At 62.5% G+C, this 57162-nt stretch carries 51 protein-coding genes (1 of these 51 only partly in view); 18 read left to right on the top strand and 33 right to left on the bottom strand.

Translation table 11 applies throughout. The annotated features are described in order from the left end of the window. On the bottom strand, positions 1–407 hold part of the coding region annotated (locus tag GZ093_RS05745; protein WP_296483318.1) for an aspartate ammonia-lyase (this coding region is incomplete at its 3' end). 834 nt of the annotated region lie to the left of the window's left edge; 407 of 1241 annotated nt are visible. Between the two features lie 441 nt (positions 408–848). On the opposite strand from GZ093_RS05745, the gene GZ093_RS05740 reads away from it, so the two are divergent. The 3 genes from GZ093_RS05740 to GZ093_RS05730 all read left to right on the top strand — a co-directional run bounded on the left by GZ093_RS05740 (position 849) and on the right by GZ093_RS05730 (position 4235). Further along, a complete protein-coding gene (locus GZ093_RS05740; protein ID WP_296483316.1) occupies positions 849–3065 on the top strand; it encodes a molybdopterin-dependent oxidoreductase in 2217 nt (738 codons plus the stop codon). A gap of 114 nt (positions 3066–3179) precedes the next feature. Next, positions 3180–3740: an HPF/RaiA family ribosome-associated protein gene (locus GZ093_RS05735; RefSeq protein ID WP_296483315.1), complete on the top strand. Its 561-nt coding sequence runs from the start codon at positions 3180–3182 to the stop codon at positions 3738–3740. A gap of 33 nt (positions 3741–3773) precedes the next feature. Then, positions 3774–4235, top strand: coding sequence for a CBS domain-containing protein (locus GZ093_RS05730; RefSeq protein ID WP_296483313.1), 462 nt, complete (start codon positions 3774–3776; stop codon positions 4233–4235). A gap of 77 nt (positions 4236–4312) precedes the next feature. Here GZ093_RS05730 and GZ093_RS05725 read toward each other — a convergent pair whose 3' ends face one another. Genes GZ093_RS05725 through def form a run of 7 tightly spaced genes read right to left on the bottom strand, consistent with a single transcriptional unit; the run spans position 4313 to position 10943 of the window. Next, positions 4313–4783 carry a hydrogenase maturation protease gene (locus GZ093_RS05725; RefSeq protein ID WP_296483311.1) on the bottom strand — a complete coding sequence of 157 codons (471 nt, stop codon included), beginning with the start codon at positions 4781–4783 and terminating at the stop codon, positions 4313–4315. Further along, positions 4780–6303 (bottom strand): Ni/Fe hydrogenase subunit alpha, encoded by a 1524-nt coding sequence (locus GZ093_RS05720; protein WP_296483308.1) that lies wholly within the window; start codon positions 6301–6303, stop codon positions 4780–4782. The genes GZ093_RS05725 and GZ093_RS05720 overlap by 4 nt, the downstream gene beginning before the upstream one ends. Before the next feature lie 12 nt (positions 6304–6315). Next, positions 6316–6882 carry an NADP oxidoreductase gene (locus GZ093_RS05715; RefSeq protein WP_296483307.1) on the bottom strand — a complete coding sequence of 189 codons (567 nt, stop codon included), beginning with the start codon at positions 6880–6882 and terminating at the stop codon, positions 6316–6318. Further along, a complete protein-coding gene (locus GZ093_RS05710) occupies positions 6879–7601 on the bottom strand; it encodes a 2Fe-2S iron-sulfur cluster-binding protein (protein ID WP_296483305.1) in 723 nt (240 codons plus the stop codon). The genes GZ093_RS05715 and GZ093_RS05710 overlap by 4 nt, the downstream gene beginning before the upstream one ends. After that, the gene (locus GZ093_RS05705) at positions 7598–9418 is read right to left on the bottom strand and encodes an NAD(P)H-dependent oxidoreductase subunit E (protein ID WP_296483302.1); all 1821 of its coding nucleotides are present in this window, start codon (positions 9416–9418) and stop codon (positions 7598–7600) included. Before GZ093_RS05705 ends, GZ093_RS05710 begins: the two co-directional genes overlap by 4 nt. Before the next feature lie 50 nt (positions 9419–9468). Further along, positions 9469–10440: a methionyl-tRNA formyltransferase gene (fmt, locus tag GZ093_RS05700; RefSeq protein ID WP_296483300.1), complete on the bottom strand. Its 972-nt coding sequence runs from the start codon at positions 10438–10440 to the stop codon at positions 9469–9471. Further along, positions 10437–10943: a peptide deformylase gene (def, locus tag GZ093_RS05695; protein ID WP_296483298.1), complete on the bottom strand. Its 507-nt coding sequence runs from the start codon at positions 10941–10943 to the stop codon at positions 10437–10439. The genes fmt and def overlap by 4 nt, the downstream gene beginning before the upstream one ends. Positions 10944–11189: 246 nt before the next feature. On the opposite strand from def, the gene GZ093_RS05690 reads away from it, so the two are divergent. From GZ093_RS05690 to GZ093_RS05680, 3 genes are read left to right on the top strand one after another with little or no spacing between them, the layout of a single operon-like run. Then, the gene (locus GZ093_RS05690) at positions 11190–12404 is read left to right on the top strand and encodes a LysM peptidoglycan-binding domain-containing protein (RefSeq protein ID WP_296483295.1); all 1215 of its coding nucleotides are present in this window, start codon (positions 11190–11192) and stop codon (positions 12402–12404) included. Positions 12405–12446: 42 nt separating this feature from the next. Continuing rightward, a complete protein-coding gene (gene dprA, locus GZ093_RS05685) occupies positions 12447–13676 on the top strand; it encodes a DNA-processing protein DprA (protein ID WP_296483293.1) in 1230 nt (409 codons plus the stop codon). A gap of 51 nt (positions 13677–13727) precedes the next feature. Then, positions 13728–14240: a DUF494 domain-containing protein gene (locus tag GZ093_RS05680; protein WP_296483291.1), complete on the top strand. Its 513-nt coding sequence runs from the start codon at positions 13728–13730 to the stop codon at positions 14238–14240. On the opposite strand, the gene GZ093_RS05675 is transcribed toward GZ093_RS05680, so the two are convergent. From GZ093_RS05675 to GZ093_RS05650, 6 genes are all read right to left on the bottom strand, one after another. Further along, positions 14237–16684 (bottom strand): DUF1631 family protein, encoded by a 2448-nt coding sequence (locus tag GZ093_RS05675; protein WP_296483289.1) that lies wholly within the window; start codon positions 16682–16684, stop codon positions 14237–14239. The two genes, GZ093_RS05680 and GZ093_RS05675, sit on opposite strands and share 4 nt — an antisense overlap. An 83-nt stretch (positions 16685–16767) precedes the next feature. Next, on the bottom strand, positions 16768–17721 hold the full coding sequence (gene secF / locus GZ093_RS05670; protein WP_296483287.1) for a protein translocase subunit SecF: 954 nt from the start codon (positions 17719–17721) through the stop codon (positions 16768–16770). A 12-nt stretch (positions 17722–17733) separates the two neighbouring features. After that, the gene (secD, locus tag GZ093_RS05665; RefSeq protein ID WP_296483285.1) at positions 17734–19620 is read right to left on the bottom strand and encodes a protein translocase subunit SecD; all 1887 of its coding nucleotides are present in this window, start codon (positions 19618–19620) and stop codon (positions 17734–17736) included. A gap of 30 nt (positions 19621–19650) precedes the next feature. Next, positions 19651–19980 carry a preprotein translocase subunit YajC gene (gene yajC, locus GZ093_RS05660; protein WP_296483283.1) on the bottom strand — a complete coding sequence of 110 codons (330 nt, stop codon included), beginning with the start codon at positions 19978–19980 and terminating at the stop codon, positions 19651–19653. A 73-nt stretch (positions 19981–20053) separates the two neighbouring features. After that, on the bottom strand, positions 20054–23692 hold the full coding sequence (locus GZ093_RS05655; protein WP_296483281.1) for an indolepyruvate ferredoxin oxidoreductase family protein: 3639 nt from the start codon (positions 23690–23692) through the stop codon (positions 20054–20056). A gap of 190 nt (positions 23693–23882) precedes the next feature. Beyond that, positions 23883–24503 (bottom strand): hemolysin III family protein, encoded by a 621-nt coding sequence (locus GZ093_RS05650; protein ID WP_296483279.1) that lies wholly within the window; start codon positions 24501–24503, stop codon positions 23883–23885. 331 nt (positions 24504–24834) lie between these two features. Here GZ093_RS05650 and GZ093_RS05645 point away from each other — a divergent pair, with 331 nt between their 5' ends. Both GZ093_RS05645 and GZ093_RS05640 read left to right on the top strand, forming a co-directional pair. Continuing rightward, on the top strand, positions 24835–25050 hold the full coding sequence (locus tag GZ093_RS05645; RefSeq protein ID WP_296483278.1) for a hypothetical protein: 216 nt from the start codon (positions 24835–24837) through the stop codon (positions 25048–25050). Continuing rightward, complete coding sequence (locus tag GZ093_RS05640) at positions 25025–26650, top strand: GMC family oxidoreductase (protein WP_296483275.1); 1626 nt, start codon at positions 25025–25027, stop codon at positions 26648–26650. The genes GZ093_RS05645 and GZ093_RS05640 overlap by 26 nt, the downstream gene beginning before the upstream one ends. 68 nt (positions 26651–26718) lie before the next feature. Here the strand turns inward: GZ093_RS05640 and GZ093_RS05635 are convergent, their stop codons facing one another. The 3 genes from GZ093_RS05635 to rsmI are packed head-to-tail and all read right to left on the bottom strand — an operon-like array spanning position 26719 to position 28431. Continuing rightward, complete coding sequence (locus GZ093_RS05635; RefSeq protein WP_296483274.1) at positions 26719–27225, bottom strand: thioredoxin family protein; 507 nt, start codon at positions 27223–27225, stop codon at positions 26719–26721. 18 nt (positions 27226–27243) lie between these two features. After that, positions 27244–27468, bottom strand: a complete 225-nt coding sequence (locus tag GZ093_RS05630) for a hypothetical protein (RefSeq protein WP_296483271.1) — start codon at positions 27466–27468, stop codon at positions 27244–27246. A gap of 27 nt (positions 27469–27495) precedes the next feature. Further along, complete coding sequence (gene rsmI / locus GZ093_RS05625; protein ID WP_296483268.1) at positions 27496–28431, bottom strand: 16S rRNA (cytidine(1402)-2'-O)-methyltransferase; 936 nt, start codon at positions 28429–28431, stop codon at positions 27496–27498. On the opposite strand from rsmI, the gene GZ093_RS05620 reads away from it, so the two are divergent. The 3 genes from GZ093_RS05620 to GZ093_RS05610 all read left to right on the top strand — a co-directional run bounded on the left by GZ093_RS05620 (position 28431) and on the right by GZ093_RS05610 (position 30155). Next, a complete protein-coding gene (locus GZ093_RS05620) occupies positions 28431–28817 on the top strand; it encodes a YraN family protein (RefSeq protein WP_296483265.1) in 387 nt (128 codons plus the stop codon). The two genes, rsmI and GZ093_RS05620, sit on opposite strands and share 1 nt — an antisense overlap. Positions 28818–28920: 103 nt before the next feature. Continuing rightward, a complete protein-coding gene (locus GZ093_RS05615) occupies positions 28921–29514 on the top strand; it encodes a phosphoheptose isomerase (RefSeq protein WP_296483262.1) in 594 nt (197 codons plus the stop codon). Positions 29515–29516: 2 nt separating this feature from the next. Beyond that, a complete protein-coding gene (locus GZ093_RS05610) occupies positions 29517–30155 on the top strand; it encodes a BON domain-containing protein (RefSeq protein ID WP_296483259.1) in 639 nt (212 codons plus the stop codon). 106 nt (positions 30156–30261) lie between these two features. Here GZ093_RS05610 and GZ093_RS05605 read toward each other — a convergent pair whose 3' ends face one another. The 3 genes from GZ093_RS05605 to GZ093_RS05595 form a co-directional block, all read right to left on the bottom strand. Further along, the gene (locus GZ093_RS05605) at positions 30262–31176 is read right to left on the bottom strand and encodes an NAD(P)-dependent oxidoreductase (RefSeq protein ID WP_296483253.1); all 915 of its coding nucleotides are present in this window, start codon (positions 31174–31176) and stop codon (positions 30262–30264) included. Between the two features lie 8 nt (positions 31177–31184). Beyond that, positions 31185–32321, bottom strand: coding sequence for a PilT/PilU family type 4a pilus ATPase (locus GZ093_RS05600; protein ID WP_296483248.1), 1137 nt, complete (start codon positions 32319–32321; stop codon positions 31185–31187). Positions 32322–32399: 78 nt separating this feature from the next. After that, on the bottom strand, positions 32400–33443 hold the full coding sequence (locus GZ093_RS05595; RefSeq protein ID WP_296483246.1) for a type IV pilus twitching motility protein PilT: 1044 nt from the start codon (positions 33441–33443) through the stop codon (positions 32400–32402). A 35-nt stretch (positions 33444–33478) separates the two neighbouring features. Here GZ093_RS05595 and GZ093_RS05590 point away from each other — a divergent pair, with 35 nt between their 5' ends. Continuing rightward, positions 33479–34198 (top strand): YggS family pyridoxal phosphate-dependent enzyme, encoded by a 720-nt coding sequence (locus GZ093_RS05590; protein WP_296483244.1) that lies wholly within the window; start codon positions 33479–33481, stop codon positions 34196–34198. A 27-nt stretch (positions 34199–34225) separates the two neighbouring features. On the opposite strand, the gene metK is transcribed toward GZ093_RS05590, so the two are convergent. After that, positions 34226–35407, bottom strand: coding sequence for a methionine adenosyltransferase (gene metK, locus GZ093_RS05585; RefSeq protein WP_296483242.1), 1182 nt, complete (start codon positions 35405–35407; stop codon positions 34226–34228). Between the two features lie 190 nt (positions 35408–35597). Between metK and GZ093_RS05580 the strand changes: the two genes are divergently transcribed. Next, entirely contained in the window at positions 35598–36425 is an 828-nt protein-coding gene (locus tag GZ093_RS05580; RefSeq protein ID WP_296483239.1) for a lysophospholipid acyltransferase family protein, read from the top strand. 78 nt (positions 36426–36503) lie between these two features. Here the strand turns inward: GZ093_RS05580 and GZ093_RS05575 are convergent, their stop codons facing one another. Continuing rightward, on the bottom strand, positions 36504–36929 hold the full coding sequence (locus GZ093_RS05575) for an Lrp/AsnC family transcriptional regulator (RefSeq protein ID WP_296483320.1): 426 nt from the start codon (positions 36927–36929) through the stop codon (positions 36504–36506). 123 nt (positions 36930–37052) lie between these two features. Here GZ093_RS05575 and GZ093_RS05570 point away from each other — a divergent pair, with 123 nt between their 5' ends. Continuing rightward, positions 37053–38147 carry an ornithine cyclodeaminase gene (locus tag GZ093_RS05570; protein WP_296483236.1) on the top strand — a complete coding sequence of 365 codons (1095 nt, stop codon included), beginning with the start codon at positions 37053–37055 and terminating at the stop codon, positions 38145–38147. Further along, the gene (gene rocF / locus GZ093_RS05565; protein ID WP_296483232.1) at positions 38144–39109 is read left to right on the top strand and encodes an arginase; all 966 of its coding nucleotides are present in this window, start codon (positions 38144–38146) and stop codon (positions 39107–39109) included. The genes GZ093_RS05570 and rocF overlap by 4 nt, the downstream gene beginning before the upstream one ends. A 207-nt stretch (positions 39110–39316) precedes the next feature. On the opposite strand, the gene GZ093_RS05560 is transcribed toward rocF, so the two are convergent. The 8 genes from GZ093_RS05560 to GZ093_RS05525 form a co-directional block, all read right to left on the bottom strand. After that, complete coding sequence (locus GZ093_RS05560; RefSeq protein ID WP_296483229.1) at positions 39317–40231, bottom strand: DMT family transporter; 915 nt, start codon at positions 40229–40231, stop codon at positions 39317–39319. Between the two features lie 61 nt (positions 40232–40292). Beyond that, positions 40293–41114 (bottom strand): 3-keto-5-aminohexanoate cleavage protein, encoded by an 822-nt coding sequence (locus GZ093_RS05555; RefSeq protein WP_296483227.1) that lies wholly within the window; start codon positions 41112–41114, stop codon positions 40293–40295. Between the two features lie 2 nt (positions 41115–41116). Further along, positions 41117–41530, bottom strand: a complete 414-nt coding sequence (locus tag GZ093_RS05550; protein ID WP_296483224.1) for a hotdog domain-containing protein — start codon at positions 41528–41530, stop codon at positions 41117–41119. A 310-nt stretch (positions 41531–41840) separates the two neighbouring features. Then, a complete protein-coding gene (locus GZ093_RS05545; protein WP_296483221.1) occupies positions 41841–42590 on the bottom strand; it encodes an OAM dimerization domain-containing protein in 750 nt (249 codons plus the stop codon). Continuing rightward, positions 42583–44139 (bottom strand): lysine 5,6-aminomutase subunit alpha, encoded by a 1557-nt coding sequence (locus GZ093_RS05540; RefSeq protein WP_296483218.1) that lies wholly within the window; start codon positions 44137–44139, stop codon positions 42583–42585. The genes GZ093_RS05545 and GZ093_RS05540 overlap by 8 nt, the downstream gene beginning before the upstream one ends. Positions 44140–44157: 18 nt before the next feature. Then, positions 44158–45270: a hypothetical protein gene (locus GZ093_RS05535; protein ID WP_296483216.1), complete on the bottom strand. Its 1113-nt coding sequence runs from the start codon at positions 45268–45270 to the stop codon at positions 44158–44160. Then, entirely contained in the window at positions 45263–46300 is a 1038-nt protein-coding gene (locus tag GZ093_RS05530; RefSeq protein WP_296483213.1) for a zinc-binding dehydrogenase, read from the bottom strand. The genes GZ093_RS05535 and GZ093_RS05530 overlap by 8 nt, the downstream gene beginning before the upstream one ends. 4 nt (positions 46301–46304) lie before the next feature. Next, entirely contained in the window at positions 46305–47486 is a 1182-nt protein-coding gene (locus GZ093_RS05525; RefSeq protein WP_296483211.1) for a KamA family radical SAM protein, read from the bottom strand. A gap of 168 nt (positions 47487–47654) precedes the next feature. On the opposite strand from GZ093_RS05525, the gene GZ093_RS05520 reads away from it, so the two are divergent. Then, on the top strand, positions 47655–48098 hold the full coding sequence (locus GZ093_RS05520; RefSeq protein ID WP_296483208.1) for an Lrp/AsnC family transcriptional regulator: 444 nt from the start codon (positions 47655–47657) through the stop codon (positions 48096–48098). 8 nt (positions 48099–48106) lie between these two features. Here the strand turns inward: GZ093_RS05520 and GZ093_RS05515 are convergent, their stop codons facing one another. Beyond that, a complete protein-coding gene (locus tag GZ093_RS05515; protein ID WP_296483205.1) occupies positions 48107–50665 on the bottom strand; it encodes an EAL domain-containing protein in 2559 nt (852 codons plus the stop codon). A gap of 237 nt (positions 50666–50902) precedes the next feature. Between GZ093_RS05515 and glgP the strand changes: the two genes are divergently transcribed. Together glgP and GZ093_RS05505 are read left to right on the top strand one after the other, a co-directional pair. Further along, entirely contained in the window at positions 50903–53044 is a 2142-nt protein-coding gene (gene glgP / locus GZ093_RS05510; protein ID WP_296483203.1) for an alpha-glucan family phosphorylase, read from the top strand. A gap of 112 nt (positions 53045–53156) precedes the next feature. After that, positions 53157–53696, top strand: coding sequence for a polymer-forming cytoskeletal protein (locus GZ093_RS05505; protein WP_296483201.1), 540 nt, complete (start codon positions 53157–53159; stop codon positions 53694–53696). Positions 53697–53731: 35 nt separating this feature from the next. Here the strand turns inward: GZ093_RS05505 and GZ093_RS05500 are convergent, their stop codons facing one another. Beyond that, entirely contained in the window at positions 53732–56269 is a 2538-nt protein-coding gene (locus GZ093_RS05500; protein ID WP_296483198.1) for an EAL domain-containing protein, read from the bottom strand. Positions 56270–56331: 62 nt separating this feature from the next. Beyond that, positions 56332–57162, bottom strand: an 831-nt coding sequence (locus tag GZ093_RS05495) for a methyl-accepting chemotaxis protein (protein ID WP_296483195.1), incomplete at its 5' end; no start/stop codon positions are given.

The raw sequence follows: 57162 nt of genomic DNA, 5'->3' as shown, positions 1-57162 counted from the left end.
TTCACATGGTCGTTGGGGTTGCAGTATTGGTACTCGCCCTTTTTGTGGCCCAGGTGCTCAAGCGCCATGTTGGCAATCACCTCATTGGCGTTCATGTTGGTCGAGGTGCCAGCGCCACCCTGGATGAAGTCGGTCACGAACTGGTCGCACATTTCACCGGCGATCAAGCGGTCGCAAGCGATCACGATCGCGTCGGCGATCTTCACGTCAAGCACGCCAAGATCGCGGTTCGCCAATGCGGCCGCCTTCTTCACGTAGCCGAAGGCCTTGACGAAGTAGGGTTCGTTTGACATCGGAATACCGGTGATGTGGAAGTTCTCCTTGCCCCGCAGCGTTTGCACGCCGTAGTAGGCGGTGTCGGGCAGTTCTTTTTCGCCCAGAAAGTCTTTTTCGATTCGAGTGCTCATGGTGTTTTCCTTGGTTGGTAAAGGGCAGTGGGCAGGCAGGCGCATCGCCGCGTGCCAGCAGAAAAATGCAAGATGTGGCGCCGAGCCACAAACCCATCCGGGCCTGTGCTGGCGCTGGCGGCGACCACAAGCTGCGCCCGACAGTCCGTGGGGAGCTTGACGGGTGTGAGGCTGATCTCGAGGTAGCGATTTCGCACTTGCATGACAACAAGTCTAGGACTGCACCCTGGGCTTTAAAAGCAAATTAATTTGCAGAAAATACCTTTATGCAAAACATGCATAGTTAAAATTTTGGCGCAGAATGCGCAGACCGGTGCGCACATGGCTGGACCAAAATCAAATACTTTCCGACTGAGGGCCATGGCTTGGCCTGTCACCCAGGTTCTGGACGGCACGCTGTGCCCGTGACTCAATGCCCCCTTTTCTTCAACGAGGCCTGCCATGACGGACACCACCCACTACCGAATTTGCCCCCTGTGCGAAGCCTGCTGCGGTCTGGAGATCAAGGTGAAAGGCGGCGTTGTGAGCAGCATCAAGGGGGATGCCCAGGATGTCCTGAGCCAGGGCTACATCTGCCCCAAAGCGGTCGCGCTGAAAGACTTGCATGACGACCCGGACCGCTTGCGCACGCCGCTGATCAAGCGCAACGGCCAGCACGTCGCTGCCACGTGGGAGGAGGCGTTTGCCGAAATTGCCCGGCGTCTGCCGCCGTTGCAAGCCCAGCACGGCCGCCAGGCCGTGGCGGTGGCGGTGGGCAACCCGACTGTGCACAAATACGGCTTGCTGACTTACTTTCCCAGGCTGGCCCGCGCCCTGGGCACGCGCAATGTGTTTTCCGCCTCCAGCCTGGACCAGGTGCCCAAGCAGCTGGCCTGCGGCTTGATGTTTGGCCACTGGATGACGGTGCCGCTGCCCGACATCACGCGAACGCAACTGCTGCTGGTGATAGGCGCCAACCCGCTGGCCAGCAACGGCAGCATGTGGACCGTGCCCGACTTTCGGGGCAAAGCCAAAGCCCTGCAAGCCCGCGGTGGCCGCCTGGTGGTGATTGACCCCAGGCGCACCGAGACCGCCGCCGTGGCCGATGCGCACCACTTCATCCGCCCCGGCGCCGACGTGTTCTTGCTGGCGGCCATGGTCAACACCTTGTTTGCCAACCAGTGGGTGCGATTGGGCGCCGTGGCGGAATGGGTCAATGGCGTTGAAGCGGTGCAGCAAGCCGTCGCTGCGTTCACGCCGCTAGCGGTGGCGGCGCGTTGCGGCATGGCGGCCGACACCATTGTTGAATTGACGCGCGAACTGGCGCACACCGAGCGCGCCGCCGTCTATGGCCGCATTGGCACCTGCACCCAGACCTTTGGCACATTGGCGAGCTGGCTGGTCGATGTGCTCAATGCACTCACCGGTCATCTGGATGCGCCGGGCGGCGCTATGTTTACCAAGGCCGCCGCCTTTGCCAGCAATACGTCGGGTGCGAGTGGCACAGGGCGCGGTGTGGCCACCGGCCGCCACCGCTCGCGCGTGAGCGGCGCGCCCGAGGTGATGGGCGAGCTGCCGATGACCTGCCTGGCCGAAGAAATTGAAAGCCCGGGCGCGGACCAAGTGCGCGCCCTGATCACGGTGGCGACCAACCCGGTGCTCTCGGCCCCGAACGGGCCTCGCCTGGCGAAAGCCTTTGAGTCGCTCGATTTCATGGTCAGCGTGGACATTTACTTGAACGAGACCACGCGCCATGCGGATGTGATCTTGCCGGGCATGTCGCCACTGCAGGACGATCATTTTGACGTGTCGTTCCCGCAGCTATCCTGGCGCAACCACGCCCGCTACAGCCCCGCGGTGCTGCCGGGCGAAGAACGTCCCTTTGAGTGGCAAATCCTGCTCAAGCTGGCGGCCATCGCGCAGGGTCAGGGTGCTGACCTGGATGTGAATGCGCTGGATGACGCGCAGTTTGCGCACGAGGCACAACGCCAGTTCGGTGCGCGGGCCGGCGCCGTGATAGCGGCAACCGCGCATCTGCGTGGCCCCCAGCGCCTGCTCGATGTGGCCTTGCGCACCGGCCCCTATGGCGACGCCTTTGGTCCGAAGCCCGATGGTTTGACGCTGGCGAAGGTGACGGCCGCCAACGCCTGCGGCGGCGTCGACCTGGGCGAACTGCAGCCGCGCATCCCCGAGCTGCTGCGCACCCCCAGCGGCAAGATTGAATTGGCCCCGCCCCAGTTGCTGGCCGACCTGCCGCGTGCCTGGGCCGACCTGCCCAGCGCTGCAGCCGATCTGGTCATCATCGGCCGGCGCGATGTGCGCAGCAACAACAGCTGGATGCACAACCTGCCCACCCTGGCCAAGGGGCCGTTTCGCTGCACCGCTCTGTTGCACCCGGCAGATGCGGCGCGCCTGCAACTTGTAGAGGGCGCGTTGGCGCGCATCAGCAGCGGCACGGGCAGCATTGAGGCGCAGGTGCAAATCAGCACGGACATGATGCCCGGCGTGGTCAGCCTGCCGCACGGCTGGGGCCACGGCCTGCCCGGTGCGCAATTGAGCTTGGCCGCCCAGCGCCCCGGTGCCAACCTGAATGCGCTGTTGGATGATCAGGCGCGCGACCCGCTCTCCGGCAACGCGGTGCTCAGCGGGGTGGCGATCAGCATAATGGCGCTGACTTGAGGGCTGTCGGCCAGCGGGCTGGGTAGGCCGCCGCAACTGCCGGCGTTGACAAATCTCAAGCGGTTTGCCGTCGTGCCCCGCAGAATGAACTGGGACGCCAGCAAAGGGGGAAAGATGAAGCTTCCGGTTCATATTCAATTTCACGACATGGAGCCGTCGGGCGCGCTTGAGGCCAGCGCGCGTGAGCATGCGCACCGGCTCGAATCGTTTGCACCCGACATCATGGCTTGCCGTGTCCACATCGACATGGAGCAGAAGCACAAGCATCAGGGGAACCCTTTCGGTGTGCGCATCGACCTCACGCTGCCGAGCCATGAACTGGTGGTGAACCGGGTCCAGAACGAAGACGTGTACGTGGCCCTGCGGGATGCCTTCGACAACATGAAGCGCCAGCTTGAGGACGTCGTGCGCAAGCGCAGGGGGCAGGAGAAGCAGCACACGGTGCCGCTGCATGGCGAGGTCGTGCGTTTGGATGATGCCGGAGGTTTTGGCTTCCTCCGCACACCTGCTGGCGACGAGTATTACTTCAGCCGCGACAACGTGGCCGGTACACCGTTTGACCATGTGCAGATTGGCAGTGCCGTGCAGTTCATTCCCGAAGTGGGTGGTGAGGGTTTACAGGCCAAGCGCGTGAGTCTAGGCAAGCATGGCATGGGTGAGCCGCCAACGGAATGACCTGTGACAGGCAGGAAAGCTAGGGGGGAATATATGGGCGAACGTTTGACCACAGGCGAAATATGTACACGCAGCGTGACCATCGCCTTCAGGCAGACGCCCTTGGACGGCGCGGCGCGGCTGATGCGCGAGAACCATGTCGGCTGCCTCGTCGTGGTCGATGAGGTGGGCAGCAAGCGAGTCGTGGTGGGCGTGCTTACCGACCGGGACATCGTGACGGCAGTGGTGGCCCATGATCTGGACCCCGGCACTTTGCATGTGGAGGACGTGATGACCACCGACCTGGTCACTGCACGCGAGAACGACTCACTGATTGACCTGATGCACACCATGCGCCGCAAGGGTGTACGCCGCATTCCAGTCGTCGGCGAGCAGAACGAATTGATTGGTGTGGTGACGCTCGACGATGTGCTGGACATCCTGGCGCAGGAGCTGGGTTTGCTGGTGGCAGCCATCGACAGCGAGGGCCAGCGCGAACGCCAGATCCGACAGTAAGCTTGCGGCGCAAGCCTCATGGGCTCTCTTGTCCGCCGCTAAGTCACCTTGGCGTTCAATAATCCGACAACGCGGTGTCATTGGCTTGCATCAAGCCAGTCCGTCGTCCACGCCAGCGCGGCCGCCAGATGCGCCAGCGCGGCCGAGCTGGGCGGTGCGCCGAGCTCGAAGCGCTCGCCCCGGATCGCCAGCAGCGTGCACGATGGCGGCGCTTCGGCGCGCAGATCAGAAAACACCTGCAACAGCGCCTGCGGGCTCAAGGCGTGGCTGGTGAAGCTGCTGTCCGGCGCGGCGCGCAGTTGCGTGGCTTCAAACGGCGCGCGACAGCTCAGGCTGGCATCGACAAACAGCACGCGCTGCCTGCCCACCAGATCAAGCGCATGTTCAATCTGCAACTGGTAATCGTCGAGATAGTCCACCGCTGCGCTTGAAGTCGCCACGACGCGCAGGCGCTCAATGAAGAGAGGTCCCAGCGCGTCGTCGCCGCGGCTCAGATTGCCCCACCCGAATACCAGCAGCGGCGCCACCGGCTCCAAGGCGAGTGTCATGCAGCGACGCTGGGCGGCGTGCCCAGGTCACGGCGAAACTCGCCCGTCTGCGACTTGAGCACACGGTCGATCAGCTCGCCATCAACCCCGAGCAACGTCACGTCCAGGGGCATCTGCCCGATCGCATGGGTGGCGCAGGACAGGCAGGGGTCGTAGGCGCGAATGGCGACCTCGATGTGGTTGAGCAGACCTTCAGTCAGCTCCCGCCCGTCGAGGTACTCGCGCGCCACCGAGCGCACGGCCTCGTTCATGGCCTGGTTGTTGTGGGTGGTGGAGACGATCAGGTTGCACAGGCTTACAAGATCGTCGTCGCCGACCTCGTAATGGTGGATCAGCGTGCCGCGCGGTGCCTCGATCACGCCGACACCGCCGCGTTGACGCGGGCCGCTGGCCATCAGCTCGCCGCCCAGGATGTCGGGGTCATCCAGCAGGGTCTGGATCACCTCGACGCAGTGCAACATCTCGACCATGCGCGCCCAGTGGTAGGCCAGCGTCGCGTGAATCGGCTCACCGCGACCCCAGGCGATGAATTCACGGCGCTCTTTTTCAGCCAGCGGGCTCGGAATGAAGTCGCAGTTTTGCAGGCGCGCCAGCGGCCCGACCCGGTACCAGCCGAGATCGGGACCCAGGCTCTTGAGAAACGGGAACTTCATGTAGGTCCAGGGTTTGACCTCTTCTTCGATCAAGCCCAGATAGTCCTGGTCGCTGGCGCCGTCGAACAGGATCGCACCCGCCGTGTCGCGCGCGCGCAGCACGCCGTCGTAAAGGTCGAGCGCGCCGTCCCTCCTGACCAGCGACAGCAGATTCGAGCGGAAGCTGCCAAAGCTGTCGTACAGCGCCGGGTTTTGCGCATGCAGCTGTTTGGCAATCAATACCGCCTCTTGCGCCCAGGCGAGCATTTGCGCCACATCGCGTTGCAGCAGAGCCCGGTCGGCCAGGCTGACAGGCTTGTTGACGCCGCCCGGCACCGAACCGGTGCCATGCACGCGCTTGCCGGCGGTGGCGCGGATCACCTCCTGGCCGAACTTTCGCAGCAGCACGCCTTTGCGCGCGATGTCTGGATGGGCTTGCGCCACGCCGACGATGTTGCGCCGGTTCAGGTCGGAGTCGAAACCAAACAGCAGGTCGGGCGCGGCCAGGTAGAAGAAGTGCAAGGCGTGCGACTGCATCACCTGACCGTAATGCATGAGGCGGCGGATCTTGTCGGCCGTGGGCGTGACCGGCACGGCGCCGACCACCCGGTCGAAGGCCTTGGACGCCGCCAGGTGGTGCGACACCGGGCAGATGCCGCACAGCCGCTGCACCATTACCGGCACCTCCCAGTAAGGTCGGCCTTGAATGAATTGCTCGAAGCCGCGGAACTCCACGATGTGCAAGCGCACCTGCTGAACGCGGTTCTGCGCGTCCAGCAAGAGCGTGACCTTGCCGTGGCCTTCGACGCGTGACAGCGGGTCGATGGCGACCCGGCGCAGTCCTTGCGCGGCGGCTTCAGGCGCAGCGGTTTCGAGTGATTTCGTCATGGTCAGGCCCAATCAGTCATAGTGGATCAGGCCGTGCCCCAGGTGCGGCGTGCGCCCGGCCATCAGGTCACTCAAGAAGTGCCAGAACGCGTCAGCCGAGGGCGGGCAACCCGGCAGCGAATAGTCCACATGCACCACCTCGCGGACAGGGTGCACTTGGTTCAGCAGCAGCGGCAGCTCGGGGTCATTGGGAATCGCGCCGCCCGCGCTCAAGCCCGGCCGGCTGCGGTACACCTGCGTCAACACCTCGCCCAGGTCCAGATGGTTGCGCTGCGCCGGCAAGCCGCCGTTGATGGCGCAGGCGCCCACGGCCACCAGCGTCTTGCAGTGCGCGCGGAACTCGCGCAAGACCTGCACATTCTCGGCATTGCACAGCCCCCCTTCGATCAGGCCGATGTCACAGGCCCCCACCTGCTTGATGTCGGTCAGCGGCGAGCGGTCAAACTCAACCAGTTCGAGCAGATCGAACAAGCGCTCGTCAATGTCGAGCAAGGACATGTGGCAGCCAAAGCAGCCGGCCAGCGACACGGTGGCGACCTTGAGCTTGCGCGGAGCTGGGGACGACGCAGGTGCGGTCATTCTGGCGCCCCTTCGACCTGCTGCGACACCGGCTTGGCGTCAAAACGCCGTTGCCCGATCGGGATGACAAAGCCGCGTCGCTTGGGCAGAATCACGCCGACCGGGCAGATGTGTGCCGCGCGGTCCGCCAGGCTCATGCGGGTGTCACCCAACTGGCCGCTTGCGCTGTTGACCAGCAGGTGCGTGCCAACGCCATGGCCGCCAATGGCAAAGATGTTCTTGCCGTCAACCTCGCGGCTGGCGCGCACGCACAGCTCGCACAAGATGCAGCGGTTCAGGTCGAGCAGGATGTCGGGGTGGCTGGCGTCGACCGGGCGATTCGGGTAGAACTCCTCGAAGTGCGGGCCCTCCATGCCCATCTGGTAGGCGGTGGCCTGCAGCAGGCAATTGCCGCTTTTTTCGCAACTCGGGCAAAAGTGATTGCCTTCCACAAACAGCATTTGTAGGAGCGTCTTGCGCTGGCGGTTCATCTCGTCGGTGTTGCTCTCCACCGCCTGACCGGCAGAGGCCAACACGGTGCAGGCGGCGCCGACGCGGCCGTTGACCTTGACGCTGCAAATTCGGCACGAGCCATGCGCGGCAAAGTCCGGGTGCCAGCACAGGTGCGGGATGTAACGGCCGGCGCGCGTGGCGGCCTGTAAGAGCGTCTCGCCAGCCGCGAACGGCAGGTCGTCGCCGTCGAGTGAGAAGCTCTGGACCGGGTTCATATCTTCCGTCATGGGCGATTCTCCAGATGTGCACCCGCGTCGTCGCGACCCGTCATGCGCCGGGCAATCGACAGCTCGGCATCCACGTCAAAACCGGGCTCAAACTTAAGCGACTGCAGGCGCCGTTCGTAGGCCGGGCGGAACTTCAAGACGGTGTCGCGCAAGGGGTTGCAGGCGCTGGCGCCCAGGCCGCAGTGGGTGGTGCTGTGCAGCAGGCGGTCGAGCTCAAACAGCACATCGAGGTCGTCGCCAGAGCCGCGGCCGGCGGCCAGCTTGTCCATGCGCTTGACCAGCAGGGCGGTGCCAACCCGGCACGGCGTGCAGAAGCCGCAGCTCTCGTGCGCAAAAAAATGCGCAAAGCCGCGCGCCACCTCGAACATGTCGCGCGAACGGTCAAATACCATGAAGGCACCCGCCGTCGGCACGTCTTCAAAGGCGATGCGGCGCTCAAACTCATCTGGCGCCAGGCACACGCCGGAGGCGCCACCGACCTGCACCGCCTGCGTATCGCGCGCGCCGCAGTCGGCCAGGATGCGGCTAACGCGGGTGCCCAGCGGGTACTCGTACAGGCCCGGTCGCGCGCAATCGCCCGATACTGAGTGAATCTTGGTGCCGGTTGACTTGGTGGTGCCTACGGCGGCCCAGACTGCGGCGCCGTGTTGCGCAATATGGGCCGCCGCGCAAAAAGTTTCCACGTTGTTGATCACGGTGGGATGGCCCAGGTAACCGCGCTCGGCCGGAAAGGGCGGGCGGATGCGCGGCGTGCCGCGCTTGCCCTCCAGCGACTCGATCAGCGCCGACTCCTCGCCGCAAACATAGGCGCCGGCGCCGACGTGAATCGCAATGTCAAAGTCAAAACCGGCCTGCCCCAGAATGTTGGCGCCCAGCAACTGCGACGCGCGCCTGCGCTGCAATACCGCCTGCAGGGATTCCAGCAGGTAGCGGTACTCGCCGCGCAGGTAGACAAAGCCGCGGCGCGCGCCGAGCACATGGGCCGCGATCGTCATGCCCTCGAACACCGCATCGGCGCGGCGCGTCAGCAGCACGCGGTCCTTGAAGGTGCCGGGCTCGCCCTCGTCGGCGTTGCATACCACCACACGCTCCGTCCCACGCGCTTGGCGGCACAGCTCCCACTTGAGGCCGGTGGCAAAACCGGCGCCACCACGCCCGCGCAAATTGGCCCGCTTGATCTCAGCCAGCGTCGCGTCCGCCCCGCGCGCCAGCGCCGCAGCCAATGCGGCCCCCGGCGCGCAAGTGTCACCCAGTAGCAGATCGGCGCGGCGGATGTTGTCCTGCACCTCGAACCATGCAGCGGGCCATTGCGCCGCCGGCACGCGAGCAAGGATCAGTTCGGCTATCTCGGCGACACGGGCGGCGGCGAGCCGGGTGATGACCTGGTGGTGGTTGATCAGCAACGCCGGCCCCTGGTCGCACAGCCCGGTGCAAGAGGCAAGGTCCACACTGACCAGTCCATTAGCGCTGACCTGACCGGGCACCACGCCCAGGCGCTGGCACAGGTCAGCCCGCAGGGCCTCGCTACCTAGCATGCGGTCGGTCACGTTGTCACTGAACAGCACGCGGTAGATACCAACCGGCTGGGTGTGCAAGAAGCGGTAAAACCCGGCCACGCCTTGGACCTGCGCCAGCGTCAGGCCGAGTGCGCTGGCGATTTGACTCATTGCATCGGGTGACAACCAGCCTTGCGAGCCCTGCCACTCGCGCAGAATCTGCAAGAGCGCGTGCGGTTCAGCCTGGTAGCGCGCCAGCAGTTGCTGCAGTTCCGGCGCAGCGCCTGTTGGACTTGTTGATGTGGTGCAGGACTGACGCATGGCTTGAATTTAAACAATCAGCGTCCAAAGTCAAGCGGCCTGGGTCAAAGTCAACCGCCGGGCTTTTCGAACACCATGCCGGGCTGCACCTCAAAGCCGCGCAAGAACTCAGCCACGCTAAGGCGCTTGCCGCCGGGGCGCTGCAGCTGCGTGATAATTACTATCGAATCGAGAGCTGCAACCCCAATACCGACGGGGGCTACGGCCACAATTGTTCCAAATTTTTCTGAGACGGGGGGCTTGTCAGCCGACACCTCGGCCAGCCAGATTTTGAGCGATTCACCGTTCAACACAGCGGTCGCACCGGGGAAGGGGTTGAAGGCACGGATGCGCTGTGTGATCAGGGCCGCGCTTTGCGTCCAATCAATCGCCGCTTCTTCTTTTTCAATCTTGTGCGCATAGCTCACGCCCGTCTCTGGCTGCGCCACCGGCTGCAAACGACCCTGCGCGGCCAAATCAAGCGCCTGCACCATCAGCCGTCCACCCAGCTCGGCCAGGCGGTCATGCAAGGCGCCTGTGGTGTCGCTCGCCCCGATGGGCGTGGCCTGCGCCAGCAGCATGGCGCCGGTATCCAGCCCGGCGTCCATCTGCATGATGGTCACGCCGGTCTGCGCGTCACCCGCTTCAATCGCGCGGTGAATGGGTGCCGCGCCGCGCCAGCGCGGCAGCATTGAGGCATGGATGTTGAAGCAGCCCAGCGGTGGCAAGTCCAGCACCCACTGCGGCAGAATCAGGCCGTAGGCCGCCACCACCATGGCATCGGCCTGCGCTAGCGCCAGCAACGCCTGCGCGTCTCCCGCATCCTGCGGGTACTTGCCGTCCAGGCGCAGGCTGCGCGGCTGCGCCAGCGAGATGCCGTGGTCCAGCGCGTACTGTTTCACGGCGGAGGGCTGCAATTTGAGGCCGCGCCCGGCGGGGCGATCGGGCTGCGTCAGTACCAGCGCAATCTCATGGCCGCTAGCGTGCAATTGCGCCAGCGCAACGCGGGCAAACTCGGGCGTGCCGGCAAAAATCAGCCTCACTCGCGCTCCTCGCGCTGGCTCTTGAGCATCTTCTTCTTGATCCGGTTGCGCTTGAGCGGCGACAGGTATTCAACAAACACCTTGCCCAGCAAATGGTCCATTTCGTGCTGAATGCAGACCGACAACAGGCCATCGGCTTCAATCAGGCGCGACTGGCCCTGTCGGTCCAGCGCAGTCACGCTCACAGAATCAAAACGCTCGACCCCGTCGTAAATGCCCGGCACCGACAGGCAGCCCTCTTCGTTGAGATGCGTCTCCGGGCTGCTCCAGACCAGCTGCGGGTTGATCAGCACCAGCGGCGCATCGCGCTCTTCGGAGACGTCAATCACGATCAGGCGCTCGTGCACATTGATCTGCGTCGCCGCCAGGCCAATGCCCTTGGCCTCGTACATGGTCTCGAGCATGTCCACGATCAGGGTTTGAACGCGCACATCAACGTTTGACACCGGCTTGGCCACGGTGTGCAGCTTGGGATCGGGATAACAAAGAATCGGAAGTAACATTTGATTGGCTGAGGACAGGGCTTGACCATGCAGGCTGCCCCACAAGGTTTTGGGATATGTCGCTATTTTCGCTACTTTTGGCGCCGCCAGCACCGAGCCGACGGAGGAAACGTTGCCCGATCAGGGGCTTAAGTGCAAAATCGCACGTAACTTATCATGATGTCCTCCAGGTTGGCCTGACCGCCGCCTGGCGCCCCAACCGCCAGTCACCCATTTGCCGCGCAGAACCCTATGACCAAAAACCTGATGCCAATATCCACCGTTGCAGCCAAAGTCATTGGGGTCACCCTGGCGGTGCTGACCACCAGCCTGACCACTGCGCCAGTTTGGGCGCAGGGTTTTCCGGTCACGGCAGGGCAAAAGGCCACTGCGACGCAGGTCGCGCAGGCGGGTGTGCCCTTGAGCGAACTGGCGGCCAACGCCCCCGATGAGTACACCATCAAGCGCGGCGACACGCTGTGGGCGATCTCCGGCCTGTTCCTGAAGGGCGCCTGGCGCTGGCCCGAGTTGTGGGGTATGAACCTGGCTGACATCCGCAACCCGCACCTTATCTACCCGGGGCAAACACTGTATCTGGAGCGCCAGGGCGGTCGCGCCACTCTGCGCAGTCGCCAATCCGGGGCGGATGGCACGTCGCTGCCGACCGTGCGCCTGTCGCCGCGCACCCGGATCGAAATGCTAGCGAGCGACGCCCTGCCAACGCTTAAAAGCCATTTGATTGAAGCTTTTCTGGCCGAGCCAGTGATCGTGGACGAGAACGGACTCACGCGGGCGCCGCGCATCGTGGCCGCGCAGGAGGGCCGTGTCTTGTTGACCCGGGGTGACCGCGCCTACGCACGCGGTCAGGGTGACGCCATGCTGATCGACGAACCGGCCGAGCGGCAAAAAGCCTACCGGGTCTTTCGCAACGCGACACCCCTGAAAGACCCGGTGACGGGCGAAATCCTAGGCTATGAGGCGCAGTACGTGGGCAAGGCACTGCTGGTACATGGCGAATCGACCCAGGCCTCGGTGGACAAGGACGGCAAGCCCCGCACCGACATCATTCCAGCCACGATTGACATCGTGGCGGCCAAGGAAGAGATGCGCGTGGGCGACCGGCTGCTGCCCGAGCCACCACAGCAGTTGTTGAGCTACGTGCCGCACGCCCCCCAGGGGCCGATCAACGCCCGCATTGTCTCGGTCTACGGCAGCGCGGTGGTCAATGCCGCGCAAAACCAGGTGGTGGTGATCAATCTGGGCACGCGCGACGGCATCGAAAGTGGGCATGTGTTGGCCATCCTGAAAGACGGGGCGCGCCTGATCGACAAGACCGATGCAGCACGCCCCGAACTGAAATTGCCGGATGAACGCAATGGTCTGCTGATGGTGTTTCGCACCTTCGAGAAACTCTCTTACGCGCTGGTACTCGACATCACCGACGGCGTCAAAGTCGGTGACCGGCTGGTCAACCCGCTCTGAGCGGTGTGACACCCCGTTGATGCCAGCACACCCAAGGTAACGGTGGAACGCGACGAACTGGCCGCCTGGCTGCGCCTGACGCTCAGCAGCGGCGTCGGCAATGAGGCCGCACGCAAATTGCTGGTGGCCTTCGGCTTACCAGCAAAGGTGTTTGAACAGTCCTCCGCAACCTTGCAGCAGGTGGTCAGCGAAAAGCAGGCCAGGGCCTTGCGCACCGAGCCGCCTGAGCTGGCAGCGCTGCTGGCGCATACCTGGGCCTGGCTGCAGGAATCGGGCGCGGGCAGCGCCCGGCGCCAGATCGTGGTACTGGGGGATGCCAATTACCCGCCATCGCTGCTCAACATCGAGGACCCGCCGCTGATGTTGTACCTGCTTGGTGGCGGTGAATTTATATCAAATCAGGCTGCAGCCCTCATAGATACTGAGCAAGCAGCTATTAATTTAGCTTATAACGAGCTGAGGTCTGCTCTGGCCAATAGCGTTGCCGTCGTTGGCAGTCGCAACCCAACCCCCCAAGGCGCCGTCAACGCACGCCAGTTTGCCAAGGCGCTGGGCTTGGCGGGCTTGACCGTGGTCAGCGGACTGGCGCTGGGGGTGGACGGCGCGGCGCACGAGGGTGCGCTTGACAGCTTGGCGCCAGATTCGGATCGGCTCGCCACGGTGGCCGTGGTGGGCACGGGGCTGGACCGGGTCTACCCGAAAAGACACCTGGCGCTGGCCCACCGCATCGCCCAGAACGGCTTGCTCATCAGCGAGTACCCGCTGGGCACGCCGCCGCTGCCCGCCAATTTCCCCCGGCGCAACCGGCTCATTGCCGGGCTGGCGCAGGCCACCCTGGTGATTGAAGCGGCGCTGAAGTCCGGCTCGCTGATCACCGCGCGCCTCAGTGCCGAACAGGGCAAAGATGTTTTTGCCATTCCCGGCTCGATTCATTCCACGCAGGCACGCGGTTGCCACGCGCTCATCAAGCAAGGCGCCAAGCTGGTGGAATCGGCGCAGGACGTGCTGGAGGAGCTGAAAATTGACAGCGGCTTGACGACCGCTCTCGATTCAATAGCTGTTGACGCTTGTTGCGCGGGAGCTACCGGCTCATTTGGCACTCAAACGGTGTTGCTCGATGCGATCGGCTTCGACCCCGTTGGACTGGATGCGTTGCAGGCGCGCTGCGGCATCGACACCGCCGGCCTGCAAGCGCAGTTGATGACGCTGGAGCTCGACGGTCTGCTGGCGCGCTTGCCCGGTGGCCTGTTCCAGCGCATGAGCCGGGGATAGAGCGGTCATCTCATCGCTTTAGCGTACGCCGCGGTCGCTACTATTGAGCCCATGTTTGAAGTCCTTGTTTTCGTTTACGAGAATTATTGGCACGGCGCGTCCTGCCCTGAACCCGCGGCGCTGGAGCAAAAGCTCAATGCGGTCGGCTTTGATGCCGAGGAGATTGCGGAGGCGCTGGGCTGGCTGCAGGAACTGAGTGTGGCGGCGCGCGAGCAGCCGGCGCCAACAGCACAGGCCAGTACGGGCGACAACAGCAAGTTGCCCGGAAAAACAGATGCCGTTGCCCAGTCACCGCACGGCCAGCGCATCTACACGGCGGCGGAGCAGCTCCACTTGGGCGTGCCCTGTCTGGGCTTTGTCAGTTTTCTTGAAAGCGCGGGTGCACTGCCGAGCTACCTGCGTGAGATCGTGCTGGAGCGTGCCATGGCGGCGCCCGCCAACCCCTTGGCGCTGGAAGACTTCAAGGTCATCGTGCTGATGGTGTTCTGGAGTCTGGGCTTAGAGCCCGACGCGCTGATACTCGACGAGTTGTGCGATGACGGCGCCCACCGGGTGGCGCATTAGCTCAGCAGCCGCTCTGGATTGGCTTCGAGCTTGCCCAAGGCATCGCGCGTGGCGCGCACGGTGAGCGTCTCCTCCTCTTGCGGCAGCAGCAGACCCGCCTGCAGGTAGGCCGCCAGGCGCCCAGTCTGCATCAAGTAGCTGTGCCCCGTGGTCGACGCAAACAGGTGCAGGTGTTTGCGATCACTGCGCCAGGCGAATTGCACCTGAGCGACCTTGCCATTGTGGTCCAGCGTGAACCAGGCGCCCACGTGCAACTCCTGTGCCCACGCCAGCATCGCCGCACTGGGCTGAGAGCCGCCGTCAGCCACCACGTCAATCGTTGAGGCATCAATTCCCAACATCATTTCAATACTCTGGGCGTCCAGCGGCAGATCGCCCAAGCCGTCATCAGTGACAAAATTCTCGAGGTGGGCCAGGTGTTCGGCCATGGCTGCAATCTGCTCACTCCCAATCGCCTGCGTCTTGGACAGAAACGCATCAGCCAGGGTGTCACTGACGGTCTGAATATGGCGCTGTTGCTCGGACGGCGCGACGCCCAGCAGCGTCATGCCGGCGCGCAACTTCTGCAGCAATTGCGGCAAATCTGCGATCACGCGGGCACGGTCGTTGCGGTTGGGCTTGGCGCTGGCGGCCCACAGGAGATCGGTAGTGGTTTTTTTGAACGCCAGGGTGTCGGCGTGCTGCGGGCCTTTGCGCACCGCCGCGACCGCCAGCACTTCGGCCCAGACCTTGAACAAGAACTCACGAATCTCGTCGCGCACCGGCATGTCTTTGAGCATGTTGCGCATCTCGATCGTGTACTGGATGGTGAGCGTCTCCTTCTGCTCCAACTGCTGTGCCACCCCTACCGCTTTTTGGGTTGGCCCGCGTCCGGTCAGAAATTTGGCCAGAAACTTCTGAAACTCGTCATACACCAGCTGGTACACGCGGCGCCCGGTTTCGGGGTACTGCTCAATCACCTGCACCACCCGCTTGATTTCGGTTTCCAGCGCACTGCCACTGATGCCGCTGGCGTCAAAGCCCATGACACAGGAGCCCATGCGGTCAATCAACTGGCGCGCCGGATGCGTCAGGGTGCCAAAAAAATCTGGTTCAGCCAGCGCCAGCCGCAATACCGGCATTTGCAGGCGCGCAAACCAGACCCGAATGCCTGGCGGAATGCGCTCCTCCTGCAAAATAGCCTGGAACATCAGGGCCACAATCTCAATAATGGCCTTTTCGCTCTTCGTTTCGGCCTTGTTCTTGAGATCGGTGGTCCGGCGTCGCAACTCGCCCGCCACCCGGAGCACCGCCCCCGGACTGTCCTCGTCCAGCACCGTGCCATTGTCTGCATAGGCGCCCAGCGGTTGGGATCGGTACGCCAGCGCCGCCGCCAGTGCCGGCGACGGCGGCTCATAGTGCGTGGCGGCAAAATCAGCGGCCCCCGAGCCCAGCAACAAACGCTTGAGCTGGCCCAGCACACCCTGTGCCCGACTGCGCGCCCGCGTCAGCGGTGTGCGTGAGGTCATCATGCGGGTTTCCTCGGCCGCGCCGCCATAAAACCCGCCTGCATGCGACCCTGCTTGACCTGCTTGACCTGCTTGACCTGCTTGACCTGCTTGACCTGCTTGACCTGCTTGACCTGCTTGACCTGCCTGCGGCCTGCGTCCCGACGTCGCACCGCCACCGCCTCGCTCACTGCCGCCACCCGTGTCATAGCCCGACGGCGCCGGCCCGCGACTGGAGGCTTCCTCAAGCGCACCGCGGACGGACGAAGATGCCGGCATGGACGACGCGCCGCTGCGGGGCGCCGCCGATGCGACGCGCCTGACGCGATCTTTCAACTCAATCGTCGGCAGCACCCCTTGCTTGATCAACAAAGCGTTGGCGTTCGCATAGGCTTGATTGATACGCTGCGTCAACAAGCTGCGCGTCACCTCGTTCACCAGGGACCAGGCATCACGGGGCAGGCCGACCACGGCCCACTGTTCAATCATCAGCAGCAGCATCACTTCGGGGCGAAAGATATCGTGATCCTGCAGGTCTTGCGCGCGCTCCAGCAGCTTGATGCGCACACTCAGGTCATTGAACTCGGCGCTGACTTTCTCCATCACGCTCAATACCAGCCGAGAGGCAATGATCTTGTCCTCCACCACCTCGGTGCCGAGCAGCTCCAGATCGCTGTCGGGTGCCCTCTTTGGCGCCGCCGTCGGGGGCTTCAAGGATGCCTGCCACGCGGCCAAGGTGCCTTCGACCCACGCAGCCTGGCGACTCTGGTACAGCGTCCAAACGTCACGCCGATTCTGCATCTCGCGTGAAGGCGCAGCCTCGTTCATCAGCTCGGTCAAGCGCTGGCGCGCCGCAACTCCCAGCTCCACCATGGCGCGACCAAGCTCGGCCAGAAAGCGCTTGCGCGTCTCTTGAGCGAGCTCGATTCTTTGCGCCATCGTGGCCTGGGTGGACATCTTTTTATTTTAGTTAGACAAAGAGAACTGCGCTTGCCAAGGTCAAGCCGTCATGGCATCGACCAGCCCGCGGCAAGGTTCTCTCAAACGATGGCACCGGCGTTGGGGTCATTCGGGTCTTCGTCTTTCTTGGCGCCGCCCTTGACCAGGTCTTCGCGCTTGATGCCCAGCCACATGGCAATGGCGGCGGCCACAAAGACCGAAGAGTAGATGCCAAAAAGAATGCCGATGGTCAGGGCCAATGCAAAATAATGCAGCGTGGCGCCGCCGAACAACAACATGGACAACACCATCATCTGGGTCGAGCCATGCGTGATGATGGTGCGGCTGATGGTCGCGGTAATGGCGCTGTCGATGATTTCCTGGGTGTTCATCTTGCGGTAACGGCGGAAATTTTCACGAATCCGGTCAAAAACCACCACCGACTCGTTCACCGAATAGCCCAATACCGCCAGCACGGCGGCCAGCACCGGGAGCGAAAACTCCCACTGGAAAAATGCAAAAAACCCCAAAATGATGACCACGTCGTGCAGATTGGCAATGATCGCGGCAACGGCGAATTTCCATTCAAAGCGCAGTGACAAGTACAGCATGATGCCCACAATGACACTGGCCAGCGCCTTGATGCCATCGATGGCCAGTTCCTCGCCCACCTGAGGCCCGACAAACTCGGTGCGCCGCATCACTGCCGACGCATCCGCCTCCTTGAGCGCGGCCATCACTTGCACACTCTGCTGGGCGGAAGTCACCCCTTTTTGCACCGGCAGGCGAATCAGCACATCACGCGCGGTGCCAAAATTTTGCACCTGCACGTCGTTCAAGCCGAGCTTGGCGACCGTGCTGCGCACCAGGTTCAAATCAGCCGGCTGGGAGTAGGTCACTTCCATCAAGGTGCCACCGGTGAACTCGACCGACAGGTGCAGACCGCGGCTGAACAGGAAAAAAACCGCTGCCAGAAAGGTCACAAGCGACACCACATTGAAAATGATGGCATGCCGCATGAACGGAATGTCGCGTTTGATTTTGAAAAATTCCATAACTCTCTCGCTTTAATTCGACTTGGGCGCCGTCTCGGGCGTCGGCTCTGGGCGCCAGATGGTGCCAATGGACACCGTCTTGAGCTTGTTCTGGCGGCCGTACCACAAATTGACCAGGCCTCTGGAAAAGAACACGCCGGAGAACATGCTGGTCAGAATGCCCAGCACATGCACCACTGCAAAGCCGCGCACCGGCCCCGAGCCGAAGGCCAGCAAGGCCATGCCCGCAATCAGGGTGGTGACGTTGGAGTCCAGAATGGTGGCCCAGGCGCGGTCGTAGCCCGAGTGGATGGCAGCCTGCGCCGAGGCGCCGTTGCGCAATTCTTCACGCACGCGCTCATTGATCAGCACGTTGGCGTCAATCGCCATGCCCAGCACCAGCGCCATCGCCGCCATGCCCGGCAGCGTCAGGGTGGCCTGCAGCATCGACAGCACCGCCACCAGCAGCAGCAGGTTGACGGCCAGCGAAATGCTTGAAAACACGCCAAACAACATGTAATACATGCACATGAAGATGGCCACGGCAATGAAGCCGTAGGTGACGCTGTTAAAGCCCTTGGCGATGTTCTCCGCACCCAGGCTTGGGCCAATCGTGGTTTCTTCGATGATTTCCATCGGTGCCGCGAGCGAGCCGGCGCGCAGCAGCAAGGCGGTGTCGGTGGCTTCCATCGCCGTCATGCGACCCGAAATCTGCACCCGGCCCCCGCCGATTTCGGAGCGGATCACCGGCGCCGTCACGACTTCGCCCTTGCCCTTTTCGAACAGCAAAATCGCCATGCGCTTACCAATGCTCTCGCGCGTGACATCGCGGAAAATGCGCGCGCCCTTGGCGTCGAGCGTCAGGTTGACCACGGCTTCCTGCGTCTGGCTGTCAAAACCGGGCTGGGCATCGGTGAGGTTTTCGCCAGTCAGAATTACCTGCTTTTTCACGATGACGGCCTGGCCACTGCGCTCCAGAAAGCGCTCGGACCCAAACGGTACCGCGCCCGTGCCACCCTCGGCAGCCCGCGCTTCACTGCTTTCATCGACCATGCGCACTTCGAGGGTCGCCGTGCGCCCCAGAATGTCTTTGGCCTTGGCGGTATCCTGCACGCCCGGCAGTTGAACCACGATGCGGTCCAGCCCTTGCTGTTGAATCACCGGCTCGGCCACGCCGAGCTCGTTGATGCGGTTGTGCAAGGTGGTGATGTTTTGCTTGAGCGCCTGACTTTGCACCAAACGCGCCGCCACCGGCTTGATGGAGGCTGTCAATTTGTATTCGGTGCCGTCGGGTCCATCGCTAGATTCCAGGTCGGCGAACTGGTCCAGCAGGACCAACTTGGCCTCTTCCAGCGTTGGGGCGTCGCGAAAGCGAATTTCGATGGTCTGACCGTTGCGGTTGATGCCGCTGTGGCGCACGTTCTTCTCGCGCAGGCTGGTGCGAATATCGCCGGCCAGGGATTCGGCCTTTTTGGTCAGCGCCGCTTGCATGTCGACCTGCAACATGAAGTGCACGCCACCGCGCAAATCCAGCCCCAGGTACATCGGGAAGGCATTCAAGGCCGTCAACCAGCTCGGCGAGCGCGACAGCAAGTTGAGCGCCACCACGTAGCTCGCGTTGCTCGGATCAGGGATCAAGGCTTTTTGAATCGCATCCTTGGCCCGGAGTTGGGTCTCGGTGTTGTCAAAGCGCGCTTTGACCGAGCTGGCGTCCAGCGTCACCGCATCGGGTACCAGACCGGCGGTCTTGAGCGCTTCTTCAACGCGCGCCTGCGTGCTGCTGTCGACCTTGACGCCGACCTTGACCGCCGACACCTGCACGGCCGGGGCTTCACCAAAAAAATTGGGCAGGGTGTAGACCACCCCCACCACCAGCGCGATCAGGATGATCACGTACTTCCAGAATGGGTAACGATTCATGATCGCGCTTCTCGGGGTTGTCGCTTGTGCTTACTTGATGCTGCCCTTGGGCAGGACCAGCACCACGGCACTGCGTTGGACTTGAACCTCAACGTTCGGCGCTACTTCCAGCGTCAAATAACCCTCGCCCAGCTTGGTGACCTTGCCGAGCATGCCGCCCACGGTGGCGACTTCATCGCCCTTGGCCAGGGCTTCAATCATGGCGCGATGTTCCTTTTGTTTTTTCATCTGCGGGCGGATCATGACGAAATACAAAACGACAAACATCAGCACCAGCGGCAGCATGCTCATGAGTGACGATTGCATGTCGCCGCCAGCGGCGGCAGGAGCGGTTTGGGCGAAGGCAGAAGAAATAAACACAGGCAACTCCAAAATAAGTAGTCAAGAAACAAGACACACCGCAGTTTCACCCGCGGGTTGGTGCAAAAAAGGGTCAACCGGGCATTGTATGCGGCGCCATCAGCCCCCGAAAACGGCTCATCTGGTCCTGCCAATTTTGGCGCGCCGCACTGAGATGGCGCGCCTTGACATGTCCAAAGCCCCGGATTTGCTCTGGAATACGGGCAATCTCAACCGCCAGGGCGTACAGCGCCGGGTCGGTTTCACGGTCAGGTCGGCCGGCGCTCAAGGCGTGGAGCAACTCATCCACACTCGCCCGGTACTCGGTGATCAGCGCACGCTCTTGCCGGCGCTCCGGGGTCTTGCCAAAAATATCCAGCGCGGTGCCGCGCAGGCCTTTGAGCGGGGCCAGCAGCTTGAAGGCCAGCAACATCGCCGGGCCATAAGGGCGCTTTTGCAGCTCGCCACGGGCGTTCTTTTGGGCCAGCAGCGGTGGTGCCAGGTGGTAGTGAATCTTGAAATCACCTTCAAACATGGTAGCGATGCGGGCGTTGAAATCGCGGTGGCTGTGCAAGCGCGCCACCTCGTACTCGTCCTTGTAAGCCATGAGCTTGAACAGGTAGCGGGCCACCGCCTCGCTCAAGGCCAGGTGCTTGTGGCCCAGCGACGCGTCCACGCTTCTGACCTTCTGCACAAAGCCTTGGTAGCTCTGGGCGTAGGCGGCATTCTGGTAGTCCGTCAAAAATGCCACGCGCTTGGCAGTCAGCGCATCGAGCGAGTCCCGCTTGGCAAAAGCCACGACCTGCTCCGGGCTCCGCAGCTGGTCAAATGCGGCGGGATCCTGCGCCGCGCGGCGACCCCAGGCAAACGCGGTCTTGTTCTGTTCGACCGCCACCGCATTGAGTTCGATGGCGCGCAAGAGCGACGCCAGCTGCAGCGGAATCCAGCCCTTCTGCCAGGCAAAGCCGAGCAGCATCGGGTTGGTGTAAATGCTGTCGCCCATCAGGCGGGTGGCCGCGGCCTCCGTGTTGAACGCGGCCACCGCATCGAGTCCCAGCGTCTTGACAATGTCGCTGACGCAGGCCTCGGCCGGGTTTTGCCAGTTGGCGTTTTTGACAAAAGCAGCCGTTGGCGTGGCGTTGGCGTTCAGCGCCACATGCGTGCGCCCCCAGAGCATGCGCAGCAGGGTTTCCGTGCTGGCCGCCACCACCGGGTCGCAGCCGATGACGAGGTCGGCCCCCGCCATGCCGACCCGCGTGGTGCGGATGGTGTCTTGTGAGGCGCCAATCAGCACGTGACTCCAGGTGGCGCCGCCTTTTTGCGCCAGGCCGCCCGCATCTTGTGTCACGATGCCCTTGCCCTCCAGATGCGCCGCCATGCCCAGCAGCTGGCCAATGGTGATGACGCCAGTGCCGCCGACACCGGCGACGACGATGCCCCAAACCCGGCCGGTCGTCGAAGCCATCGTCGGCTCCGGCAACGCGCCCCAGGCCGCATCAAACGGTGACGGCCCCTGGCCCTTGGCTTTCTTTCTGAGCTGGCCGCCCTCGACCGTGACAAAGCTCGGGCAGAAGCCCTTGACGCACGAATAGTCCTTGTTGCAAGTGCTTTGGTTAATCTGGCGTTTGCGACCGAATTCGGTCTCCAGCGGCTCCACGCTCAAACAGTTGCTCTGCACGCCGCAGTCGCCACAGCCCTCGCACACCAGTTCATTGATCACGACGCGTTTGGCCGGGTCGACCAGGCTGCCGCGTTTGCGCCGACGCCGTTTCTCGGTCGCGCAGGTCTGGTCGTAAATGATGACGCTGCAGCCCTTGATCTCCCTGAACTCACGCTGGATGCGGTCGAGCTGGTCACGGTGTTGAATCGCCACACCTTCGGGCAGGCCGGTGATGGCTTGGTACTTGGCAGGCTCGTCGGTCACAACCACGATCTTGACAGCGCCTTCGGCCCGCATGCTCTGGGCAATCTGAACCACCGAGTGGCCTTCTGGGCGCTCGCCAATCTGTTGCCCACCGGTCATGGCCACGGCGTCGTTGTACAAAATCTTGTAAGTGATGTTCACGCCCGCCGCAATCGCCTGGCGAACGGCCATCAGCCCGCTGTGAAAGTAGGTGCCATCGCCCAGGTTGGCGAACACATGCTGCTCGGTGCTGAAGGGCTGCTGCCCGACCCAGGGCACGCCCTCGCCACCCATCTGGGTAAAGCCCACGGTGGCGCGGTCCATCCAGATCGCCATGAAGTGGCAGCCAATGCCGGCCATGGCGCGCGAGCCTTCGGGCACCTTGGTCGAGGTGTTGTGCGGGCAACCCGAGCAAAACCAGGGCTGGCGATCCAAGCCCTTGGAGCCGCTCACCTCAAACACCTGCAGGGCGCGCTCCTTGGCGGCAAGAATCTCCAGATGCGCATCAATACGTGCGGCAGTGTCGCCGTCCAGCCCCATTTTTTTTAACCGCTGGGCGATAGCCCGGGCAATCAGCGCGGGCGACAAGTCGGCATTGGCGCGCAGCAACGTATTGGCACTCGGGTTCGGCATTGACCACTCGCCACCGCTGCCATAAGCGGAGCCTGCGGCGTCAGCGCCAAGCTCGTTGAACTTGCCCAGCACCGTGGGCCGCAGGTCCGCGCGCCAGTGGTACAGCTCTTCCTTCAGCTGATACTCAATGATCTGGCGCTTTTCTTCCACCACCAGAATTTCCTGCAGACCGGTGGCAAATTCGCGCGTCAGCTGGGCCTCCAGCGGCCACACCACGCCGACCTTGTGCAGCCGGATGCCCAGACGCTGACAGGTGGCGTCGTCCAGTCCCAGGTCAAGCAGCGCCTGGCTCGTGTCGTTGAAGGCCTTGCCGCTGGCGATCAGGCCAAAGCGGTCATTCGGACCTTCGATCACGTTGTAGTTGAGCCGGTTGGCCCGAATGTAGGCCAGCGCCGCATACCATTTGGTGTCAAACAGGCGCGCTTCCTGCGCCAGCGCGGCATCAGGCCAGCGGATGTGCACGCCGCCGGGCGGCATCTCAAAGTCCGTTGGGCGCTTGATCTGCACCCGCTCCAGGTCCAGGCTCACGGTAGCGCTGGACTCCACGATTTCCTGAATCGTCTTCATACCCGCCCAGACTCCGGAAAAACGGCTCAGGGCAAAGGCATGCAGCCCCAGGTCCAGAATCTCCTGCACGCTGGCCGGAAAGAACACCGGCGTACCGCAGGCCTTGAAAATATGGTCACTCTGGTGCGCTGCGGTCGAGCTTTTCGAGATGTGGTCGTCGCCTGCCACGGCGATCACGCCGCCCCAGGGCGTGGTGCCCGCCATATTGGCGTGCTTGAAGACGTCGCCACAGCGGTCCACGCCCGGGCCCTTGCCGTACCAGATGCCAAACACACCATCAAACTTGTTGGAGCCGGGCGGTGCGAAGCCGAGCTGCTGGGTGCCCCACAAGGCGGTGGCGGCCAGTTCTTCATTGACACCGGGCTGGAACACGATGTGGTGCGCCTTGAGGTATTTCTCCGCCTTGACCAAGGCCTGGTCGTAATTGCCCAGCGGAGAACCGCGGTAGCCGCTGATAAACCCGGCCGTGTTTTTGCCAAGCAGTTGGTCACGCGCCTGCTGCAGCATCGGCAGTTTGACCAGGGCTTGCACGCCACTCATGAAGGCACGACCTTTGTCCAGCGCATATTTGTCGTCCAGCGTGGCACTGGCCAGCGCTTGGGGTAGAAGGTCGGGCAATGAGGCGTTCATGGTTTGCGGGTCTCCAGGCGTGCAGGGTCAACGCGGCGCGGTCAGTACGCGCTGCGGGGTCACCGGTTGCAAGTCGGAGGCCTCTTTGAAGCGGGAAAGTGTAGGCCAGAGACGTTAAACAGCCAAGTCCGTCAGGCCGGATGGCCTCTGGCTGATGTCTGAATCCAGCTTAAATGAACTGAAACGCCGCTTACGCCACATACAGCAAGATGCAAATGAAGTGGCAGAAGCTGCCCCCCAGCACAAACATGTGCCAAATGCCGTGGTAATGGCGGCGGCGGTCACCATACGTGTAGAAGTAGATGCCCAGGCTGTACACGACGCCTCCCGCCACCAGCCACACCAGACCGGCCAGTGGCATGGCGTGTGTCAATGGCTTGATGGCAATGACCACCAGCCAACCCATCAAAACGTACAACATCATTGACAGACGACGCGTGTGGCGGCCCAGCGTCAACTCCTGGGCAATACCAAATAACGCCAGCCCCCAACTCAAACCCAGCAGCGTCCAGCCCCAAGGTCCGCGCAGGGTGACCAGCGCGATCGGCGTATAGGTGCCGGCAATTAGCAGGTAGATGGCGTTGTGGTCGATCTTTTGCAGAATCGCCTTGGCGCGCTGATGCTGGATGCTGTGGTAGATGGTTGAAAAACAATACAGCAGCACGAGCGTCGTGCCATAGATGCTGAAGCTCACCACCTTCCACGGATCGCCCTGCATGACGGCCACCGTGACCAGAATGGACAAGCCAGAGATGGAGAATGCCGAGCCAATCAGGTGACTGACGCTGTTGAATTTTTCACCGTGGTACACAAAACATCCTTACGCCGAGGAGACGACATGGCCCGTGTTGGCGGGTGCAGTTTGCACCGCTTTGGCGGGCGCCCGAGCGGCACGCTTGGCATTTGATCTGGCCGGTACATTTGCTGGGGCGACCATGACTTCTCCTTCAGTTCGGTGAGTCCCTCGTGATTGCTGACTGGCTCACTCGCGTACAGCCGTACACTCAAAATGCGTCCGTATTTTTATGCTTGGCATGAATTGTCTGATTTTCCAAGAACACTCGCCGTTCTCGTTAGCCTACAAATTGCACACAAATTGATCGACAACATGCCTCACTGCCCTTTGAGTTCGGGCAATTCCGATGCCAACACGATTGCCCGCCAATAAACGTCCGGACAGCTTGCGCCGCAGTGAGCGCAAGGATCAAACGCGCACCAGCCTGTTGCAGGCGGCGCTCCACCTGATTGGACAAGGGCGCAGTACCGACGAGCTGGGTTTGGCACTGGTGGCGCAGGCCGGGCCAAGCGCTCACCATTTGAATGAAAGAAAACATGACACCCGAAAAGTTCGATTTTGACTGGCTCGTGATCGGTTCCGGCTTTGGCGGCAGCGTCTCGGCCTTGCGCCTGTCAGAGAAGGGTTACACGGTAGGTGTACTCGAATGCGGGCGCCGCTTCAGCGACCAGGATCACGCGGCCTCAACCTGGCAACTCGGGCGCTTCCTCTGGGCGCCTGCCGTGGGCTTGAAAGGCATACTGCGCTTGACCCCGTTCAAGGACATCTTCGTTGGCAGTGGCTCCGGCGTGGGTGGCGGCAGTCTGGTTTATGCGAATACCTTGTACCGGGCCAAGCCCGAGTTCTTCCGCAACCCGCAGTGGTGCGAGACGGGCGACTGGGAGCGGGACTTGCAGCCGCACTACGACACCGCAGAACGCATGCTGGGCGTCCAAACCGTGCCTTTTGAATCAGTCAACCAGCAACTCATCCTTGAGATGGCGCGTCACTACGGCACCGAAGCCACGTTTCGTCGAACGCCTTGCGCCGTCTACTTCGGCGAGCCCGGTAAATCCGTCAGCGACCCCTATTTTGGCGGCGCGGGTCCGGCGCGCACGGGCTGCACGCGTTGTGGCGCCTGCATGGTGGGATGCCGCGTGGGCGCCAAAAACACCCTGCTGAAAAACTACCTGTGGTTTGCCGAGAAACTCGGCGCGCGCATCTTGCCCGAGCATCAGGTGGTCGATGTCGCCCCGCTGGGCGCAGCCGACGGCAGCGCGGGTTACAGCGTGACCACCGAACGCCCGGGTGCCTGGATCTTCAAAGGCCGCAAAAGCTTCACCGCTCACGGGGTGGTCTTCGCCGCAGGCCCGCTGGGCACCAATCACCTGCTGGCCAACTGCAAGCATGGCGGCTCCCTGCCGCGGGTCAGCGACCGCCTTGGTGAGTTAGTGCGCACCAACAGCGAATCGCTGTTGGCGGTGCGCATGCCCGAGGACATCAACAACTGGAACGACGTGGCCATCAGCAGCAGCATTCACGTTGATCACGACACCCACGTCGAGTTTGTCAACTACGGCAAGAAAGGCGATCTGATGTCGCTGCTCTACACCGTGCTCGTGGGCAACGGCAACCGGCTGACGCGACCGCTGTTGTGGCTAGGCTGCCTGGTGCGTCGCCCGCTGCAATGGTTGAAGACGCTCTGGCCGCTCGGCTGGAGCCGACGCGTGGTGATCATGCTGGTGATGCAGGCCCTCGACAATGCCATCGCCATGCGCGCGAAGAAGCGCTGGTTCGGGCGTGGCTACACCCTTGCCACAGAACAAAATGCCGACAAGCCCAATCCGACTTTCATCGCCGCCGCCAATGCCGCGGCCGCCTGGTTTGCCGAGCACACCGGCGGCATCGCCCAGAGCACGACGCTGGAGGCGGTGGCCAACGTGCCGTCCACCGCCCACCTGCTGGGCGGTGCCGTCATTGGCGCCAGTGCCGCGCACGGCGTCATCGATCACCGCTTGTGCGTTTTTGGCTATCAGAACCTGCTGGTCTGTGATGGTGCCGCGATGCCGGCCAACCCGGGCGTCAACCCGTCACTGACGATTGCCGCGCTGGCCGAGCATGCCATGGCACAGATTGCGCAGGCGCGCCCCGTGAGCGAACCTCATCAGTATGGGCGGCCATAGCCTGAAGCTGGCGGTTGAGGGTCGCCCCGGGTGAATGGACAAATGCAGCCGGACACCCTGGTCGTCAGTCAATGACTTTGTGCGGGAACGTCTGCCTCAGTGGCGTAGCGATTGAGAAATGCCATGACCCGCTCGGGATCGTAATTCTCATCACCTTCTATTTCAGTTTCAGTTTCGAGTCCTTGAACGCCTTGGGCATGAAGCAATCTTCCGGCGCCGTCCAACACCAGAAAATACGGGTAACCTCGAATCTTGGGCCACCGGGAGAGTACGGCCGTGTTCTTGTTTTCGGGCGAATAGTTCACTTTGACCCACACGTAGCGGCTGTCAATCAACGCACTGATTTGCGGTTGTGAAGCAACGAATCGATCAAGCATGCGGCACCACGTGCACCACTCACCACCGACATCGACCAATACGCGCCTGCCCGTGGCCTTTGCCGAGTTCTGGGCTGCGGTCATATCTTTGGCTGCATCCCGCTGCGGATCGAACTTGGCGGGGAGATCTTGCGCCACCACCAGCGGGGCCAGCAAAACGATCAAAAAACAAGTCAGAACGCGGGACAGGGTATGCATGAAAGGCGCAGCGGTGTGTCAAAACAAGATTGTCGGCCGCCTTTCATGTTTTCGGCGGATGCCGCATGCACCGGAGTTGATCTGGTACAACTCATCTTCAGGTAAACGGGAAAGCAGGCCACCACGAAGGACCTCTGACCAATTTGCAGGACGCGTGAATTGAATTCCCAGAAAACGGCTGACGACCAAGAGCCGCAAATGCTGCTTTGGATTCGTCAGCAGACTGTCAAACAAAAGATTCATTTCATCTGCAGTCTTTGACACACCGGACTATGACTTTTCCTGCCCCTTCTTCATGTCCAATGCCGCCTCGTACAAGGCATTGCGCGAGGCGCCCGTGATGTCGGCAGCCAGCTTGACGGCGGTCTTCAAGGGTAGCTCGGCCAACAGCAGTTTGAGGATGCGCTGCTCGGCACCCGGCTCGGCAACCACCGCTGCCGGGTGCAGCACCAGCACAAACTCGCCGCGGCTGCGGTTGGCGTCGCGCTGCAGCCAGCCGGGGAAATCATGCGCCGCGAGGGTGGCGATTTCCTCAAACTGTTTGGTCAACTCACGCCCGATGGTGAGCGGTCGCTCGCCCAAAGTGGCCAGCGCCGTGGCGAGCGCTTCAATCCGGTGCGGCGCCTCCAGCAACACCACCGCGCGCGCGTCCAGCGCCAGCGCTTCAATGGCGCTGGCACGTTCGCTCGATTTAGACGACAAGAAACCAACAAAGACAAACGCGCCATGCTGCGCGTCGTCCCCGGCAATGCCTGCCACGCTCAGGGCGGCGGTGACGCTGCTGGCACCGGGCAGCGGCACGATGGGCAGCCCAGCCTGGCGTACGCTGGCGACCAGGCGCGCGCCAGGGTCGCTGACGGCCGGGGTGCCGGCATCGCTCGCGTAGGCCACGCGTTCACCCCGCTGCAGCCGCTCAATCACCCCTTGCGCCGCCTGCGCTTCGTTGTGCTGGTGCACCGCCAGCAATTGCGCGTTTGATTTGTCAATGCCATAAGCGCGCAGCAAGGCCTGCGTGTGGCGCGTGTCCTCACAAGCGATGGTGTCAGCCAACTGCAGCACATGCAGCGCGCGCAAGGTGATGTCCGCCAGGTTGCCGATCGGTGTGGCCACCACATAGAGCGCGCCGGGCGGATAATTCTGGCCGCCGGCCGCCGTGGAGGCCGCACCCAAGGCAGAGGCATACAAAGAGGCGTAAACAGAAGTCAATGGCATTCCCTCAAATCAAGAGCAAGGTCGGTACCAGCAAGCAAGCGGGCGATGCCGCCGAAGAGTCCGCGCTGCGCCATCTGCAACAGGCGGGCTTGCGCTTGCTGGAGCGCAATTATCGGACGCCCGGGCGTGGCGGTGGAGAAATTGACCTGATCATGCGCACGCCGGATGGCACGACCGTGTTTATCGAGGTGCGTCAGCGCGCCAACGCCAGCCATGGCGGGGCCGCTGCCAGCATCAGCGCCACCAAGCAGCGCCGCATTATTTTTGCGGCACGTCATTATTTGACGCGCTTGCGCGAGCCGCCGCCCTGCCGCTTCGATGTCGTGCTGCTGGAGGACGACCGCATTGAATGGTTGCCCGCAGCGTTTGATGCTGATTGATTGGGCGTAAGACCTGAACCCGTGCCGGAAAGACCGCAGTCACGCCAAGCCAACCAGATCTGCCCTGAACTGTCTCAAGAAGGGGCCGGGTATCATCGCGCCTATGCTTGAGCAACGAATTCAACAACACTTTATCGACAGCGCCGACCTGAAGTACCAGGCCGCCCCCCTCCTGAGCAAACCGATTGCCGCTGCCGTGCAGGCACTGCTGGCCTGCGTGACCAGCGGCGGCAAAGTGCTGGCCTGCGGCAACGGCGGCTCAGCGGCGGATGCGCAGCATTTTTCGGCCGAATTTGTCGGCCGCTACGAGCGCGAACGCCCCGAACTGGCGGCGATTGCGCTCACCACCGACAGCTCCATCCTCACGGCGATTGCCAACGACTACGACTTCAGCGTGATTTTTTCGCGCCAGGTGCGTGCGCTGGGGCAACCCGGCGACGTGCTGCTGGCCATTTCAACCAGCGGCAACTCAGCCAATGTGCTGGCCGCCATTGAGGCCGCGCACGAGCGCGAAATGGTGGTGGTGGGATTGACCGGACACGGTGGCGGCAAAATGAGCCACGCCCTGCGCGATACCGATGTGCACATTTGTGTGCCTCACGACCGCACCGCGCGCATTCAGGAAGTCCACATTCTGGCCCTTCACTGCATCTGTGATGCAGTCGACGCCCTGCTACTTGGAGACCAGGAAACATGATCATGAAATTTGCAACTCAAAAACTTTTGACCCTGATGGTGCTGAGCGCCAGTTTGGGCGGCGCACTGAGCGCTTGCGCGCCCATCATCATCGGCGGGGCCGTCATGGGCTCGCTGATAGCCACCGACCGCCGTACCGCAGGCACACAAATTGAAGACGAGGGCATTGAACTGCACGCCGCGAGCCGCATCAGCGAAAACCTCGGTGATCGGGTCCACGTCAGTGTGACCAGCTACAACCGGCAGGTGCTGTTGACCGGCGAGGTGCCCAGCGCGCAGGACAAGCAGCTGGTGGAGCAAGTCGTGTCACGGGTTGAAAATGTGCGCGCCATCGTCAATGAGCTGGCGGTGTTGGGGCACTCCACCCTGACCCAGCGCTCGTCGGATGCCTTGGTCACCGGCAAGGTCAAGGCCGCCTTGATCGACGCCAAAGACCTGTATGCCAACGCCTTCAAAGTGGTGACCGAACGCGGCACCACCTATTTGATGGGCCGCGTCACCCAGCGCGAAGCCAACCGGGCCACCGACATTACCCGCGCCACCGGCGGCGTGCAAAAAGTGGTGCGTTTGCTGGAGATCATCAGCGAAGAAGAGCTGAAAAACCTGCTGCCCAAACCAGCGCCGGTTGAGGCCAAGAAATAGGGTAATTTCCCGACGGGCCGGCCCCCAGGAAACGAAGTCTGGCGAAGCCAAAAATAGCCCCCGTGGGGGGCCGCGTCGTCCACGCAGAGCCAAGCGTGGGGGCGTATTACCTGAGTCGCTTGATCAAGCTCGACGTGTCCCAGCGCTGGCCGCCCATGTGCTGCACGTCGGCGTAGAACTGGTCCACCAGCGCAGTCACCGGCAGGCGCGCGCCGTTGCGCTTGGCCTCATCAAGCACCAGTCCCAGGTCCTTGCGCATCCAGTCGACGGCAAAACCAAAGTCGAACTTGCCCGCCACCATGGTCTTGCCTCGGTTGTCGAGCTGCCAGCTCTGCGCGGCGCCTTTGCCAATCACGTCGAGTACCTGGTTCATGTCCAGACCCGCCTGTTCGCCAAAGGCAATCGCCTCAGAGAGGCCCTGCACCAGGCCGGCAATGCAAACCTGGTTCACCATTTTGGCCAGTTGGCCAGCGCCACTCGCGCCCAAGTGCGTGACGGCTTTGGCATAGGCCATCGCCACCGGTTGCGCCTGGTCAAACGCGGCCCTGTCACCGCCACACATCACGGTCAACTGGCCGTTTTGCGCACCGGCCTGGCCGCCCGATACCGGCGCATCAATGAAGTGCAGGCCAAGGTCGTTGGCGGCACGGTACAACTCACGCGCCACGCTGGCGGATGCGGTGGTGTGATCCACAAACACGCTGCCCGGCGCCATGCCGGCAAAAGCGCCGTCCGGACCGAGCGTGACGCTGCGCAAATCATCGTCATTGCCCACGCAGCAAAAAACCAGTTCGGCCTGCTGCGCCGCCAGTCGCGGCGTTTCGGCATGTTTTACGGCTCCAGCCCCCGTGTACTCTTCGCACCAAGCTATTGATTTAGTAGCTGTTCGGTTGTACACCGTGACCTGGTGACCAGCCTGCGCCAGATGCCCGGCCATCGGATAGCCCATCACACCCAGTCCCAAAAAAGCGACTTGGCGAGCCGGGATGGGTGCGTGAATTTTGCTTGGCGTGCTGTTCATGATGGTCCTCAAACAATGGAGAAATTCTCGGTCCCAGCGTTCAGGTCCTGGGCTTTGCCGCGATGGCTGTTGAGTTTGATCTGCAGGCGCAGGTCATTGAGTGAATCCGCGTTGCGCAGTGCGTCCTCGTAGGTGATCAGGTTGGCTTCATAGGCATCAAACAAAGCCTGGTCAAAAGTCTGCATGCCCAGGTTGCGGCTTTTCTTCATGATCTCCTTGATCTCGGAGACCTCCCCTTTGAAGATCAGGTCGGAAATGAGCGGTGTGTTGAGCATGATCTCCACCACCGCATAGCGCCCGCGCCCGTCCTGTTTCGGGATCAGGCGCTGCGACACCAGCGCTTTCAGGTTGAGCGACAGGTCCATCAACAGCTGCGCGCGCCGCTCTTCAGGGAAGAAATTGATGATGCGGTCCAGCGCCTGGTTGGCGCTGTTGGCGTGCAAGGTGGCCAGACACAAATGCCCGGTTTCGGCAAAGGCCACGGCATGCTCCATGGTCTCGCGGTCGCGAATTTCGCCCATCAGAATCACATCAGGCGCCTGGCGCAGGGTATTTTTGAGCGCCGCGCCCCAGCTGTCGGTGTCAATGCCAACTTCGCGCTGCGTGACCACACAATTTTTGTGCGGATGCACAAACTCAATCGGGTCCTCGATGGTGATGATGTGACCGAATGAGTTTTCGTTGCGCCAGTCGACCATCGCGGCCAGCGTCGTCGATTTGCCGGAGCCGGTGGCACCGACCAAAATGCACAGGCCCCGCTTGGCGGTGGCCACCTCTTTGAGTACCACGGGCACACCCAAGCCTTCAATGGTCGGCACGCTCAACGGAATGACCCGCAACACCATGCCGACCCGGCCTTGCTGGATAAAGGCACTGACGCGAAAACGGCCGACACCGGGCGGTGAAATCGCAAAGTTGCATTCCTTGGTGCGTTCAAACTCGGCCACCTGCTTGTCGCTCATGATGGAGCGCGCCAACGACATGGTGTGCGCTGCGGTGAGCGCTTGCGGTGAGACTTTGGTGACCTTGCCGTCCACTTTGACGGCAGGCGGGAATTCGGCCGTGATGAACAGATCGCTGCCGTTGCGGCTGACCATCAGCTTGAGCAGATCGTTGATGAATTTGGTGGCTTGATCGCGTTCCATGAGAACACCTCGTCGTTAATGGGGTCGTGGGGCCAGCGCAATGCCGGCGGTGACAAGCGTGGGAACCATACTTGAGGTTTAGCCGGGGAAATTCTCGGGAATCTTGGCTTTGGAGCGCGCCTCCGACGGGCTGATGACGTTGCGCTTGACCAGGTCACTCAGATTCTGGTCCAACGTCTGCATACCGACGCTGTTGCCGGTCTGAATGCTCGAGTACATCTGCGCCACCTTGGCTTCGCGGATCAGGTTGCGGATCGCGCTGGTGCCCAGCATGATCTCGTGCGCTGCCACACGGCCCTGGCCGTCCTTGGTCTTGCACAGGGTCTGCGAGATCACCGCCTGCAGGGATTCGGACAACATGGCGCGCACCATCTCCTTTTCTTCGGCCGGAAAGACGTCAATGATGCGGTCAATGGTCTTGGCAGCGCTCGACGTGTGCAAGGTGCCAAACACCAGATGGCCGGTTTCCGCCGCCGTCATGGCCAGGCGGATGGTTTCCAGGTCGCGCATTTCACCCACCAGAATGGCGTCCGGGTCTTCACGCAGGGCCGAGCGCAGCGCGGCGGCAAAACTCAGCGTGTGCGTGCCCACCTCGCGCTGGTTGACCAGGCATTTTTTGGACTCATGCACGAACTCGATCGGGTCTTCAACCGTCAGGATGTGGCCGAACTCGGTTTCGTTGAGAAAATTGACCATGGCCGCCAGCGTGGTCGACTTGCCCGAGCCGGTGGGGCCGGTGACCAGCACCAGACCGCGCGGTTTCAGTGCCAGGTCGGCAAAAATCTTGGGCGCATTCAATTGCTCCAGCGTCAGGATTTTGCTCGGGATGGTGCGAAAAACCGCGCCGGCGCCGCGCTGCTGGTTGTAGGCATTGACCCGAAAGCGCGCGAGCCCCTCAATCTCGAAGGAAAAATCGACCTCCAGAAACTCCTCATAAGCCTTGCGCTGCGAGTCGTTCATGATGTCGTACACCATGGCGTGCACCTGCTTGTGGTCCAGCGCCTCGACGTTGATGCGTCGCACGTCGCCATTGACGCGAATCATCGGTGGCAGGCCCGAAGAAAGGTGCAGGTCAGACGCTTTGTTCTTGACGCTGAAGGCCAGTAGTTGGGTAATGTCCACTAAGTTCCCGATGGTTTGTTACGCTTGCGGCAATTATGACCACGAATCAAAGCCCACTGCCGACCCAACTTCAAACTGTTCGCGCGCGCCTGGCCGCCGCCTGCCACGCTTGCGGCCGTGCTGCCGGCGAGGTCACGCTGCTGGCCGTGTCCAAAACCGTCAGCCCCGAGGTCGTTGAGCAGGCTTTTGAGGCCGGACAGAGCGCCTTCGGCGAAAACTACATCCAGGAGGGGGTGGAGAAAATCATTCAACTGCGCCATTTGCCCATTGAATGGCACTGCATCGGCCCGATCCAGAGCAACAAGACGCGCCTGGTGGCCGAGCACTTTGACTGGGTGCAGACGCTGGACCGGCTCAAGATCGCGCAGCGCCTGAGCGAGCAGCGCCCCTTTGGTCTGCCACCGCTGCAGGTGTGCATTCAGGTCAACGTGGACGGTGGCAACACCAAGTCGGGCGTGTCGCCCGATGAGGCGCTGGCCTTGGCCCAAGGCGTGGCCGCACTGCCCAACTTGCGCCTGCGCGGTCTGATGAGCATTCCCGAGCCCGCTTCTGATTTTGTAGCTGCTTGCGCCCTGTTTGCAAGGGTCAAGGCCGTATTTGATGAATTGAACGCGCAAGGTCTGGCGCTTGATACGCTGTCGATGGGCATGAGCGCCGACCTGGAGGCGGCGATCCATTCGGGCAGCACCATGGTGCGGGTCGGCACGGCCATTTTTGGCGAGCGACCCGCCATCAAGTCCGGGCTCGCCCACTAAACGTTGAGTCTGGCCGGGCTTGGCTGACTACAGCCCCGCCGCTGCACGCAGCGCCTGCGCTTTGTCAGTGCGCTCCCAGGTGAACTCGGGCTCTTCACGGCCAAAGTGGCCGTAAGCGGCGGTCTTTTCATAGATTGGGCGCAACAAGTCGAGCATCTGGATGATGCCTTTGGGGCGCAGATCAAACAATTCATGCACCAATTCCGCGATCTTGTCGTCCGGGATCACGCCGGTGCCTTCGGTGTACACCGTCACGTTCATCGGTTTGGCCACGCCAATGGCGTAGGCCACCTGAATCTGGCACTGGCGCGCCAGGCCCGCCGCCACAATGTTTTTGGCCACATAACGGGCAGCGTAAGCGGCGGAGCGGTCCACCTTCGTTGGGTCTTTGCCGCTGAAGGCGCCGCCGCCGTGCGGGCAAGCGCCGCCGTAAGTGTCCACAATGATCTTGCGCCCGGTCAGGCCGCAGTCGCCTTGCGGGCCACCCACCACAAAGCGCCCGGTCGGGTTGATCAGGTACTTGGTGTCCGCCGTCAACCATTCCTTCGGGCAGACCGGCTTGATGATGTCTTCAATGATGGCCTCAATGAAGGCGGGCTTCATGTGCTGGCCGTCGCTCATCTCGGGGCTGTGCTGGCTCGACAGCACCACGGTGTCGATGGAGTGCGGCTTGCCGTCAACGTAGCGCATCGTGATCTGGCTCTTGGCATCAGGCCGCAGAAACGGCAGGCGCCCGTCCTTGCGCAGTTGCGCCTGGCGCTCCACCAGGCGGTGGGCGTAGTAGATCGGCGCGGGCATCAGTTCGGGCGTCTCGTTGCAGGCATAGCCAAACATCAGGCCCTGGTCGCCGGCGCCGGTATTGAGGTGGTCGTCCGAGGCATGGTCAACGCCCTGCGCAATGTCATTGCTTTGCTTGTCGTAGGCCACCAGCACGGCGCAACCTTTGTAGTCGATGCCGTAGTCGGTGTTGTCGTAGCCGATGCGCTTCAAGGTGTCGCGTGCCACCTGGATGTAGTCCACATGCGCGTTGGTGGTGATTTCACCGGCCAGCACCACCAAGCCGGTGTTGCACAGGGTCTCGGCGGCGACGCGGGACTTGGGGTCCTGCTGGAAGACGGCATCGAGAATCGCGTCAGAAATCTGGTCCGCCACCTTGTCGGGGTGGCCTTCGGAGACGGATTCGGAGGTAAAGAGAAAATCGTTCGCCATGGTGGAAAGCTCCAATCGAAAAGTAAAACAACAGGTTCGCGTTGCTTGGGCTTTTCGGGCTTTCGGCGAACGCTTTAGCAGATTCGTCAAATGATTGACAAGGCACAATGGCAGCTCGTTGCGAACCGCCTTTGTGTGTCGCCCTGCAAGTAGTTCCATAACTCAGCGACCGACGTAGTTTATCCGACCCATGAGCACCCTTTTCAAAACCCTGTCCACCCTGCCCTTGTGGCTATTGCATGGCGTGGGCTGGAGTCTGGGATGGCTGGTGTTCGCGCTCTCCGGGGTTTATCGCCGGCGTTTTCTGGCGAACGCGCGTCAGGCGGGCATGGGCTGGCGGCAATGGCGCGTTGCCGTGGGCGAGAGCGGCAAGCTGGTGGCCGAGTTGCCGCGCCTGTGGCTGGGCCGACCGGTGCCGGTGCAATGGATTGGCGCGCAGCAGGTTGAGGCGGCTTTGGCGCTCGGGCGCGGCGTGCTGTTCTTGACGCCACACCTGGGCTGCTTTGAGATCACGGCCCAGGCCTATGCGCAGCGCTACGGTCAGACGCAGCCGATGACGGTACTGTTTCGCCCCTCGCGCCAAGCCTGGCTGCGCGAGGTGATGAACACGGCACGGGTGCGCCCCGGTCTGGACACGGCCCCAACCACGCTGGCCGGTGTCAAGCAGATGATCAAGGCGCTCAAAAAAGGCCAGTCACTGGGCTTGCTGCCGGACCAGGTGCCGCCACTGGGCATGGGGCTTTGGTCGCCCTTTTTCGGCCGGGATGCCTACACCATGACCTTGTCGGTGCGGCTGGCGCAGCAGACCGGCGCCACCGTGCTGATGGCCTGGGGCGAGCGTCTGCCCTGGGGTCGGGGCTACCGGGTGCATGTGCAGCCCTTGCCCGCCGCGTTGCCCAAGGAGAGTGAGCAGGCGGTGCACGTCATCAATGCGGCGCTGGAGGCGCTGATTCGCGACTGCCCGCAGCAGTATCTGTGGGGCTACGCGCGCTACAAACAGCCGCGCCAGGAAGTCTGAAAATTTATGACAAATAAGCCTGTAGCCCCCGTCTTACAAGCGTATGCCGCTATCAATACGATTTCTATTTCAAGCTAATCACGCCAGCCGGTAAGTCTCCAGGTGGATGCTGGTCTCGGTGCTGCTGATGCCGCGAATCAGCCGGATGCGCTCGAGCACGTGCGAGAGTTCGGCCAGATTGGCAGCGCGCAGTTCAGCCAGCAAGTCCCAGCGGCCGTTGGTGTCGTGCAGGCAGGCCACGCCCGGCTCCCCGAGCAGGCTCGCAATCACGGCGCGGGTTTCATTACCCGCCACGGCCACGCTCATCCAGGCGCTGATCTCATTGGGCTCGGCATCCGGGCGCAAGCGCACGGTGTAGCCGACGATGATGCCGGCGTCTTCGAGCTTGGTGATGCGGTTGCTGACGGTGCCGCGCGACACCCCGAGTTTGCTCGCCAAGGTGGCCACGCTGGTGCGGGCATCCTTGCGCAAGAGGGATAGCAATTGGTGATCGGTGGCATCCATGCTGCCATTTTGGCACTTAACCATGACTATATGGCAGCTTCTTATCAAAAAGACGTCATATCTGACGATTTACATTGACGCGCCGATTGGGGACACTGAGTTGAACCGACCGGAGCTCTCCTCATGAAACACCCCACCCTGATTCAAACGCCAACGCAAACCCAATTCTTGAGCGTCCAGGACGTTGCCGCTCTGGTGTCACACGCCGGCATTGCCGCCACCTTGACGCGCCTGGCGGACTACATTCTGGACGACTACCGGCGCTGGCAGGACTTTGACAAATGCGCCCGCGTGGCCAGCCATTCGCCCGATGGCGTGATCGAGCTGATGCCGATTGCCGATGCCCAGACCTACGCCTTCAAGTACGTCAACGGCCACCCCAAGAACACGCGCTTGGGGCTGCCCACCGTGATGGCGTTCGGCGTGCTGGCCGATGTGGCCACCGGAATCCCGCTGCTGCTGAGCGAGCTGACCTTGAGCACCGCCTTGCGCACCGCCGCCATGTCGGGCGTTGCAGCGCGCGCGCTGGCCCGGCCCAACAGCAAAACCATGGCCCTGATCGGCAACGGCGCGCAGGCGGAGTTTCAGGCGCTGGCGTTTCACTACCTGCTGGGCATTGAAGAAATTCGGCTGTTTGACAGCGACGCGCTGGCCACGCGCAAGCTGATGCGCAACCTGCAACACACCGGGCTGCGCTTGATCGCCTGCAGCAGCATTGCACAGGCGGTGCGCGGCGCTGACATCGTGACCACGGTGACAGCCGACAAAAGCAACGCCACCATTCTCAGTGCCGACCTGATCGAGCCCGGCATGCACATCAATGGCGTCGGTGGCGACTGCCCCGGCAAGACCGAGCTGCACCCCGATGTGCTGCGCGCAGCCAGCGTGTTTGTGCAGTACGAGCCGCAGACCCGCATCGAAGGCGATTTGCAGCAGATGCCGGCGGATTTTGCCGTGACCGAACTCTGGCGGGTGCTGCGCGCCGAAGCGCCGGGGCGCAGCTCTGCAGCGCAGATCACGCTCTTTGATTCGGTCGGCTTTGCGCTGGAAGACTACTCGGCGCTGCGCTACCTGCGGGATGTGGCCTTTGAGTTGGGCCTGGGGCAAAAGCTGTCCTTGCTGCCCGAGCTGGCCAACCCGAAAGACCTGTTCAGCCTGATTCGCCCCGATGCCAGCGCGCGTGCCAACGCCGAACCCGCGTTAGCATGGGCCGCATGAACACCAGCCCACTTTCCCCCAGCGCGCAGCGCGCGCCAGAGCGCATCAGCCTGATTGGCGTCCCCACCGACATCGGCGCCGGCATGTTAGGTGCCCGCATGGGGCCGGAGGCGTTGCGCGTGGCGGGTCTGGCGCAGGCCCTGGCGCAATTGGGGCTGGAGGTCAAGGACTGCGGCAACCTCCAGGGCCCGGCGAACCCGTGGCAAGAAGCCGTCAACGGCTTTCGCCATCTGCCCGAAGTGGTGCAGTGGAACCAGTTGCTGCATGACACCCTGTATGCCGAACTGCAGGCCGGTCAGCTGCCGATCATGCTCGGCGGTGACCACTGCCTGGCCATCGGCTCCATCAGCGCGGTGGCGCGGCACTGCCGCGACCAAGGCAAGAAGCTGCGGGTATTGTGGTTTGACGCGCACGCCGACTTCAACACCGCCACCTTGACGCCCAGCGGCAACATCCACGGCATGCCGGTAGCCTGCCTGTGCGGCCACGGCCCGCAGGAACTGATCCAAATCGGCGGCCATGTGCCGGCGCTGCTGCCCAAACAGATTCGTCAAATCGGCATTCGCAGCGTCGACGCCGGTGAAAAGCGTCTGGTGCATGACATGGGCATTGAAGTGTTCGACATGCGCTACATCGACGAGATGGGCATGCGCCACGCCATGGAGCTGGCGCTGGCGCTGGTGGATGCCAACACCCATTTGCACGTCAGCCTGGATGTTGATTTTCTGGACCCGGATATTGCCCCCGGTGTCGGCACCACCGTGCGCGGCGGCCCGACCTACCGCGAGGCGCAGCTGTGCATGGAGATGATTGCCGACACCGGTCGGCTCGCCTCGCTCGACGTGGTGGAACTCAACCCGGCGCTCGATGTGCGCAACCAGACCGCCGAGCTGGCGGTGGATTTGATCGAGAGCCTGTTTGGCAAAAGCACCTTGATGCGCGCCGCCCCGGCAGCACGCTGAAGTGGGCTATGGCGCGATTTTGCAGGGCGCAGGCCAGGTCGTTGAGTTTGAATCAACGGCAGCAATGATGTGCCATATTGGAATATATGGCAACAAAAATAGCCTCTAATTGCTATTTTTTAAATAGCTAGCTACACATTATTAATGTGGGCTATAGCGACATAAGATCACTATCGTGTGCAAGTCCATGTATTCGTTTAGCGCACATCACCCCTGCTGGTGAACCGCCATGGTGGCGCGCTTCGGGCGCAGCAGCGGCAGCAGTTGCACACCGACCATGCTGGCCAGTATCAGGGCGCAACCGGCCAGACCGGCAGCGTCCAGACGGTCGCCCATCAGCAGGTAGCCAAAGCCGGCAGCAAACAGGGTTTCAGCTGACAACACAATGGCGGCGTCGCTCGCCTGCGCGTAGCGCTGCGCCACGACCTGGGCGGTAAACGCCACCCCCACCGACAAGACACCGGCGTAGGCCAGCGACCAGCTCGCCGCCTGCAGGCCGACCCAGCTGGCAGGCTCCCAGGTCAGGCCCCAAGCCAGCGTCGACAAGCCACAGACCACAAATTGACCGCCCGCGACCAAAAAAGGCGCCGCCATGCGGTGCGCCACCCGGCCAATCAGCAGCACATGAAGCGCCCAAGGCAGGGTCGAGGCGATGATCCAGAGATCGCCAGCGCCAATCGACACGTGCTGCGCGCCGGAGAGCAAATAAGCCCCTGCCAGGCAGGCCAGCGCGCCTGGCCAGACTGACCAATGCGGCAATTGGCGCCATAGCAGCCAACCGAGCACGGGCACCAGCGGCACATAGAGCGCCGTCAGGAATCCGGCATGGGTGATGCTGGTGCTGACAATGCCGATCTGCTGCATGGCGGCGCCCAGCGCCAGCAGGGCGCCCAGCCCGGCGATCTTGAGCCCATCGAGGCGTTGCAGGGCTTTGCCGCGCTGCTGCAGGCTGCGCCACTCCAGCCACATCAGCGGGGTGACGACCAGAGCCCCGATCAGAAAGCGCACGCCGGTGAACAGCATCGGCCCCAGATGCGCCATGCCCCGGCTTTGCGCCACGAAGGCGGAACCCCAGATCAGGGCAACCAGCGTCAACAACAAATTGGCATTTACACGGGACATGGCGCGGGCCTGGCTAGTTTTGCGACGCCTGCGCGCCAACGACACGAGAAAGACAGCGGACTTAGCGCCCGGGCCGAAGACCCAGGATGTTACGCGCCTCGTCGGGTGTCGCCACTGCCCGATCAAGCTCGCGGCTGATACGGGCGATCCGCGCCACCAATTGCGCGTTGCTGCTGGCCAGCTCGCCCTTGCGGTAGTACACATTGTCTTCAAAGCCGACGCGCACATGGCCGCCGAGCACAATCGCCAGCGCACCCAGCGGCAGTTGCGCCGCACCGATGCCCGCCACAGTCCAGGTGGCGTCCTCGGGCAATTGCGCCTTGAGGTACATCAGCGCCTCGGGCGTGCCCGCCATGCCCCCCGCAAGACCGAGCACAAAGTCAAAGTGCTGCGGGCCGCTCAACACGCCCTTCTGGAGCCAGCGCAGCGCGGTGCTGAGCATGCCGGTGTCAAAAATCTCGAGTTCGGGCTTGACGTTGTAGTCTTGCATCGCCTTCAGGAACACCGCCATGTCGGCCGGATGATTCATGAACACGTCGCCGCCGAAGTTGACCGAACCCATCGACAGGGTCGCCATCTCGGGCTTGAGTGTGACCGGTGCCAGACGTTCCTGCGGCGTCATGCCGACGGCACCGCCGGTGGACACCTGCACGATCACATCGCAACGTGCGCGCACCGCCGCGATGATCTGGCGGTAGGTTTCCTTGTCCTGCGTCGGTGTGCCGTCCGGGTTGCGGGCATGAACATGCACGATGGCTGCACCCGCCTCGGCGCACGCTTGGGCGGCCTGCGCAATTTCGTCGGGCGTGATCGGCAGCGCCGGTTGCTGCTCGCGAGTGACTTCGGCGCCGCTCAATGCGGCTGTGATGATGAGTTTGTCCATGATCAGCAGGTGACGGGTGGGCGTGCGATGCGCTGGCAGGGCACAGGGACGACGCAGGTGCCGCTGGCTTTGCAGACCACGATCGGCTCGGCCAGCACGTCGGCGGCGGACGCCTGGCCCGCTATGGCGGCAGACGCGATCACCTTGCGCGCTTCAAACACCATCTTGCGTGAGCTCTTGCCCATGGCGACGATGCGCCCGCTGGCCTCGATGTAGTCACCGGCGTAGACCGGCGCCAGGAACTCAATGTTGTCGTAGGCCACAAACAGGCCTTCGTCGCCGTCGCTGCGGATCAAGAGCTCGGTCGCAACATCGCCAAACAGGTGCAGCATCCGGGCGCCATCGACCAGACCGCCGGCGTAGTGTGCGTCGTGCGCGCTGATGCGCAGGCGGATCAGGCTGGTGTAGTTTTCCATGTTGTTTCCTTTCGCTCGGCGCGATGGTTGGTGAGTTATTTTCGCTTTGCCTGGTAGCTTCATCTCTTAATGACCCGCGCTGCGGCAGTCATTGGCGGCCTCCTCATGCTGGAGTACCAGAAATCGTCAGCCGCCAACGCCAGCCACATCGCTGGCGCTTAGGGTGAAAAAAACCAAATAGCACTTCAATCTGTCTTGAACAAAACCTCAAGCGTCCACTATCCCGCGCGGCAACTCAACATGAACCGAGTTATTGAGGTCAGATTCCAAAAACCCTTGCACTCGCGGCACACCGACCAGCCCATCAACATCAATTCCGCTTGACCCACTCATGAATCGCAAAGGAAGCCACATCTTCCGCATACGATTTGGCGCCAAAGCCGGCGTCGTAACCGAGTTCTTTCGCCAGTTCGTGGCTGATGCGCGGGCCGCCCACCACCAGAATCACCCGATCGCGCAAGCCTTCGGCCTCCAGCAGATCGGCCAGCCGGGTCAGGTTGTCCAGGTGAATGTTCTTCTGCGTCACCACCTGCGACACCAGAATGACATCGGCCTTTTCTTCAATCGCACGCGCCACCAGCACTTCGGAGTCCACCTGCGCCCCGAGGTTGATGGCGCGAATCTCGTGGTAACTCTCCAGGCCCTTGTGGCCGTTGAAGCCTTTCATGTTCATGATGGCGTCGATGCCGACGGTGTGGGCGTCGGTCTCGATCGTGGCGCCGACCACCACCATGCGGCGCCCCATCTTCTGGGCGATCAGCGCGTTGATGGCCTCTTTGTCCATGACCTCGTAGTCGGGTTTGACGACTGAGAAGCTGGCCAGATCCACCTGATGCCGGCATTGCCCATAGACCACGTAAAAGCTGAAGCCCTGGCCCATGTCTTCGCAGTGCACCACGGCGGGATCATCCAGCCCCATCAGCGCCGCCAGCCGCTTGGCGCCTTCTTTGCTCGTCTCATTGAGCGCCACCGGCAAAGTGAAGGACAGCTGGACGCGGCCGTCACCGAGCGTGTCGCCGTAGGGTTTAACCCATTGTTCTGGCCGTTTGGATTCAAGCATGGTGATTTCCTCCAGGCAACATCAGGTGTGGGAACGGGTTGTAGTAGTTGTCGGCCTTGGGAATCACGCCATCCAGCCCTTTGCCGCCCGTGGGCGTGCGCGAAATGTCGGCAAACAGGCCTTGGCCAATGGCGCCGGCCAAGCCCATGGCTTCGATCTGCGCCAACATGGTTTCGGCCTCTGCCAGCACCGACTGGGCCCGCAATTCGATCTGGCCGCCGCGCTTGAATTCAATCTCGCTGTGCAGGTCTTTCATGGTACTGAACACATACTTGGCGTTCTGGATCGCCAGAAAGCGGTCCTGGATGAACGGCGTGTGAATCGCCTCCGTCATCATGCCAAGCAGGTGGATGTTTTGCTGCGTCACGCTGCTGACGATGTTGAACAGCGCGTCCTGCACCTGGCCCTTGAAGATGTTGCCCGTCATGTGTTTGGTGGGCGGCATGTACTTCAGGCAAGCGTCGGGGAACACCTGGCGCACCAGTTGCGCGTGCGCCAGTTCCCACAAGAAGCCGTTTTCCATCTCCGGGTGAATCTCGAATGCATGGCCCAGCCCCATTTGTTCGGGTTTGAGTCCCGACAGCACTGCGAACTGTTCGTTGATCAGCTGCGAAGCCAGCACCGTGTGCGCGGCCTCATACGCGTCCGCCGTGGTCAGGTAGTTGTCTTCGCCGGTGTTGATGATGATGCCCGCATAGGCATTGACCATGCGCGAGAAAAACTGGTCGATGAAGGTGCGCTTCATGTTGATGTCGCGAAAGATGATGCCGTACATCGAGTCGTTGAGCATCATGTCCAGGCGCTCCACCGCGCCCATGGCCGCGATCTCCGGCATGCACAGGCCCGAACAGTAGTTGGTCAGGCGGATGTAGCGGCCCACCTTGGCGCCCACTTCGTCGAGCGCAGCGCGCATCAGGCGAAAGTTCTCCTGCGTGGCGTAGGTGCCGCCAAAACCTTCGGTGGTCGCGCCAAACGGCACGTAGTCCAGCAGGCTCTGGCCGGTGGAGCGGATCACGGCAATGATGTCGGCGCCCTGCTCGGCCGCGGCCCGGGCTTGCACCACGTCTTCATGGATGTTGCCGGTGGCCACAATCAAATACAGCCAGGGGGCTTTGCCCTGGCCCAGGGTCTTGATCTGGGCGTCGCGGTGCGCGCGTTGCCCGGCGATGTGCTGGCAGGCTGTTGCGGCGTGCGCTTGAGCGGCCTGGCGTGCCGCTGCTTCGTCTTGGGGGTAGCTCAATGTCAGGCTGCCTGCCGCCACCGCCTCAGCGACTTGTTGCGCGGTGAAGCCCGTCTGCTGCATGGCGCCCGCCAGAATGAGGGCGGCACCGTGTTGCAACAGGTTTTGCGTCTGCAAGTGCTCGACCACCCGGTTCGGTAGCGGCACCTGGTTGTCATCGACGCCATCAACCCCGAGCAGGCGCAGCGTGGCGCGCTCCACGGTGGTGGTCGTAAAACCGGACATCTCGTCAAAGACTTGGCGCGCAATGCGTTGGGCCGAGGCGCGGGCGCGGTCGATCTGCGGCTGGTCTAAATGCAATTGCGACATGTCTTGTTCTTTCTTTGCTCAGAATGCTTGTTTTGTGTGGCCTGCTGCCGCGTTTGGCAGCAGGCCTGGGTGATCGTCCAGCAGCACATCGCTCACGTCGTAGTGGGGGAACGCGTGGCGGCCGGCGGCCAGGAAGGCGGTGGCGTCAAAGCTGCCGCCCAGGGGCGAGAAGGGGTTGAGCGTGATGCCAATCATGCGGATGGCACGGTGCGCCAGCAGCTGACCCCCGAGCTGGGCAAAAGCGGCCAGATCGGAGGCCTGCACAAACAGTTTGGTGCCATCGCTCACCACCACGCGCAAGCCCGGTCTGGCCGCGGTGAGTGTCATCAAAGCGTGCCAAAGCGTGCGTCCGACGGCGCCACTAACAGCTATTATTTTAATAGCTGTATGCGCATACTGCATGAGGGCTGGAGCCGAATTCAGTGTAGGAATTGAAGATAAAAACAAGGACTCGCCCTGCCTGTCCCACAGACCCACGCCACCCTGCGCGAAGACCGGTTCGCACAGCTGGCGAACGGCGGCATCGGCCTGCGCAATACCCAAAATGGCGAGCCGGTCACCCGTCTTGCGGATCACATCCGACATGCCGCCGCCGATGGCCGCGCCCGTGGCCAAAATCACGCCGTCGGCGATAGCCGGGGAGGCATGGTGGCTGCGCCCGAGCGCGCCGTCCAGCAGCACCAGCGCGGCGCCGCACTGTTGCAGGCGCGCGATGACCTGGCGCTGATCGCCACCACGGGAGGCCCCGGCGATCTCCATCTCACCGTAATCCAGCACCTTGACAAGCACAATCTCGCCCATCGGGCTGCCGATGCCGGTGGCGTCGATCAACTGGTAGCGCACCTTGGCGCGCTGCAAGGTGTCGCGCGCCGTGGCCACCAGCGTACCGGGCCAGACCCGCACCGGCGGCTTGGGCACAAAGAACACCTGATCGCGGTCCTCGCCGTCGCGGCCAATCGAGGTGACGCCCGTGGCAACTTGGGCTTTTGCCGCTTGCGCCAGCAGATGGTTCAGCGCCACGGTTTTGCCGGTGTTTTTGGTCATGCCCATCACGGCCAGCGTGCTCATGCCACTGGCCTGGATGCGCTGCCAAAGCGGGCTGGTTAAAGCAGCCCTGCCGGTGTCAGACATAAAGCTGCTCAAACAACTGGCGCAGTCTGGGGCTCTCGCGCAGCAAACCCAGCGCGAACTCCGCGTGGCCGGTGGCGTAGCCGTTGCCGACAATCATCTCCACGTCCTTGCCCACGCCCTCTGCGCCCAGCGCGGCGGCGGTAAAGCTGGTCGCCATGGAGAAGAAATAGATCTTCCCGTGTTGGCGCGTCGCCAGGATGCTGCCCATCTCGGTGTTGGGAATGTTGACGCAGTTGATCACGACATCGGCCATTTTTCCATCGGTCACCGCAGCCACCGCCTGCATCAGCGCCAGCGCGTCGGTGGCATCGACCTGAAGCGCATGGTCCGCCCAGCCCAGGTCTTTCATGCGCTGGCAGTCCTTCGCAAACGGTGAGACGCCGATCACGCAACCGGTCGTTCCGGCACGCTTCTTCGCTTCATAAATACACAGGGTACCCGACTTGCCGCCACCGCCAATCACCACCACCGTGTGGCCCGGCTGCACCAGCCGTGCAGTTTGCGCGGGCGCACCGGCCACATCCAGAATCGCCAACGCCAGATTTTCGTCAAGGTCGTCAGGCAACTTGGCGTACAGGCCGGTCTCGAACAAAATGGCCTGACCCTTAATCTCGATCTGGTCCTTGTGCAGGTGAATCTTCTTGATGGCATCGATGCGCAGGGGGGTGAGCGACAGCGACACCAGCGTGGCGATCTTGTCGCCGACATTGAGATCAATCTTGTCCGCCAACGCCGGGCCGATCTGCGCCACGCTGCCGATCAGCATGCCGCCCGAGCCCGTCACCGGGTTATGGTGCTTGCCGCGCTGCGCCACGATGTCATTGACCATGGCGGCAATGCGGGCCTCATCGTTTTCGCACGCCGCCTTGATCTGCGTGAAGCTGGCGGAGTCGATGTTCAGCGCCGACACGTCGATCAGAATCTCGTTGTCATAAATGGCCATCGTGTTGTCGAGCTTCCAGGCCGGCTGTGGCAGGACGCCGATGGGTTCGAGCACCCGGTGGGTGCCGTAGGGAGAGCCGTGTTTCATGGTGTCAGTTGGTGCGGCTCGGCAGGTGAAAGTCCTGGCCCAGGCCGGGCATCTCGATTGTCATGCCCTTGTAGTTGCGGCACTTGACGGTGGTGCCGCTGCCGTCCGGCAGTTCTTCTTCACGCACATAGCTGGGCGTGATCGGCAGCTTGCCCAGGCCGCCCAGGCCATCGACCACGAAGGTCGGGATCGCCGGGCCGCTGATCCAGCCGCGCAGCCCTTCATAGAGTTCGAGCATGCGCCGGTGCGGCACGATGAAGTGGTGCGCGCCTTCGACCATGTCGGTTGAATAAACGTAATAGGGGCGCACGCCCATCTCAATGGTCTGCATGAACAGTTCGCGCATGACCGCCACATCGTCGTTGACGCCCTTCAGGCACACGGTCTGCAGCCCCATCATGATGCCGGCCTTCTGGATCATCTTGACGCGCTGGCGCAGGAGTGGCGTGATCTCCTTCGGATGGTTGATGTGGATGTTGACCATTTGCACGCGGTGCTTTTCCAGCACGGCGCACAGCTCGGGCGTCACGCGCGTGGGCATCTGCACCACCATGCGCGAGCCGATGCGCAAGAAACGCACATGCGGGGCGCGCCGGCGCAATTCGCCCAAAATGTAGTCGAGCCGTTCGTCGGTGAAGGTGAAGGGGTCGCCGCCCGAGAGCAGCACATCCTCGATCTCCGGATTGCCGGCGATGTAGTCGATCGACGCCTCGATCTCGTCCTTGGCGACCGAGCCGTCGGGCTGCGACACCATGCGTTTGCGGGTGCAAAAGCGGCACAGCGTGGCACAGGTGTTGCTCACCAGAAACAGCACCCGGCGCGGGTAGCGGTGGACCACGCTGGTGCCCGGCACCGTGTCGCCTTCCTCGCCGAGCTGGTCCAGGGAAGTGGCGAAGTCCGGCTTGGTTTCTTCGTGATGCGAGGGCAGATACTGCAGGCGAATCGGACATTTCGGGTCGTCCTTGTCCATCAGTTTCGCCATATAAGGCGTGATGGCAATGGCAAACTTCTTGTAAACCGTGTCGTTGACGTTCTCGATGTTGTTCAGAACGCCATCCAACTCTGAGTGGTGCGTGTAGCGGCGCACAAACTGCCTTTGCCAGGACTCGGACTGCGGATCGTAGGCATCGAGTTCCGCGCGCGTCAGCAATTTTTTGGCGGGATTGAAGTCAACTCTTTGCAGCATGGGGGGCTCCTGATCGGTGGCAATGGCCCAAATCACCGGCGCGATGACTTGAAGGCTGCGAACAAGTTTAGGCAGCAGTGCTGCCAGACAAAATAGGCAAATCGCCTGAATTCAGGCGCTGATTTCAGTCAAAATGCTCCCCTTTCCTACATATTGATTGATTGACGCATGGCCACCTCGCTCGATACCCTGGATCGCCAACTGCTTGACCTGCTCAAGGTCAATGCCCGCCTGCCGATGGTCAAGCTGGCCAAAGCGCTGGGCTGCGCCCGCAGCACGGCGCAACTGCGGCTCAAAGCGTTGGAAGATGCGGGGGTGATCACGGGCTACACCGTCGGCCTCAGCGCCAACCGCTCGGCGCCAGGCATTCATGCCATGGTGCTCATCTCCATCGAATCAAAAAACGAGCCCGAGGTGGTGCGCGCGCTGACCCGCCGCCACGAGATCACCAAACTCTATTCAGTCAGTGGCCGCTATGATCTGTGCGCGCTGCTGTCCACCGAGTCGACCCATGAACTCGATGCGGTGATCGACAAGATGCGCGTGATCAAGGGCGTGATCGAGACCTTCTCGACCATCCTGCTGGCGACGAAGCTCGACCGGCCCGAATAAAGACGACCCTAAGCCGTCACCGGGGCCGGGCGGCCAAACAGATAGCCCTGAAAATGGGTGCAGCCCAGCTCAAGCAGCGCATCGCGTTGCGCTGCGGTCTCAACCCCTTCGGCAATCACTTGCAGGTTCAGGCTGGCACCCAGGGTGACGATGGCTTTGACAATGTTGGCGTCTTGCGGGTCACTCAACAAGTCGCGTACAAACGACTGGTCAATCTTGAGCTGATCCAGCGGCAGCCGCTTGAGCATGCTCAGCGAGGAGTAACCGGTGCCAAAATCGTCAAGCGAGAAACGCACGCCCAGCGCCTTGAGCGCGCTCATGCGTGCAATGACGCCCTCGACGTCGTCCACCAGCAGGCTTTCAGTCAGTTCCAGCTCCAGGCGCTGCGGGTTGGCACCTGTTTCAAACAACACCTGCTCCACCGTCTGCACAAAGTCGCTCTGGCGAAACTGGCGCGCACTGACGTTGACCGCAATGCACCACTGCGCCTGCTCAGTGCTCGTCGCCCAGGTCACCAGCTGACGACACGCGGTGCGCAATATCCAGCGCCCCAGTGGCAGGATCAGGCCGGCTGATTCGGCCATCGGGATGAACTCCAGCGGCGGCACCAGTCCGCGCTGCGGATGCTGCCAGCGCACCAGGGCTTCCACCCCGAGCTGTTGCCCGGCGGTGTCCACCTGCGGCTGGTAATACAAGACAAATTCGGAGCGCGCCAGTGCCTGGTGCAGATCGGCCTCCAGCGCGGTGCGCGCGCTCACCTGGGCCTGCATGGCGGGGTTAAAGAAGCACAGCGTGTTGCGGCCTTCGGCCTTGGCTCGGTACATCGCCAGGTCGGCCTGCTTGAACAATTCGTCCCGGCTGGTCGGCTCGTCGCCAAACATGGCAATGCCGATGCTGACCGTGCTCTGGTAGTTCTGGTTTTCCAGCAGGTAGGGCTCGGCAATCTGTTGCAGTATCTTTTGGGCCACGTGCTGCGCTTGCTCCAGCGCCGCATCCAGTTCGGGGCTCAGATCGCACAACAGCAGCACAAACTCGTCGCTGCCCTGGCGCGCCAGCGTGTCGCCAGCGCGCGTGCAGGTGCCCAGGCGCACCGCCATCTGGCGCAGCAGCTCGTCGCCCATCGCATGCCCCAGCGAGTCGTTGAGGTCTTTGAAATTGTCGACATCAATAAACAGCAGGGCGCCACGCTGGTGTTGCCGCCCATTGGCTTTCAGGGTTTGCTGCAAGCGTTCCATCAAGAAGCGGCGATTGGGCAGCAGCGTCAGGGGGTCGTAGAAAGCGAGCTGATGAATCGCCTCTTCCGCGCGTTTGCGTTCGGTAATGTCAGTCGAAATGCCGCACAGGGCGTAGATGCTGCCGTCAGCTTGACGCAGCGGCAATTTGATCGACAGGTAGGTGCGCTCCTGGGTGCCGTCGCGGCTGCGGTTGACCTCCTCGGCCTCGATCCGCTCGCCGTTTTCGATCACCCGTTGATCATTGAGGTGCAGCCGCTCGACCGTGAGCGACTCAAAAAAATCGTCGTCTGTGCGCCCCGCCACCTGCGCCAGCGGGCGACCAAACAACTCGCACACCTTACGGTTGGCGTACTGGTAGCGCAACGCCGTGTCTTTGATATAAATATGCGCATCAACGCTGTTGAGAATGGTCGCGAGCCGGTCTTCGCTGGCGCGCAGATCACGCGTGCGGGCCGCGACCTGACGGCGCAGTAACGCGCTCCCCGCCAGTGCCAAAGCCAGCATGGCCGCCAAAGCCATCAGGCTCCACCACAAATAGGCGGGCACTGAAAATCGCGGTGGCACCTCCATCCAGCGTTTGAGCACTTTGAAATACTCGGAATCAGGTTGCGACTGCCATTGCCCCAGGTGCTGATCGATGGCTGCCAACAAATCCGCATTGCGCCCCTTGGCGGAGGCGTAAAAAAGTTGCGCTGGCTGAAAAAGGATCGGCGTCGCGTCCAGCTGGTAGGTGGCGGCCCGTCGATCACCAAAAAAGCGGTTGGTTGCCGCCGCATCCGCCTCACGCGCAGCCACTTTCTTGAAGGCTTCTTCCAGCGACTGGACCGGCACCAGCTCGGCTTGCACGTCAAAACTGCTCAGCAGGTTTTGCAGATACGTCTGCTGCACCGACCCCGCCAGCACCGCCACGCGCTTGCCCTTGAGGTCCAGCATCGAGCTGATCGGGGCGCCGCTGTGTTTGTAAAGCTGCGACCAGCTCAAGAGCGAAGGAATCTTGTGAACGTCAAAAATCTGCAGGCGCTGCTCGCTCGAAGCCAAGTCGGGCATCAGATCAATATTGCCCGACTCCAAGGCGTCCAGGCAAGTCGACCATTCGCAGGGCACCGACGTGAGCGTCCAGCCTTCCAGGCGGGCCATCGCCACCAGCAAGTCGCCCAGGATGCCACTGGGCTGGCCGTCGGCGCCCATGAAAATCTTGGGCTCGTTCTGGTACACGCCCACGCGCACCTCGCGCGCCAGCGTCAGGGTTGGCGCCCCCAGCAGGGCCAGCCAGCACAGCGCCAACAGGCTGCGCAGGCGCCAGGCAGAAGGCAAAGAATTGAAAAAAAGCATGGGACGCAGCGCGTATTTCAAAGGAACTTGACTGTCGCCATTGTGACTCAGGCCAGGCCATCGAATCGACATGAACGGAGTATCCGCGCAGATGCCACGACCGTTGCATGGCGGGCCAGCGGCCGACGACTGGCTCACGGCACTTGCAAACGCCCCGCCCACACCCCCATAATTTCGCCCGCATAGTCAAGAAAGTGTTGCCACTTCAAACCTGTTAGTTTTGACTTAGGACCCATCATGTTCGCCGGTGACCAAGACATTGAGCGTGCCGTCATTGAACTGACAACCTTCCTACCTGAGCCGCTGCGCCCGCTCGCCCGCGTGGCTTTCAACTACCGATGGTCATGGACGGCCGATGGCGCGGCCATGTTCGAGGCGATTGATCCGGAGCGCTGGATCCGCTGCGGGCGCAATCCGCGGCGGCTGCTGTCCGAGGCGCCGCCATCCATGATGGCACGCGCTGCGGCCGATCCGGGATTTGTCGGCTGGGTCAGCCGGATTGCGGCAGAGCTGGCGCTGGACGCCGCCCGGCCTTGCTGTGAGGGCGGAGTCGAGCCGGCGCACCCGGTGGCGTTTTGCTGTTCCGAGTTTGCCGTGCATGGCTCCCTGCCGATCTATTCAGGCGGGCTCGGCGTGCTGGCTGGCGACATCTTGAAGGAGGCCTCAGACCTCGCCTTGCCGATGGTCGGCGTCGGCCTGATGTACCGCACCGGCTATTTTCACCAGCGAATCGACGTGACCGGTTACCAGCACGAGTACTGGATCGATGCCGACCCCGAACGAATGCCGTGCGTCAAAGTCACCGGCACTGATGGCCGAGCAGTCACAGTGATGGTGCCGATTGATGATGAGAACGTGACGGTGCAGGTGTGGCGTGTTGACGTCGGACGGGTGCCGCTTTACCTGCTTGACACCGATCTGGCAGTGAACAGCCAGCGAGGACGCTGGATCACCTCGCGCCTGTACGAGGGCAATCGCGCGATTCGGCTGGCGCAATACGCGGTATTGGGGGTTGGCGGGGTACGGGCCCTGCGCGCTCTGGGGATTGAGCCCACGGTGTACCACTTCAACGAAGGCCACCCGGCACTTGGTGTGTTTGAGTTGCTGGCCCAGGCGCAAGCGCTGGCTCCCGTGGGAAGCGCGCGTGAGGCCGCCTGGCAACAGGTGCGCGAGCAAGTGGTCTTCACCACCCACACCCCGGTCCCGGCCGGCAACGAGACCTACCAGCGCGCCGAGGTGCTGGCCATGCTGGGACGCATTGCCGATCTGGTCGGAGAACGGGAGCAATTCCTGGCGCTGGGGCGCGTCGATCCCGCCAACCCCAACCAGGCCATGAGCATGAGTGTGCTGGCGCTGCGGGCCAGTCGCCACGCCAATGCGGTGAGCCAGCGGCACGGCCAGGTGGCGCGCGCCATGTGGCAGCCGCTGTTTCCTGGCCGTGCCGTGCAGGAGGTGCCCATCACCCCCATCACCAACGGCGTGCATATCCCCAGCTGGCTGCGCGGCCCCATGCGCGCCTTGCTGGACCGCCACCTGGGCGACGGCTGGCTGCGCCGCGCCGACCAGAGCGCCACCTGGGCGCCAGTGCAGGACATCCCCGCCGCCGAGCTGTGGGCAGCACGCGGCGCGGCGCGCGCCCAGCTGGTTGACATGATCGCGCGGCGGGCCACCAGCGACCGGCTGCGCCGCGGCGAACCGCTGGATTACGCCGAGGCGGCCGGCAGCGGCTTCGACCCCGAGCGCCTGACCATCGGCTTCGCCCGCCGGCTCGCCACCTACAAGCGCCTGCACCTGGTGGCGCTGTTGCCGCAGCGCGCGCTGGCGCTTATCGGCGGCACGCAACCGGTGCAATTTGTGTTTGCTGGCAAAGCCCATCCCGACGATCTCGCCGCCAAGGAGGTGGTGCGCCAGGTATTTGCCCTCAAGCGCGCACCCTCTGTGGCCGGGCGCGCCGCCTTTTTGGAAGACTACGACCTGACGCTGGCGGCGCAATTGGTGGCGGGCTGCGACGTCTGGGTCAATCTGCCCCGGCCGCCGAACGAGGCCAGCGGCACCAGCGGCATGAAGTCCTGCCTGGGCGGTGGCCTGCAACTCTCGGTGCTCGACGGCTGGTGGGCCGAGGCTTTTGACGGCAGCAACGGCTGGGCCATCAACGGCGACGTGATGGATGACACCCAGGCGCAGGACCAGCGCGACGCGCGTGCCCTGTTTGACCTGCTGGAGCAGGAGGTGGTGCCGATGTTTCATGAGCGCGACGCGCAAGGGATAGCGCAGCGCTGGGTCGCCATGATGCGGCGCAGCCTGCTCACCCATGGCCCACGCTTCTCGGCGTCCCGCATGGTCCGCGAGTACGCGGAGCAGGTGTACCGGCGCGACTGAACACCATCCCTGGCGGCACCGCACCGATATTCATTCTGTTACCGTTTTTGCAGAATCGGTGGCGACTTTTCCAGTGGCGACCCGTACCATGCGTCCTTTTCAAGGAAATCACATGGCCATGTCCCCGCACTTTTTCAACAAACGCGAACCTGAAACAGCACCTGCACGCCCAGGCAGTTCGACATCGAACGTCAACAGTTACAGCGCATCGGGCACGACCGGCACCCAACAGCCAAGCACGGTGAATTCGGCGAGTCCCGCCACCACTGCACCGGCCACACCCATCACGCCCCAAAGCGGCAGCAAACTGACCGTCGGACCGAACATCAAGCTCAAAGGCGTTGAAATCACCGATTGCGACACGCTCGTGGTGGAGGGTCTGGTCGAGGCGACCATGGATTCACGCGTGATTGAGATTTCGGAGCGCGGTGCCTTCAAGGGCTCGGCCGAGATCGACATGGCCGAGATTCATGGCCAGTTTGATGGCAACCTGACGGTCCGCCAGAAGTTGACCATCTATGCCACCGGCAAAGTCAGCGGCAAGATCCGCTACGGCAAGGTCGTGATTGAAGAGGGCGGCCAGCTCACCGGCGATATCCAGTTTGGCGCCATGCCGACGCCAAAATCCGCCAGCCAGGCGCAAGCCGCTTAGGCCTGGAAATCTGACCGCTTAGCCTGGCCCGACGCTCAAAGCAGCGCCAAGCCTGCTGCCGCGTTGTCGGAGTCCGCGCTGACCGGCGCGGCACACGCGCGCAGCCGCTGCGTCAACTCCGGCGCCGGCATCGCCTTGGCAAACAGCCAGCCTTGATAGACCTCGCACCCATGCTGGCGCAAGAACGCCAGTTGCGCGTCGGTTTCCACGCCCTCGGCCACCAGCGACATGCCCAGGCTGTGCGCCATGGCAATGATGGTTTTGGAAATGGCCATGTCGTTGGCATCATCAGGGATGCCGTCCAAGAAGCTCTTGTCGATTTTGAGCTTGTTGATGGGCAAGCCTTTGAGGTAGGCGAGCGAGGAGTAGCCGGTGCCAAAGTCATCCAGCGCCACGCGGCAACCCAGGGCTACCAGGGCGTTGAGTTGTTCGCGCGCCTGCTCGGGGTTTTTCATGGCCACCGACTCGGTGATTTCAATGTCCAGCCACTGGGCCTGTGCGCCGGTGCGCGCCAGCGCAGCGCACACTTTCTCAGCCAGGTTCGGCTGGTTAAATTGTTGCGCCGAAAAATTGACCGCCACCCGCAATGGCATACCGGCCTGCGCCCAGGCGGCAATTTGCGCGCAGGCGGTCTCCAACACCCAGTCCGACAGCGGCAAGATCAGGCCGGTCGCCTCGGCCACCGGAATAATGCGCGTCGGCGGTACCTGGCCCAACACCGGATCCAGCCAGCGCAGCAAGGCCTCAGCACCGACGATGACACCCGTGTTGACATCCACCTGCGGCTGGTAATGCAGCTGCAAAGCACCCTGGCCCAGTGCTTCTTTGAGCCGGGTGTACAAGGCCATGTTGTCACGCACGGACTGGTCCATGTCGTGTGAATAGAAGGCGTAAGAACCGCGGCCGTTTCCCTTGGCCTGGTACATGGCCATGTCGGCGTAACGCAGCAGGGCATCGCTGCTTTGTGCATCATCAGGATAAAACGCCAGCCCCAGGCTACCGCCAGAATACACAGCCTGGTCCTGCAGGTGGTACACAGCCTGCAGCGAAGCCAGGAGCTTGTTAACCACACTGATCGCTTCATCGCGCTCAAGCAGATCACCCAGCAAAATGGCGAACTCGTCCCCACCCTGGCGCGCCAGCACGTCCTGTTGGCGCAAGACACTGCGTAACCGGGCACTCACCTGTACCAGCAATCCGTCTCCAATGTGGTGGCCAAAGCTGTCATTGACCGTTTTGAAGTAGTCCAGGTCAATGAACAGCACCGCCACGTGCAGCTTGGCGCGTGCGGCGCGCGCCAAAGCCTGATCGAGTTGCAGGCGAAACAGCCAGCGGTTGGGCAGGCCCGTGAGTTCATCGTGGGCGGCTTGGTGCCTGAGCGACTCTTCAAACTGCTTGCGCTCGGTCAGGTCGCGGATGTAGGCAATGGCGTGGCCTTCTCCTTCGTCTTCCCAATGCCCCAGCGAGATGTCTACTGGCAGCAGCTGACCATCACGGCGCAGCAGTTTCAGATCCATCAAGCCCATGGTGCGCGGATGCGGCGCCAGGAAATAGCCCCGCATCGACTCCGCATGGCGCACGCGCAGGTGCGCCGGTAAAAAGAGGTCCACGTTTTGACCCACCAGCTCAGCCGCCGGGTAGCCGGTCAGCATCTCCGTGGCCGGGTTGGCCATCAAAATACGTCCGGTGTTGTCGACCCACAAAACGCCATCGGGCGCAGCATTGAGTATCACGCGTTCGCGCAGGGACTGCACTTCCAGCCGCTCCAGCGGCCGGCGCAGGGCCTCATTGAAGGTGGCATGGAACAAATACAGATAGGCCGCGACCTTGTAGAGGTGCCCGAGCATATTGGCCCCGTCTTTGTCAATCAGCCCCAGCATCGTAAAAAAGAGCGCAGAAACGGCCGACAGGGCTGCGGCATAGCCCAAGGCCATGACGCATCCATGCGCCCATGCCTGGCGGCGACGCCACACCACCGCGATGGTCATGGCGTTCACGGCCACGACCATCCACTCCAGCCCGATCTTCAACGGCGTCAGGCCGGTGCCCTGAACAAATAGCGCAGGCACGCGATCGGGCAAATACAGCCCGACATAGCCCAGCACGCCCACCAGCGCCAGCGTCAGGGCCAGGGCGAGGCGCTTTTGCCCTCTGGAAACATCCGGCACAGTGGGCAGCGAGACGTACAGCAGCAAGGCTGCGGCTGCCAACAGGCGCGCGGCCAGCCAGAAGAAAATCGATTTGTGCGGGCTGTTGGCGGTCACCGCATCGGGCATGCCGACATAACTCAGGGTGTGCAAAAAATCGAGCAGACCAACGCCGAAAAACGCCACACCCAGCAACACCACCGCGCCCTTGCGGGCCGACAGGATGGCTCGGTAGCCCGTCACAAAGATCAGCATGGCCACCACCACCGCAAACAATTCGATGGTGTTGTGCCAAAACACAAAGGTCATCGGCTCGATCACGATTTGCCGAGCCGGGTGTGACACCCACCACAGCAGCGGTATCGCCAGCGCCAGCAGGATCAAGCCGATGGCGTTCTGATAGGGCTGAGAATGTTCTTGCTGCATCGATGCGATTTCTTTGTTTTTGCCTCGCCTGCGAAGCGGGGCGACAGCGTCAGCTTCCTATCTTAGATTGAAAACACCTTAACCGCCTCCACCAGGCGCTGCGCCTGATCGCTCAGGCTGTTGGCGGCGGCGCTGCTTTCCTCCACCATGGCGGCGTTTTGCTGGGTCATCTCGTCGAGCTGCGCCACTGCTTGGCCGACCTGTGAGATACCCAGCGTCTGCTCCTTGGACGCAGCTGAAATTTCGGTGATCAGATCATTCACGCGGTTGACCTGACTCACCACTTCCGTCATGGTCTCCCCCGCCGCGGCCACCAGTCGGGTGCCAGAGCTGACCTTGTCGACCGAGTCATCAATCAGGCCTTTGATTTCCTTGGCCGCCGCAGCCGAGCGGCCCGCCAGGCTGCGCACCTCGGTGGCCACCACGGCAAAGCCGCGGCCCTGCTCGCCAGCCCGGGCCGCCTCCACCGCGGCATTGAGCGCCAGGATATTGGTCTGAAAGGCGATGCCGTCAATCACGCTGATGATGTCGGCAATCCTGCGGCTTGAATCCGAGATCAAACCCATCGTGGCCACCACATTCGCCATGGCGTCGCCGCCCTGCGTGGCGACCAGTGTGGCCGCATTGGCGACCTGGCTGGCTTGTTGCGCTGTGTCGGAGTTTTGACGCACGGTGGCGGTCTGCTGCTCCATGGCGGCGGCAGTCTGTTCCAGATTGGCCGCCGTTTGCTCGGTGCGGCTCGACAAGTCGTTGTTGGCGGCGGCAATCTCCTGGCTCGCCACCCGCACCCCCGACACCTGCTCGTACACATCCGCCACCAGGGACTGCAAGTTGAGACCGGCCTGGTTGACGGCGCGCGCGATCAAACCGATATCGTCACAACGGTTCAGGTT

Origin of the sequence: Rhodoferax sp., from assembly GCF_010365055.1 — a bacterium.
In the GTDB taxonomy this organism is placed as follows: Bacteria; Pseudomonadota; Gammaproteobacteria; order Burkholderiales; family Burkholderiaceae_C; genus Rhodoferax.
The sequence above is the reverse complement of the archived record's forward strand: the minus strand, read 5'-3'. Positions and strand labels throughout refer to the sequence as shown.

Excerpts from the sequence above, each read along its gene's own strand:
- GZ093_RS05740 (WP_296483316.1), top strand. The coding sequence starts at position 849 with ATGACGGACACCACCCACTACCGAATTTGCCCCCTGTGCGAAGCCTGC.
- GZ093_RS05735 (WP_296483315.1), top strand. The coding sequence starts at position 3,180 with ATGAAGCTTCCGGTTCATATTCAATTTCACGACATGGAGCCGTCGGGC.
- GZ093_RS05730 (WP_296483313.1), top strand. The coding sequence starts at position 3,774 with ATGGGCGAACGTTTGACCACAGGCGAAATATGTACACGCAGCGTGACC.
- GZ093_RS05725 (WP_296483311.1), bottom strand. The coding sequence starts at position 4,783 with ATGACACTCGCCTTGGAGCCGGTGGCGCCGCTGCTGGTATTCGGGTGG.
- GZ093_RS05720 (WP_296483308.1), bottom strand. The coding sequence starts at position 6,303 with ATGACGAAATCACTCGAAACCGCTGCGCCTGAAGCCGCCGCGCAAGGA.
- GZ093_RS05715 (WP_296483307.1), bottom strand. The coding sequence starts at position 6,882 with ATGACCGCACCTGCGTCGTCCCCAGCTCCGCGCAAGCTCAAGGTCGCC.
- GZ093_RS05710 (WP_296483305.1), bottom strand. The coding sequence starts at position 7,601 with ATGACGGAAGATATGAACCCGGTCCAGAGCTTCTCACTCGACGGCGAC.
- GZ093_RS05705 (WP_296483302.1), bottom strand. The coding sequence starts at position 9,418 with ATGCGTCAGTCCTGCACCACATCAACAAGTCCAACAGGCGCTGCGCCG.
- def (WP_296483298.1), bottom strand. The coding sequence starts at position 10,943 with ATGTTACTTCCGATTCTTTGTTATCCCGATCCCAAGCTGCACACCGTG.
- GZ093_RS05690 (WP_296483295.1), top strand. The coding sequence starts at position 11,190 with ATGCCAATATCCACCGTTGCAGCCAAAGTCATTGGGGTCACCCTGGCG.
- GZ093_RS05680 (WP_296483291.1), top strand. The coding sequence starts at position 13,728 with ATGTTTGAAGTCCTTGTTTTCGTTTACGAGAATTATTGGCACGGCGCG.
- GZ093_RS05675 (WP_296483289.1), bottom strand. The coding sequence starts at position 16,684 with ATGTCCACCCAGGCCACGATGGCGCAAAGAATCGAGCTCGCTCAAGAG.
- secF (WP_296483287.1), bottom strand. The coding sequence starts at position 17,721 with ATGGAATTTTTCAAAATCAAACGCGACATTCCGTTCATGCGGCATGCC.
- secD (WP_296483285.1), bottom strand. The coding sequence starts at position 19,620 with ATGAATCGTTACCCATTCTGGAAGTACGTGATCATCCTGATCGCGCTG.
- GZ093_RS05655 (WP_296483281.1), bottom strand. The coding sequence starts at position 23,692 with ATGAACGCCTCATTGCCCGACCTTCTACCCCAAGCGCTGGCCAGTGCC.
- GZ093_RS05645 (WP_296483278.1), top strand. The coding sequence starts at position 24,835 with ATGCCAACACGATTGCCCGCCAATAAACGTCCGGACAGCTTGCGCCGC.
- GZ093_RS05640 (WP_296483275.1), top strand. The coding sequence starts at position 25,025 with ATGACACCCGAAAAGTTCGATTTTGACTGGCTCGTGATCGGTTCCGGC.
- GZ093_RS05635 (WP_296483274.1), bottom strand. The coding sequence starts at position 27,225 with ATGCATACCCTGTCCCGCGTTCTGACTTGTTTTTTGATCGTTTTGCTG.
- GZ093_RS05630 (WP_296483271.1), bottom strand. The coding sequence starts at position 27,468 with ATGAATCTTTTGTTTGACAGTCTGCTGACGAATCCAAAGCAGCATTTG.
- GZ093_RS05620 (WP_296483265.1), top strand. The coding sequence starts at position 28,431 with ATGGCATTCCCTCAAATCAAGAGCAAGGTCGGTACCAGCAAGCAAGCG.
- GZ093_RS05615 (WP_296483262.1), top strand. The coding sequence starts at position 28,921 with ATGCTTGAGCAACGAATTCAACAACACTTTATCGACAGCGCCGACCTG.
- GZ093_RS05610 (WP_296483259.1), top strand. The coding sequence starts at position 29,517 with ATGAAATTTGCAACTCAAAAACTTTTGACCCTGATGGTGCTGAGCGCC.
- GZ093_RS05605 (WP_296483253.1), bottom strand. The coding sequence starts at position 31,176 with ATGAACAGCACGCCAAGCAAAATTCACGCACCCATCCCGGCTCGCCAA.
- GZ093_RS05600 (WP_296483248.1), bottom strand. The coding sequence starts at position 32,321 with ATGGAACGCGATCAAGCCACCAAATTCATCAACGATCTGCTCAAGCTG.
- GZ093_RS05590 (WP_296483244.1), top strand. The coding sequence starts at position 33,479 with ATGACCACGAATCAAAGCCCACTGCCGACCCAACTTCAAACTGTTCGC.
- metK (WP_296483242.1), bottom strand. The coding sequence starts at position 35,407 with ATGGCGAACGATTTTCTCTTTACCTCCGAATCCGTCTCCGAAGGCCAC.
- GZ093_RS05580 (WP_296483239.1), top strand. The coding sequence starts at position 35,598 with ATGAGCACCCTTTTCAAAACCCTGTCCACCCTGCCCTTGTGGCTATTG.
- GZ093_RS05575 (WP_296483320.1), bottom strand. The coding sequence starts at position 36,929 with ATGGATGCCACCGATCACCAATTGCTATCCCTCTTGCGCAAGGATGCC.
- GZ093_RS05570 (WP_296483236.1), top strand. The coding sequence starts at position 37,053 with ATGAAACACCCCACCCTGATTCAAACGCCAACGCAAACCCAATTCTTG.
- rocF (WP_296483232.1), top strand. The coding sequence starts at position 38,144 with ATGAACACCAGCCCACTTTCCCCCAGCGCGCAGCGCGCGCCAGAGCGC.
- GZ093_RS05560 (WP_296483229.1), bottom strand. The coding sequence starts at position 40,231 with ATGTCCCGTGTAAATGCCAATTTGTTGTTGACGCTGGTTGCCCTGATC.
- GZ093_RS05555 (WP_296483227.1), bottom strand. The coding sequence starts at position 41,114 with ATGGACAAACTCATCATCACAGCCGCATTGAGCGGCGCCGAAGTCACT.
- GZ093_RS05550 (WP_296483224.1), bottom strand. The coding sequence starts at position 41,530 with ATGGAAAACTACACCAGCCTGATCCGCCTGCGCATCAGCGCGCACGAC.
- GZ093_RS05545 (WP_296483221.1), bottom strand. The coding sequence starts at position 42,590 with ATGCTTGAATCCAAACGGCCAGAACAATGGGTTAAACCCTACGGCGAC.
- GZ093_RS05540 (WP_296483218.1), bottom strand. The coding sequence starts at position 44,139 with ATGTCGCAATTGCATTTAGACCAGCCGCAGATCGACCGCGCCCGCGCC.
- GZ093_RS05535 (WP_296483216.1), bottom strand. The coding sequence starts at position 45,270 with ATGTCTGACACCGGCAGGGCTGCTTTAACCAGCCCGCTTTGGCAGCGC.
- GZ093_RS05530 (WP_296483213.1), bottom strand. The coding sequence starts at position 46,300 with ATGAAACACGGCTCTCCCTACGGCACCCACCGGGTGCTCGAACCCATC.
- GZ093_RS05525 (WP_296483211.1), bottom strand. The coding sequence starts at position 47,486 with ATGCTGCAAAGAGTTGACTTCAATCCCGCCAAAAAATTGCTGACGCGC.
- GZ093_RS05520 (WP_296483208.1), top strand. The coding sequence starts at position 47,655 with ATGGCCACCTCGCTCGATACCCTGGATCGCCAACTGCTTGACCTGCTC.
- GZ093_RS05515 (WP_296483205.1), bottom strand. The coding sequence starts at position 50,665 with ATGCTTTTTTTCAATTCTTTGCCTTCTGCCTGGCGCCTGCGCAGCCTG.
- glgP (WP_296483203.1), top strand. The coding sequence starts at position 50,903 with ATGTTCGCCGGTGACCAAGACATTGAGCGTGCCGTCATTGAACTGACA.
- GZ093_RS05505 (WP_296483201.1), top strand. The coding sequence starts at position 53,157 with ATGGCCATGTCCCCGCACTTTTTCAACAAACGCGAACCTGAAACAGCA.
- GZ093_RS05500 (WP_296483198.1), bottom strand. The coding sequence starts at position 56,269 with ATGCAGCAAGAACATTCTCAGCCCTATCAGAACGCCATCGGCTTGATC.